Origin of the sequence: Pigmentiphaga aceris (genome assembly GCF_008119665.1) — a bacterium.
Classification (GTDB): domain Bacteria; phylum Pseudomonadota; class Gammaproteobacteria; order Burkholderiales; family Burkholderiaceae_B; genus Pigmentiphaga; species Pigmentiphaga aceris.
Genome location: NZ_CP043046.1, coordinates 4,660,171 through 4,717,841 on the forward strand (window position 1 = coordinate 4,660,171; position 57,671 = coordinate 4,717,841).

Sequence of the window (57,671 nt, forward strand, 5' to 3'; positions counted from 1 at the left end):
GATCCCGCCCCCCAGGCACACATCCCCGTCATACAACACCGCCGACTGCCCAGGCGTCACCGCCCACTGCTTCTCCGGGAACGACAGCGAGAAGCCTTCGCCACCCGCGCTCTGCAGTTCACACGGCGCATCCTTCTGGCGATAACGGGTCTTCGCACCAAAGGTGCCGGCTGCTGGCGGTTCGCCTGCAATCCAGCTGGGCTGGTCAGCCGCCAACGTGGCGCTTTGCAGCCACGGGTGGTCATGGCCTTGCACCACGTACAAGGTGTTCTTGGCCATGTCCTTGCGCGCCACATACCAGGCGTCGGCAGTGCCGTCTTCCTGCTGCCGCCCTTTCACACCACCAATGCCCAGGCCCTTGCGCTGGCCCAAGGTGTAGAACGCCAGGCCCACGTGTTCGCCGACCTTCTTGCCGTCTGGCAGCTTGATCGGGCCGGGTTTGGTCGGCAGGTATTGGTTCAGGAAGTCACGGAACGGCCGCTCACCGATGAAGCAGATGCCGGTCGAATCTTTCTTGGCCGCGTTCGGCAGGCCGATCTCGTGCGCAATGCGACGGACTTCGGTCTTTTCGATTTCGCCCAGCGGAAACAACGTGCGTGACAACTGCGCCTGATTCAGACGATGCAGGAAGTAGCTCTGGTCCTTGCTGGCGTCCACCGCCTTCAGCAATTCGAAGCGGCCGTCAGCCGCTTCGCGTACCCGGGCGTAATGACCGGTGGCGATGCGCTCTGCGCCCATGCGCATGGCATGGTCCAAGAAAGCCTTGAACTTGATCTCGGCATTGCACAGCACGTCGGGGTTGGGCGTGCGGCCGGCAGAGTATTCGCGCAGGAATTCCGAGAACACGCGGTCTTTGTATTCGGCTGCGAAGTTGACGGCCTCGATTTCGATGCCGATCAGGTCGGCCACGCTCACTGCATCCAGCAGGTCTTGCCTGGTGGAGCAGTATTCAGAATCATCGTCGTCTTCCCAGTTTTTCATGAACAGGCCAACGACTTCGTAGCCCTGCTGCTTGAGCAACCATGCGGAAACCGACGAGTCGACCCCGCCCGACATGCCGATGACGATGCGACCTTTGCCTGCCATGCTTGAAACCTGATTTGAATCTGGGTGGGAACGGGTGCGGACACCCGGCCTGGGAACCGGCTTACGCCGGTCCGATTGCGTTGGGATGCGTGTACAGCGCATCCAAAGATATCCACGGCCGACCTGCGTTGCGCGCAGCCAGATAGTCATCGACGCATTGCTGCATCAAGGGACTGCGGTGTTCGGCCTGCCTGGCGTGCAGTTCGTCGGCGGAAATCCAGAATGCGCGTCGAATGCCTGTATCCAGCTTGCGCGTGAGGTCAGGATCGCCCACTTCGCCGACGAAGGCAAAGCGCAGATAAGCGCGATCCGGCTCGCCAGAACGCCCGGCGAATCGGGACATATAGATGCCAAGCAAACCCACCGGGCGAAACGCGTGTGCGGTTTCTTCCAGGGTTTCGCGTATGGCGGCGTCAACCAGTGATTCGCCCGGCTCAAGGTGGCCGGCCGGCTGATTCAGACGCACGCCATCGGGCGTGTCTTCTTCGACGATCAAAAAAGCGCCATCGCGTTCGATGACGGTGGCGACCGTGACTGCGGGCTTCCAGCGGATATCCATGCGGCATTTTAGATCAGTTGCCGTCGAACCCGCTTCACAAGCGACCACAACCAACCGGCCGCGCCAATTCTGGAAATCCGCACAACTTTTCTGGCCTGATTCCGAAATCTCGGAATTCTGCGTTTAGCCAGTCGTAAGTTTCAAAGAAAATCCATATAAATCAATAACTTAACCATCAAGGGAAAACCCTATAAACAATTGGCATAGGCATTGCATAAACGGATACAAGTCAAACCCTATCCGGAGGCACGTCAGATGCCCGCACAATCCACCAGTGGCGCTCACCCCACCGCTGAAAGCCCCAAAAAGCGCGGCTGGTTCCCCAGCCTGTACGTCCAGGTCATCATCGCGATTGTGGTCGGCATTTTGCTCGGTCACTTCTACCCCGACGCGGGCGTTGCGATGCAACCCTTCGGCACCGGCTTCATCAAGCTGATCAAGATGATCATCGCCCCAATCATCTTCTGCACGGTGGTGATCGGTATCGCCGGTATGGAAGACATGAAGAAGGTCGGCAAGACCGGCGGCTACGCGCTGCTGTACTTCGAGATCGTCAGCACCATTGCGCTGATCGTCGGCCTGGTCGTGATCAACGTCGTGCAGCCGGGTACCGGTATGCATATTGATCCGGCTACGCTCAATACCAAGGATGTTGCCAACTACATCAAGCCCGGTCAGATGCAGTCGACCACCGAATTCGTGATGAATGTCATCCCGAACACGGTCTTCGATGCCTTCGCCAAGGGTGAGATCCTGCAGGTGCTGTTCTTCGCCGTGCTGTTCGGTTTTGCGCTGCACCGCTTCGGCGGCCGTGGTTCGGTGGTGTTCGAGTTCATCGAGAAAAGCTCGCACGTGCTGTTCGGCATCGTCGGCATCATCATGAAGGTGGCTCCGATCGGTGCCTTCGGTGCCATGGCCTTCACCATTGGCAAGTACGGCGTGGCCTCGCTGACTTCGCTGGCCAGCCTGATGGCAACCTTCTACATCACCTGCGTGCTGTTTGTATTCGTGGTGCTTGGGGCGATTGCGCGGTACCACGGCTTCAGCATCGTGAAGTTCATCAAGTACATCCGTGAAGAACTGCTGATCGTGCTGGGTACCTCGTCGTCGGAATCGGCGCTGCCGCGCATGATCGCCAAGATGGAAAAGCTGGGTGCCAAGAAGTCGACCGTGGGCCTGGTGATTCCGACCGGTTACTCATTCAACCTGGACGGCACTGCGATCTACCTGACCATGGCGGCCGTGTTCATCGCGCAGGCAACCGATACGCACATGACCTGGGGTCAGCAACTGACCTTGCTGGCCGTGCTGCTGCTGACCTCAAAGGGTGCAGCGGGCGTGACCGGCAGCGGTTTCATCGTGCTGGCGGCAACGCTGTCCACCGTGGGTCACGTGCCGGTTGCCGGCATCGCGCTGATCCTGGGCATCGACCGCTTCATGTCGGAAGCCCGTGCATTGACCAACCTGGTCGGCAACGGCGTGGCCACCATCGTGGTCGCCAAGTGGTGCGGTGAGCTGGATACCGACAAGCTTGATCGGGAACTGGCAGCCGGCCCGAACGTGCTGCCTGACGAAGCCATCGTCGATACCCCCGATCGTCCGATCGACACCTCGGCCCCCATCGCCACGGCACGCTGAAGCACTGCGATGTCCACGTCTGATACAGTGGGTCGCCCCGAACGCGGGGCGGCTTTACCCCCCTCAGACGTGGCGCTACTCGCAGACATGCAGCATTCCTCCCCGGCCAAGCGCCGGCAGCGCCTCTTGCGCCTGCTGGCCGCCATCCCCCTGCTGGCCCTTGCGGCCTGGGCCGGTGGCGAATGGACCTGGCGCATCCAGCTTGACCAATTGATCGGTCAACAGGCGCAGGAACTCCGCACGCAATCCATGCGGTTGCACGAAGTCATCGACCGCTACGCCAACGCTGCTGGCGTGGCGGCATTGCACCCTGCCATCCAGGACGTGCTCAAATTCCCCAATGACCCGGTGCGTGTCGATCGCGCCAATCGTTATCTGCAGGAATTCAGCCGACGCCTGGATACCGATGTGGTCTACGTGCTGAACGAAGCGGGTGTCGGCATTGCCGCCAGCAATTGGGACAGCCCCACGACCTTCGTTGGCATCGACCTGTCCTACCGCCCCTACTTCAAGGAAGCCTTGGGACGCGGACATGGGCAGTTCTGGGGAATCGGTACGACCAGCAATCGCCCCGGCTACTTCTTTGCTGAAGCCATGCCCGCCGAATCACCTGCAGGCGTCGTGGTGGTGAAGCTGGAACTGGCGCGTATTTCTGCGCGTTGGCAACCGCCCGCCAATCACACGGTGGCGATTGACGATCTCGGTGTGGTCTTGCTCAGCTCGACCCCCGACTGGCAATACCGACCACTGAAACCCCTGCCCCCCGATGTGCTGGCGCGCTTTCGCAGCACACGCCAATACGAGGGGCAACGCCTGGACCCGATTGGCGTGCAACTGAAACGCCAACTGACGCCAGGTACGTCGCTGGTCACCCTGGGCACCAGAGAGGAATCCAGCCGGGCCGAACCCATGCTGATGAAGCAGGCCCCGGTCGGCCAGTTCGGCTGGCAGGTGGTGAGCTTCACCGACCTGTCGGGGGTGCGTCTGGTGGTGATGTTGGCCCGTGTGCTGAGCGTGCTGGCTACCGCACTGTCCTTGCTGGCCATTCTGTTGATCATCCAGCGACGCCGCGCCCGCAAGCAGGAACGTACTGCGCGTGATGCGCTGCTGCGCGCCAAGCGCGAGCTGGAAGACAAGGTGCGCGAGCGCACCCACGAATTGATGAGCGCCAATGCCAGGCTGCGTGATGAAGTCAGCGAACGCGCACGCACCGCCGATGCCTTGCGCGCCACACAGGACGAGTTGGTGCACGCCGGCAAACTGGCGGTGCTGGGCCAGATGGCGGCCGGCATCACCCATGAATTGAATCAACCGCTGGCGGCCTTGCGTGCGCTGTCGGAAAACACCCAGCTGCTGCTTGAACGCGACATGCGCGACGATGCGCTGGACACGGTGGCACGCATGGCGGGCCTGGTTGAACGCATGGCCGGTATCACAGGCCAGTTGCGCCTGTTTGCACGCAAGGGAACGGTGTCGCTGGAAGCCGCATCGGTCGCTCCCATGCTGGACAGCACCAGCCTGCTGCTCGATGCACGGATTCGCGCCCGTGACATCGTGGTGGTGGAACATGGCGTGTCAGGCGTGGCGATTCTGTGCGATCCCAGTCGTATGGAGCAGGTATTCGTCAATCTGCTGTCGAACGCCATCGACGCATTGGCGGGCGTCGTCGCGCCGCGCATCGATATCGTCGTCACCAGCAACGGCAACCGCGTGCGGATTGCCATCTGCGACAACGGCCCGGGCGTGCCTGACGACATCATGCCGCGCGTTTTCGACCCGTTTGTCACTGCCAAAGTGGCGGGTGCCGGGCTTGGACTGGGCCTGACCATTTCTCAAAAAATCCTGCGCGATATCGGCGGTTCGCTGTACGCGCGCAATCTGCCGGACGGCGGTGCCGAATTCACGGTCGACGTCCCGGCCGCTACGCCACAAACGGAAAGCTTGCATGCATGACGACCTCACCGTATTGCTCGTCGACGACGACGAAGCCGTGCGTTTCGCCTGTGCCCAGGCCCTGCGCCTGCAGGGCTTGAAGGTCGAGCCCCATGACTCGGGCGAGTCGGCGCGTGCACGCTTGCGCGCCGGTTTCCCCGGCATTGTCGTCACCGATGTCCGCATGCCCGGCATGTCTGGCCTGGCCTTGATGGAAGCGGCGCTGGCCATCGACGACAAGTTGCCGGTCATTCTGGTGACCGGTCATGGCGACGTGGCGATGGCCGTGCAAGCCATGCGTGCCGGTGCCTACGACTTCATCGAAAAACCGCTGTCCACCGCCGACCTGCACCGCGCCGTGCTGCGCGCACTGGAAAAACGCGCGCTGACGCTGGAAGTCGACAGCCTGCGCAAGCGTTTCGAGACCGAACGCGATATTTCCAGCCGCCTGATCGGCAGATCACCGCAGATGGAAGCCTTGCGCCAGACCATTATGCACATTGCCGACGCCGCCCCTGACGTGCTGATCATCGGGGAAACCGGTAGCGGCAAGGAAATGGTGGGGCGATGCCTGCATGATTTCTCATCGCGCAACAAAGGTCGTTTTGTACCGGTGAACTGCGGGGCCATCCCGGAGCCGCTGTTTGAAAGCGAGATGTTCGGCCATGAGTCGGGCGCGTTCACCGGGGCCGTGAAACAGCGCATCGGCCGGCTGGAACATGCCGCCGGTGGCACCTTGTTCCTGGACGAAATCGAGTCCATGCCGCTCAACCTTCAGGTGAAATTCCTGCGCGCCTTGCAGGAACGCCAGATCGAGCGTCTGGGTTCCAACGATGTGGTGCCAGTCGAACTGCGGGTGATCGCCACCACCAAGGACGACCTGCTGCTGGCCGCACGCGACCAGAAATTCCGCAGTGACCTGTACTACCGCCTGAGCATCGTGGTGCTGGAAATTCCGCCGCTGCGCGAGCGACGTGAAGACATTGCGCTGCTGTTCGAACACTTCATTCTGCACGCCGCAGAGCAGTACCGCAGGCCAGCGCCACTGGTGCCGGAAGCCTTGATGCGTCGCCTGACCGCCTACGACTGGCCGGGCAATGTCCGGGAACTGCGCAACGTGGCAGATCGCTTTGTGTTGGGCGTGTTGTCGGCCCCGTTCCTTTCTGAAGCCTCTGCCCCGGCCGCCGACACGACTCAATCACTGAGCGACTTGGTCAACGATTTCGAACGCCAGGTGATCGTCGATGCGCTCGCGCGTCATGACCAGAATGTGGCAGCCGCTGGTACCGCATTGGGCCTGCCCCGAAAGACGCTGTACGACAAGATGCGTCGTTATGGGTTGTCGCGCCGCAGCAGCGAGACAGAACTTGGCGGCACAGCAGATTGATGAGATCCCGCGCGAGCGATGGGTGGGTGAAATAAGGCTGATACGGTGCATCCAACCGTATCAGCCCTTTTCTTTTGCGGGTCCGTTTTCAGGCTGTCAAGGTCAGGCAGCTAACAAGGCTGCATCCAGCGCCTCGACCCAATGCCGCACTGGAATGTCAGTGCCGCCTTGCAGATGCACCAGACACCCGATGTTGGATGACAGGATCATCTCCGGCCGCACCTGCGAGATGTGGCCCAGCTTGCGATCACGCAAGGTCTTCGACAGCGTTGGCTGCAAGACTGAATAGGTACCCGCCGACCCGCAACACAGATGCGCCTCGGTGAAGGGCTGCAAGTGGAAACCAAGGTCCCGCAGCAGCTTCTCGGTTACCGGACGCAGCGCCTGCCAGTGCTGCAAGGTGCACGGCGGATGAAACGCGACGCGCTCGGCAGGCAAGGTGCCGATGCGGGCACGCAGTTCCGCCACATGCGGTGCCAGCAGTTCTGCGATGTCACGCACATGGTCCGACACCAGACGTGCGCGTTCAGCGTATTCCGGGTCGGCACGCAGGTGGTGGCCGTACTCACGCACCGTGGCACCACAGCCCGACGCGTTCATCACAATGGCTTCCACCTCGCCACGTTCGATCATCGGTGCCCACGCATCGATATTGGCGCGCATCTGCGCCAAGCCCCCCGCCTGGTCGTCCAAGTGAAACTTGACTGCGCCACAGCAACCCGAGCCACGCGCAACCTGGGTACTCATGCCGACGGCATCAAGCAGGCGGATGGTTGCGGCGTCGATGGCGGGAATCATCGACGGCTGTGTGCAGCCCGCCAGGATCAATATCTGGCGTGGATGCTCGTTGCGCGGCCGCAGGCCGGCTGCACGACGGCGCGGCACCTTGTTTTTCACCGCCTTGGGCAGCAGCGGATGCAGCATCTGACCAGCCCGCATGGCCACGCCGAACAAGGGCGAATTCAGCCCCTTGCCCAGCACATCGCGTTGCAATTGTTGGGCGGGCGGACGCTGCACCTGGGCATCCACTACACGCCGGCCGATATCGACCAGGTGGCCATACTGCACCCCGGACGGACAGGTGGTTTCGCAGTTGCGGCAGGTCAGGCAGCGATCCAGGTGGGTCTGGGTTTCCACCGTGGCAGGCTTGCCTTCCAGCACCTGTTTGATCAGATAGATGCGACCACGCGGGCTGTCGCGCTCATCGCCCAGTATCTGATAGGTGGGACAGGTGGCCAGGCAGAATCCGCAGTGCACACAGCGACGCAGAATGTCCTGCGCCTCCAGGCCGTCGGCAGTGTCTTTGAACTCGTCGGCAAGATGGGTTTGCATGGTCGCTCAAAGGTAGGAATACATGCGGCCGGGGTTGAAAATCCCCTGCGGATCGAACTCGCTTTTCAGACGGCGATGAATGCCTTCCACCACCGGATCAAGCGGGTGGAATACCCCCACGCGACGTGCTTCGTCGATCGATTCGGGCCGGAACAAGGTGGCGTGGCCGCCCAATGCAGCGGCAGCGCTGCGCACTGCCTCGGCAGGTTGCGTGGTCGATACCCAGCGCTGCCCGCCGTTCCATTCGATGACGGTATCGCCCAATGCCAGCGGCGGCGTGACAGGCGGCACCGACACGCGCCACAGGGGGCGAGCGGCAAAGAACGGCAGGGTCTGTTCACGCAGGGATTGCCACCATGCGTCGGCTTCAGCAGCAGGCACCACGTCACCGCCCAGGCGCGCGCGCCCGGAATCCACCGCGCTGGGTGAGCCAGACAGACGAATGCGCAGCTCACCGCCGCCGTCTGCCGCCACCCAGGAACTGGCCGTGATCGGCAGCGGTTGCGCGCCCCATGCGGCCAGACGTTCGATGGCGGCGGCTTCGAGCATGGCGTAACGCAAGGTCAATTCGCGTTCGGGCCGGGGCAAGACCTTTACCGATACTTCGAGCATCACGCCCAGCATGCCCAAGGACCCCGTCAATATCCGCGACACGTCATACCCCGCCACGTTCTTCATGACCTCGCCGCCGAAGGTCAGCATCCGACCGTGTGCATCCAGCAGCTTCACGCCCAATACGAAGTCTCGCGCTGACCCTGCTGCTGCCCGCCTGGGACCGGACAAGCCAGTGGCAATACAGCCGCCCAGCGTCGCACCAGGGCCGAAGTGCGGAGGTTCGAACGCCAGCATCTGGCCGTTTTCAGCCAGCAGTGACTCCAGTTCGACCAGCGTGGTGCCAGCGCGAGCTGTCACCACCAATTCGGTTGGTTCGTAACTCACGATGCCCGCGTACTGACTCATGTCCAGCGCGGTGCCAGTGCCTTTCATGCCCAGAAAGTCTTTGGTGCCGCCACCGTGAATGGACACAGGTTTGCCGCTTGCCTGCGCAAGAATCACCCGCGCGCGAAGGTCGGACAGCAAGGAATCCATGAGTACAGGGTCTTCTTGTAGGGAGGGGTCGGATGGCGGATTGGGGAAAGATGGTGAGATCAAAATCGGGGCAACTCAGGAAAGCGCAGTTCACCGGCATGCACATGCATGCGTCCATATTCCGCGCAACGCGCCAGCGTCGGAATCACCTTGTTCGGATTCAACAGACCACCCGGATCAAAGGCATGCTTGACGGCATGGAAGGCATCCAGCTCTTCGCGCGTGAATTGCACGCACATCTGGTTGATCTTCTCGATGCCGACGCCGTGTTCACCGGTAACCGTGCCGCCAACCTGCACACATAGCTCCAGAATCTCCGCGCCGAAGTCTTCGGCCCGACGCACTGAATCCGGGTCGTTGGCATCGAACAGAATCAGCGGGTGCAGATTGCCGTCACCGGCATGGAAAACGTTGGCGCAACGCATGTCGTAGCGCACTTCCATTTCCTGGATCGCCAGCAACACACGGCCTACCTGCCGGCGGGGAATGGTGCCATCCATACAGTAATAATCAGGCGATGCGCGCCCGGCCGCGGGAAATGCGTTCTTGCGCCCAGCCCAGAAGCGCAGCCGTTCAGCTTCGGATGCCGACACTTGAATACGTGTGGCACCACTGCGCTCGAACACATCGGTCATGCGGGCAATTTCAGCAGCAACCGTCTCGGGGGTGCCATCGGATTCGCACAACAAAATGGCGGCGGCGTCCAGGTCATAGCCCGCCTGCACAAAGGGTTCGACGATGGCCGTGGCGCGCTTGTCCATCATCTCCAACCCTGCCGGGATGATGCCGGCAGCAATGATGCCGGCAACCGCATCGGCGGCCGTCTCGACATGATCAAAGCTGGCCATGATGACCTGCGCCAGCGCAGGTTTGGGCACCAGCTTCACGGTCACTTCCGTCACCACGCCCAGCATGCCTTCCGACCCGATGAAGACCGCCAGCAGGTCCAGACCGGGTGCATCCAATGCCTCGCTGCCCAGCTCTGCGATGTCGCCATCCATGGTGACCATGCGAACCCGCAACACGTTGTGCACCGTCAGCCCGTACTTCAGGCAATGCACGCCGCCAGAATTTTCAGCCACATTGCCGCCAATGCTGCACGCGATCTGGCTGGATGGGTCTGGCGCGTAATACAGGTTGTAGGGCGCGGCGGCTTCAGAGATCGCAAGATTGCGCACCCCGGGCTGCACCACGGCCGTACAGGTACGGGCGTCGAGCCTGCGAATCTGATTGAACTTGGCCATGCCCAGCAACACACCACCGGCATGCGGCATGGCACCCCCCGACAGACCCGTACCCGCGCCCCGCGCCACCACGGGCACCTGCAAACGCTTGCACAGCCGAAGAATTTCCTGCACCTGGCTCTCGGTCTCCGGCAGCACCACCACCATAGGCAGTTCCCGGAACAGCGACAGGCCATCGCATTCGTAAGGCCGAACTTCTTCTTCGCGATACATCACGCAGTGCTCGGGAACCACATGGCGCAGCGCCGCCACGACCTCGGCCTGTCGGCGCGCAATCGTCAACGCATCCTGAGCAGCATCGAGGGGGGCGTTCATTGGTGACTCTCCATTGATCCAAAAGCGTAACGGCCTCGTAAGAGATGGACCAGCGGAGGAAACCCGCAAAGTCACACCCTCGCAAACGCTGAAAGATGACAAGCAGGGTGTTACAGAATCAAAGTTGTTGTTTGTGCGAAGCGTCTGGGTTTTCCCTTGCAACTGACCCTCTTTCGCTTACCATTTGTTTTGGTTTTGATACTAAGGCCTCGTCTCCACCCGTGAATTCGCATTCCACCGCATCCGATCCGCCGCGTGTACGCCTTTTCGATCTTGATCTGGTCGCTGTCGACTTTGCTCAAGCAGTGACATTGCTGGTCACAGAAGCGACACATTCCGGCAATGGTGCCAAGGTTGTCGCCACGCCCAATGTGGACCATCTGGTGCGACTCGATGGCATGCCGGCATTTCGTGCCCGGTATGCCCATGCGGATTATCTGTTTGCAGATGGCATGCCCTTGGTATGGGCCAGCCGCATGTTGGGCCGCCCGTTGCCGGAACGCGTGACCGGATCGGATCTGACCGTTGCGCTGTGCAAGGAAGCTGCGCGTCATGGTTGGCGAATTGCGATGCTGGGCGGCATGCCTGGCCAGGAAGCCACGCTGAAAGCCCTGTTTGCAAAGACCTATCCGGGTTTGCAGGTTGAAATTCGTTGCCCGTCCATGCAGTTCGACCCGGTCGGCGCTGAGGGCAACGCGGCAGCACAGTGGATTCGTGAGTACGCCCCGCAATTGATATTCGTGTGCCTTGGCATGCCGAAACAGGAAACCTGGGCCTTGCATCACGCGCCCGCGCTGCGTGGCGGTGTGGTGCTGTGTGTGGGCGCGGCAATGGACTTCGCGCTTGGTCTGCAGCGGCGTGCGCCGCTGGCAGTGCAGAAATCCGGCTTCGAGTGGCTGTGGCGGCTCGGCAGCAACCCCCGTCGTCTATGGCGTCGTTATCTGGTCGATGACCGGAAGTTCCTGAGCCTGCTTTGGCGGGAATGGCGTCGCAGCCGCGACGCCAGCAACTGAAGGCGAACGCAATGTCGGAACGCCTGACGCGACATGACCGTCTTTTCTTTGTACTGGCTGGTGCGGGCAGCGCCGTGCTGGCCGTTGCCCTGTTCCTGGGCCTTCAATGGCGCTGGGAAGTAGAAATGAACGACAAAAGCCTGCTACTGGTGATTGCCGTCAGCACTTTCACGATCTTCTATCGCTTCCCGCTGCTGCTCAGCGCGCGCCGCACCTTGTACATGGCCAGGCGCGCCATCGGCCGCTGGATCAACCTGATGGTGATCGTGCTGATGGCCTACTTCCTGGTGCCCAGCATGAACGCGTCCGTGCCCAGGGAAATGATGGAGCTATGGGCGCTGCTGACCTTGCCGGTGCTGTTGCTGGCGTTGATCGTCATGCGCAAATCGGCGTTGGGGCTTTATGCCAGCGCAAGCGAGGTGCGCAAGGCCATCTTCCTGCTGCCCGGAGACGAAGCAAATCTGCTGGGCATGCGCCTGCGCCGTTCGCCCGTGCTGGGTATTGAGGTGGCTGGCTATTACGGTGAACCGCCAAGTGCCAACCCCGATCGGATCGTCACCGCCATCGACATTCCGCCTCCCTTGCCCAGACTGGGTGACCTGAACGACGCCTTGAAGGCTATATCCACCAACACCTACCACGTGGTGTTTGTTGGCATGCGTGTGCTGCAACAGGAAAAAGAACGGGAAGTTGCGCAGGCCCTGGGAAATTCGACCGCCTCGATCTACCTGGTGCCCGAAGCACGCCTGTTCGGCTATTTCACGATGGCCAGTACCGATATCGCGGGTGTGCCGCTGCTGGCGCTGCACGAGAACCACATCCTGGGTCTGTCGCGTCTGCTGAAACGCACGGTGGATCTGGTGTTGAGCGCAATTGCCCTGACCATGCTGGCACCGATCATGTTGATGATTGCGCTGGGCATCCGCTTCACGTCCCCCGGCCCGGTGTTCTTCCGGCAAGCCCGATATGGCTTGAACGGCGAAGCGATTCAGATCTTCAAATTCCGCAGCATGCACACCAAGCAGACGGTGGAAGAAAGCACGATGGTCAAGCAAGCGGTGATGGGCGACCCGCGCGTGACCAAATTGGGCCGATTCCTGCGAAAGTCGTCGCTGGACGAATTGCCTCAGCTCTTCAATGTGCTGATGGGCGACATGAGCCTGGTCGGCCCACGACCGCACGCCGCCGCACACAACGAGATGTACCGCAGCCTGATCACCGGATACATGCTGCGGCACACCGTCAAACCGGGCATCACTGGCTGGGCCCAGGTCAATGGCCTGCGCGGTGAAACCGAGACACTCGACAAGATGCGACGTCGCATCGAATACGATCATCACTACATCCAGAACTGGTCACTCAATCTGGATATTCGAATCATGTTCATGACTTTGCGCACCCTCTTCTGGGACAAGGCGGCGTACTGAGTCTTCACCGCGTCGCCCGGGCGACGCGCCGCCTTTCTTTCCTTACGCTTACATGTCTACTGAAACCCTTCCCGAGAACACACTGCTGTCGATCAAACAGATCACGGCAATGCTGTTTGCACGGCGCTGGCTGATGGTCGCCATCACGGCGACCGTGCTGGCGCTTACCGTGGTGGCGGTGATGCTTACGCCCAAGGCCTGGACGGCGTCCACCGAACTGTATGTGGACTACAAGGAAAACGACCCCATCGGCGGACGGGCTTTCTCGGCCATGCTGGACGAGAGCTACATGCAGACCCAGATCGCCATGTTGCGCAGCCGGATTGTGGCGGAACGGGTGGTCGAACAGCTGGGCCTGGATCGTTCGGCTGAATTCCAGCAAGCCATACAGGTCGTCGGCAGGACACGCGCGTTCGACGCGATGATCAAGTCGATCACCGACAAGACCGAAACCAGCAGCTCGCGCGGCAGCCGTGTGGTGATGATCTCGCACACCAACAAAAGCCCCGAAGCCGCGCGCGACATTGCCAATGCCATCATCGAAGCCTACGTGGCCTTGACCCAGCAGATTGCGACCAGCTCGGCACGTTCGCGCAGCGAGCAGTACCGCCTGCAATTGGAACAGCTGCGCGGTGAAGCCGAAGCCTTGCAGGCCAAGATCAGCACCTACCAGCGCGAAACCGGCATCGTCGACCAACAAGACACCACCGACGTGGCACAGCGCCAGTTCAACGAAATGTCTGCCGCAGCCACGCAGTTGCAAGCACGCCAGCAGGCAGCCCAGGCCAAGAACCGGATTACCGAACAGATGCTGCAAAGTGGCATCCGCCCCGATGAACTGCCGGAAATTGCCGGACTGCTGCCGGTGGCAGACCTGAAGTCGCGGCTGAATACGGTGTCTGAGCGCATCGAAAACGTCAGCAACGTGCTGGGCGCGAACCACCCGACGCTGCGCAGCCTGGTCGATGAGCGTGCCCAGATTCAGGCGCGCCTGAAGCGTGCTGCCCAGTCGGCGCTGGATGCCCAGCGCAACGAACTGTCGGCCATTCGCATGGAAAGCACCACCCTGCAACAGAACATCGACACCCAGCGCGGCAAGCTGCTGGAAAACCTGCAGCACCGCGACCAACTGAGCGCCTACCGCCGACAGCTGGCCAGCGCCGAACAGGTCTACAACGCTGCGCTGCAAAAATATGACGGCCTGCTGATGGCCAGCAACATCACCCAGCCCAGCATTACCGCGCTGCGCCAGGCGGAACTGCCCAGCAATCCGTCGCATCCGGTGCTGCGTCGCAGCCTGGTGCTTGGCTTGTTCGCGGGCATATTCGTCAGCCTGTGCATGTCCTTGTTGCTGGAACTGCGTCAACGCCGCATTCGCTGCGATGACGACGTGATTCGCGGCATTTCGCTTCCCCTGCTTGGCCGTGTCGGCAAGCCTGATCTGGAGGTGGGCGCATGAGCTCGTCACCGATCAAGATCGAAGCCGGCGCACCACCTATGCGCCTGGGCGACCGCTTTGTGCAGGCCGGTCTGCTTACGCCAAAGCAGGTCGAAGAAACCATTGCCCTGCAGAACGCGGAACAGCTGCGTTTTGGCGAAGCCGCGATTCGCCTGGGTTTCCTGACCGATACGCAGTTGCGCAGCGTATTGGCCGAACAGTTCAATTACGCCACAGCCAACGCCACCTTCCCCAATCTGTCGCCCTCGCTGCGCATTGCTCATGCGCCCTTTGGACGTGAGGCCGAAGCCATCCGGCAAATTCGCGGCGAGCTGTCGATACGGATGACGGGCCGCCAGCGAATCGTGCTGGCCGTGGTTAGCCCAGGGCGGGGCGAAGGCAAAAGCTATATCGCCACCAGTCTGGCGATTGCATTTTCGCAGGCGGGCCAACGGACCTTGTTGGTCAATGCCAATCTGCGGGCGTCGGGCCAGCAAGACATGCTGGGCGTGGGCCACAGCACCGCCAGCGGTCTGTCTTCGATTCTGGCGCGCCATGCTGCACCGCACTCCGGCCAACGCGTACCAGGATTCCCGCTGTTGCATGCGCTTGGTCCGGGTCCGCAGCCGCCGAATCCGATCGAAATTCTGCGCGAGCCCGCGCTGAAGGTGTTGATCGAAGGCTGGTCGGAAGACTTCGACGTGATCATCTTCGATACGCCTGCGTCCACCACCTCGTCGGATGCGCAGGCGATTGCGCGTCAGGCCGGTGCCTGCCTGATGGTTGCTCGCCAGGATGTCACCCGTGTCGCAAGGCTGCGGGTCGCGCAGGAACTGATGCGCACTTCGGGGGCCGAGGCCTTGGGCCTGGTCTACAACGAATTCGACCCGCGCAGCATGCGCAGAGGCCTGCGCAACCGTATTGGCCGCGTGCTTCGCAAGCTGTTGCCGAGTTCCGATGACTGAACGCACGGCCGCCAACGGCCTGCGCCCGGATGTGCCCACCGGCGGCCAGCCGCGCGCTGCGCCCGGCATCTGGGGTGTGTCCTGGGAACACCTGGCAACCGGGGCGCTGGTGGTATTCAGCATCGTGTTTTCGCTGGTACCCACCTCGTTCAATATGACCGAGATCGGCCCCGAAGCCACCCACGAAATTTCGGGCGGCTCGTCGATCCGGCAGATTCAGTTCGGTGCGCTGTTCCTGCTTGCCGCTTTCCTGTGCTGGCGTCATGCCAGCACCAGCGTGCGCTTGCTGACGCGTGGCCTGAATCCGTTCATGCCGCTCACCTTGCTGTATTGCGGCGCATCCACCCTGTGGTCAGCCTACCCGACGATCAGCATCAAACGCACCATTCTGTTTATCGGACTGCTGCTGATCGGCGCAGCCATCTCGCCGCCCATCGGTTCCCCACGCCAGTTCACCCGCGCCACACTGGTTGCCCTGACGGCGCTGTGCGGCGCATCTGCCGTGGTGGCGATTGCCTTGCCGCATATTGGCGTGGACACCATGCTGGGCGGCGCTTGGCGCGGCATTCTGTGGCAGAAGAACATGCTTGGCTCGATTGCAGGCATCGGCGTCATGCTGTGGCTGCGTGAATGGCTGGCGCGCACCGTCCCAGGCCCCATCTGCATTGGCGGTTTCTTGTTATGCCTGCTGGTGCTGGTGATGGCCAAGAGCGCTACATCCATCCTGGTTACCACCATGGGCATCGCCATCTACCTGGCCTGCCGCCGCACCTGGCTGGCGGGCAACAGCCCCGGGCTGCGCATTGCGCTGGGTGGCGCGGTGGTGTTGGTGCTGACGGTTCACCTTTGGTATACCGCCGTGGGTGAAATGCCCGACTGGCAGGACATCGCCGGCCCGATTGCAGGCCTGTTCAACAAAAGCACCGACCTGACCGGACGCGCCGACATCTGGCGACTGACCTTGTACGCGGCCATGCAACACCCTGTCTGGGGAATCGGCTACGGCGCGTTCTGGACCGGCGAAGACGGCCCGGCGCAATTCATTGCCGATGCGCTTGCCTGGATGCCCGCCCACGCGCACAACGGCTACATCGACATCTTCAACGAGCTGGGCGCGGTGGGGTCCAGCCTGGTGGCGGGCTTGTTGCTGTGGCACGCGTACCAATTGGCGCGGCTGTTCTGGATCGATCGCGAAGATGCGGCGATTCACACCGCACTGTTCGCGCTGATCATCGTCAGTAATTTCTCGGAAAGCCAATTGCTGGCCGAGGTGTCGTTCCAGAACCTGATGTTCATCTATTCCTCGGTCACCATGTCTGCCACCTTGTGGATGGCAAAACGCGCGCGTATCGAACAGGCGCTGGCCGCACTGGGCAGGCAACGCGAATGATCCGGCGATCTGTGACCCAAGGGTGGCTATCGGCCGGCTGGCTGCAGGCGCTGTTGGCAGGAAGCCTGATCAGCGGCGCTGCATGCGCGGCAGCCCCCGCCAACTTCAGCACCACCGCCGACGGCACGGCCTTCTATCCGTTTGCCATCGACGAAGATGCACTGACGGGCGCACCTGACATGTCGCGCCTGAATCAGCCGCTGACCCCTGCGGCCAAGATCACCGCGCGCGACGGGCATTTCTGGTCTGTCGGGGCCGATGGCAAACCGGGAACGGCCGACGATGCGCGGGTGCGCCTGTTCGGTGCCAGCCTGAGCTTCTCGGCCAATTTCCCCACTGCGGCGGACGCGCCACGCTTGGCCAGTCGCTTGCGCAAGCTGGGCTTCAATGCAGTGCGTCTGCACCACCTGGACTCGCTTCCCGGCACCGCCACCGCACCACCCAATAGCATTCTGACGCCCGGCCCCTACCCAAGCTTCAACCCGGAAGCGGTGAACCGGCTGAAGAACCTGATCGGTGCGCTGTCTGCTCAGGGTATCTACGTCAATCTGAACCTGCGGGTGGGATATCGGTTCCGCCCTGACGTCGATCAGGTGCCCGCACTGCCTGCCGATGCGCCCACCGGTGCGTCGGCGCACAGTTATTGGCCGCGCATGATTGAGCTGCAGGAACGCTATGCGCGCGAGCTGATCCGTGCGCTGGGTCTGCGCGGCAATCCTGCCTTGGCAATGGTCGAAATCAGCAACGAGTCTTCGCTGGTGTGGGCGTGGCAGCAGCGCAAATGGGCGGCGATGGTGCCTCCCGCCTATTCGGACGAATTGCTTGCGCGCTGGCAGACGTGGCTGGTGCAGCGTTACGGGTCGATAGGTCAGGCGTGCACCGCCTGGGATACGTGCCCGGCCAGCCAGACCAGCGTGCCGCTGCTGTCGCCAGACGATGCCGTCGGCGGCGACCGGATGATCGATGGCGTGCAGCGCCGGGTCGGCCGCATGGCTGATCGCCTGTTCGGCAACGACAAGAGCAAGCCCACCGGCGCGGCCTTGCGCACGCAGGACTTCCTGAGTTTCCTGGCCGACACCGACCGCGTCTATTTCGACCGTTTGCGCCGTGTGGTGCACGAAGAAACCGATACGCAGGTGCCTGTCACCGGTACCCAGATGGCGTTCGGGGGCGTGTCCAATTTCGACGCCAATGCCGGCATGGACTACATCGACGAACACTTCTACGTCGATCACCCGGAATCCGGTCCGGACTGGCAGCGCGACTGGTACATCCGCAATCTTGCCGCCACGGGTGACGCCATGCAGCGCATTCAGGCGATCTCATTCCGGCGAGACAGCCGCAAGCCCTTCGTGGTCAGCGAGTTCAACCAGCCTTATCCGAACCGCCACGGCGCAGAGATTTTGCCGGTGATGGCCATTGTGGCGTCCATGCAGGATTGGGACGGTCTGTTCTTCTTCGACTACGCCCAGGAAGCCGACTGGCCAAAAGCGCCCACCAGTTTCTCGCTGACGGGCAACTGGGGCCAATTGGCCCTGGCCGGGCAAAGCGCAGCAGTGTTCCGCGAGGCGCAGGCAACGCCTTTGAGCACCCGTCTGGACATTCCGCTGGGGCCGGACGCACGCCGTGCCATCGCCGCCGACCCAAGCTACGGCGCGCTGGAAGCCTATCTGGCCAACAAACAAGACATCACATCGGCCCGTGGGTGGCGCGAGTCGATGGCGATCAAGCTTGATCCGTCTGCCAGTGCGGCGACGAACGTCGTGGCCAAACCCGTCGCCCCCTATTCCAGCCCGGATGAGCAGGTGCGCTTTGATCCGCAGCGCCAGGTACTGGAATTCCGTGGCAAACAAAGCTGGGGCGTCTTTGGCACCCCGGGCGATGCGCGGGTTGGTGACGATGCCCTGGGCGCTCGCGTTGCTGCGTCCCCCACGCAATACGCCACCTTGCTGGTCACCGCTCTGGACGCCCAGCCGCTGCCGGACTCTCGCCGCCTGCTGGTGACGGTTGGCGGTGCCACCACCGGCACCCAACCTGGCTCGCAGCCGCTGCGGCCCAAGGGGCTGGTGCGCCACCGGGCAGCACGCGACACCTGGGCCATCGAACCCGACCCGGCTGTCACCCCCTCCCCCAGCGGCCCACGCGCCAGTCAGGCACCTGCATGGGTCTCGCGCACCGAGACCACGCTGGACTGGCGCACGCCAGCACGCAGCCTGACCGTCTATCCGCTCAATGGCGCAGGCAAGCGCCAGGCACCCATGGCCGGCAATCTGGCCAGCATCGACAACGGCCGCGCCACGATCCGTCTGCATACCAGCGCCGCGCTGGCCAGCCCCTGGTATGAAGTCGTGCTGGAGGGCAACCGATGAACGCCGATATCAGCGTCTGCATCGCCACCTATAAACGCCTGGACCGGCTGGACGCCTTGCTGGGCGATCTGCTTGCACAGCACTGCCTGCCACGAGAAATCGTGGTGGTGGACAACGACGCACAAGGCAGCGCGCGCGCGGTGCTGGCACGCCATCAGAGCGCTCAATCGGCATGCCCGCTGATCTATGACATTCAGCCCGAGAAGAACATCTCGCTGACACGCAATCGCACGGTGGCGCTTGCCAGCGGCACGTGGCTGGCCTTCATCGACGATGACGAACGCGCGCCGCCAGACTGGTTGGCAAGCTTGCTGGCGTCCGCCCAGGCACATCATGCAGACGGTGTTTTGGGACCCGTGCTGCCCGTGCTGCCAGACGACGCGCCCGCCTGGATTCGTCGTGGCAGCTTTTACGACTGGGCCCGCATGCATACGGGCACCCCCGTTCCGGCCAATCAACTGCGCTTCGGCAATCTGATGTTGAAGGCCGACTTGCTGGGCCGCATCGACCCGGTGTTCGATCCACGTCTGGGGCTCACGGGTGGAGAAGACGGTGACCTGCTGATGCGCCTGGTGAAAGACGGTGCACGCATGGTGTGGAACGACGAAGCGACCGTCACCGAACCTGTGGAAGCCAGTCGCCTGCAACTGCGCTGGATACTGCGGCGCGCGCTGCGCGGCGGGCAAGATTTTGCCCGCCACTTCCTGGCTGGCCGCCTGCAGCCGCCCAGCCTGCGCAACCGTGCCGTGTTCTTTGCGCGGGCGCTGCTGCAACTGCTGGCAGCCGGCCTGCTGAGTCTGCTTACGCTACCCGCAGGCCGCCACCACAGCGCATACTGGCTGGGCCGCGCCTGCGCCAACTTCGGCAAACTGTCCGTCCTCTGGGGATGGCACTACACGGAATACGCATGATGTCGACCTGGATCAATCTGCTGCTCCTGCTGATCGCCATTCCGCCAGCCGTCGTCTGTCTTTACCTGGGTTTGCTGACCTTGTTGTCGGCACGCCTGCCGCGCCCGCAGCCCGCCCATCGCCGCTTGCGCTTCGACATTCTGGTGCCTGCTCACAACGAAGCCGCAGTCATCAAACGCACGATTGCCAGCCTGCGCAAGATCGACTGGCCCAGCGACGGTTTTCGTATTCTGGTGATTGCCGACAACTGCACCGACAACACCGCCGACCTCGCGCGCGACGCAGGTGCAACGGTGATCGAACGCCATGATGCCGTTCGACGCGGCAAAGGTTATGCGGTTGAAGCCGGCATTGCACACAGCGCTCGCGGCGGACGTGCCGACGCGATGGTGTTCATCGACGCCGATACGGTCGTCACGCCCAACCTGCTTTCTGCCTGCGCCGCCCGCATCGAGGCCGGTGCCGAGGCCATGCAGGTGCACTACGGCGTCTTGAACCCGAACGATTCCTGGCGCACCCGCCTGGTGACCATGGCCTACGGCGCGTCGCACGCAGTACGCTCACGCGCCCGCGAACGCATGGGGGCATCGTGCGGGTTACGCGGCAATGGCATGTGTCTGACACATGCACTGCTCAAGCGCCATCCGTTCCAGGTGTATTCGATGACCGAAGACCTGGAATACGGCATTCAGCTTGGGCTGAACGGTGTGCGTGTGCATTACATCGACGAAGCCAGCGCCGATGCCGAACTGGTGTCCTCAGGCAGTGCATCGGCCTCGCAGCGCCAGCGCTGGGAAGGTGGGCGGCTGATGGTCGCCCGCGCCTACACCGGCCGCTTGCTGAAAGCTGCGTGGCAGAAACGCAGTGGCGTGTGTCTGGAATTGGCGATGGACCTGATCACGCTGCCGCTGGGTTATCTCGCGCTGCAGATCGGCGTGCTGCTGGTTGCCTGCCTGGCGGTGGCCGTCTTCTGGCCAGTGGGCCTGCTGTGGCTGGCGCTGCCCGTGCTGATGCTGCTGATCATCATGATCCACGTATTCCGTGGCTGGCAGTTGTCACCGCTTGGCCCGCAAGCGTTGCTGGATCTCTTCCGAGTTCCCTTCTTCATTGCGTGGAAGCTGTTCGTGATGCTGCGCCACCGGGGCAACAAGGCATGGGTCAAAACCAAGCGGAACGCCCCGTGAATACCGCGTCGCGTTCTTCCGCCTATGCGCCCTTGATGCGCATCTTCGGCAGCTCGGTGGCTGACCAGGCCATGCTGTCCGGCGCGAATCTGCTGATCGGGCTGATCCTGATCCGCTATGCCAGCGAAACGCAGTACGGCTATTACGTGCTGGCCTTCAACGCCATGATGCTGGCCACCACCTTGCAAGGCACGTTCATCAACACACCGCTGGTCGCCATGCTGCCGACCATGAGCGACAGCACGCGCAGCCAATGGCTGGGTAGCCTGTTGCACGACCAGCGTCGCTGGGCAGCAGGTGCCGCGCTGGTGTCGATGGTGGTCACGGGCATTGCACTGGTGACAGGCGCACTGCCTACTGAGGCCGGGCCGATCTGCGCCGCCGCCATCGTGCTGATCCTGGCCGCGCTGTACCGCGAGTATTACCGGGGCATTCTGATCATGCTCAGGCGTCCACACCCGGTGCTGGCCGCCGATGCCGTCTATGTGGTGGGCCTGATCGCAGGCGGTTTGCTGGCCACCCAATCCCCATGGGCGGCCACCGTTGCCTTGCTGTCAGCGGCCGTATCTGCCGTGGTCGGCGGCACCTTGCTGCGCCGGGTGTTGGGCGATGCCGTCGATCACCGCGCCGCCCCCGGCCGCCTGCGCGACATTGCGCGCACCGGCATCTGGGCGGCGGCCGGTGGCGTGATCTATTGGCTGTTCAACCAGGGCTACAGCTTCCTGACGGTGATGACGCTGGATGTCACCGCAGTGGCCGCCGTGGCCGCCGCGCGCCTGCTGCTGATGCCAGTCAACTTGCTGGTGACCGGTGTGCAAAAACAGTTGATGCCAATGGCTGCCGGCTGGCTGCATGAACATGGTGCCCGCAAAACACTGCAACGCCTGAGCATCTTCTCGCTTGCCCTGGGCCTGGGCGCGGCGGTCTACGTCGCCATTGCCTGGTTGCTGCGCGACTGGATCTTCATCGACCTGATGCACAAAGACTTCGCGCAGCGTGACACCTTGCTGGCATTGTGGTCGTGCATCTTCCTGATCATGGCCCTGCGTGAACCAGCCATGCTGGTCAGTGTGATGCGTCAGCGTTTTCGCATTCTTGCTGCCACAGCGGGCGTGTGTTCCGTCTTTGCGCTCGCGGTCAGCTACTTCTGCATGCAAGCCTACGGTGCGCCCGGCGCACCGCTTGGCATTCTGGCCGGCGAGATCGCCTACTTCATTGTTGCCATCGTGCTGGCCTTGGTCGAGGTTCGCCGCGACGCCCGACATGATGCCTCGCAGTCCCCACCCTCCGCCGCGCCCCGCTCGGCATCCTTGTCCGGAAACGACTCCCCGTGACCCTGCTGTCCGTTCAATATCTGCGTGCCGTTGCCGCCATGATGGTGGTGGTGTTCCACCTCGTCCCCCAATTGCGCCGCATGGGCTACGACGGATACTGGCCAGACTGGCTCGCGGGCGGTGTGGATATCTTTTTCATCATCAGCGGCTTCATCATGTGGGTGACCACGGTTGATCGTCCGATGACACCGTGGACCTTCTTCCAGCGCCGCCTGGTGCGCATTGCGCCGCTGTACTGGCTGCTGACCACCGTCGTGGTGATCGTGATGCTGGTGGCTCCCAAACTATTGCAGACCACCAGCTTCGGCCTGACCCACGTATTGGCGTCCTACGCGTTCCTGCCTGCCATCAGCCCCGCCACCGGCTGGGTCAATCCGGTGGTCAATCCGGGCTGGACACTGAACTACGAGATGTTCTTCTACCTGGTGTTCGGGCTGGGCTTGCTGCTGCAACCGAGTGCGCGCTTCATTACCGTAAGCCTGGTATTGGGTGGTCTGGTCAGCCTGCAACTGCTGCCCCTGCCCGAGCACTTCGTGGTCGATTTCTATACGTCTGGCCTGTTGCTTGAATTCATCTTCGGCATGGCCTTGGCCCGCTTGTATCTGGCCGGACGCCTGCTACCCACGCGCAGCGCCGCGTGGATCAGCATGGGGGTAGGAGCAATCGCTTTCGGCACCATGCTGGCGGTGGTGCCCGAATGGCCGCGCGTCATCATCTTCGGCATGCCCGCGCTGGCCATCGTGACCGGGGCACTGTCGCTGGAACTGCACGGCGGGGTGCGCCACCATGCATTCACTCACTTGCTGGGCGACGCGTCGTACTCGATCTACCTGACCCATTTCATGACCCTGTCCGCCTTCGGTCAGGCATGGCGCAGGCTGGGGCTGGGCGAGATGACGGGCGGCTTCTGGCTGTTCTGCATTGTGGCGACCGTGGTGTCCACCGTGATCGGCCTGCTGGCCTATCGCTGGGTCGAGCAACCCCTGGTGCGGTACTTCAACCGACGCCGCAAGCCAGCAGCGCCGGTGTCTGTGCCTTCCACGGCACGCTGACCTGTCTTAGCGCGCCAGCCCCAAGCGATCGCGCAACAACCGCAGGTAACGATGATGACGACGATTGGCGGCGCGTTGCGCCGACCAGTCGATCATGCTGTCGTTCATGTCGTAGTCCCCGCGTTGCGCGTCCGGAATCTGGCCACGTTCCACTGAGTCGATCAAGGACGGCAACTGCTCGTAGAACGCAGCATTGCGGTAAGGCGGATGCAGCGACCACAGCCCGCCCTCGCTGCCCAGGAAATCCAGCCGCGACATGCCGTTTGCCTGCAAGGTCTCACCCATGATGACTTCGGCCTCGCGTGCACGCGGCGGATTGCCCAGCAACACGGCTTTCATGCGGCTTGGCAGCGCAGGGGCAAGTAGCGGCAAGTGGCCGATCGATTCATGCATGCGCTGCATGTCGAACATGAAAATACGGGTGCTGACATGCCTGAACCGGTAGCCATGCACGCCTTCGATCTCGACCTGCTTGGGCACGTCACTGCCATGACCCAGCAGCACGCCATCGGCACGCGGCGGACCGGGCAAGGGGCTGGTGAACAGCAATGAAGGATCGGCGTCCATCACACCAATGGCTTCTTCTACCCAACGGGTACTGCCACCGCCAAACAGCATGTCGCTGTCGAAGTGCACGATGTAGCGGGAACGGGCGTGATACATGCCATAGAAATAGGCATAGAACGGGCCGCCGTCCCAGGCCTTGACGGGGATGTCATCTTCGCCGAAGAACGCCTGCGCCACCTCGCGTCTGGCCTTGTTGCTGTAATCGACCTCGTGCATGTCCAGCGTCGGACAGTGCGTGGCGATGTCAGCCACCAGTTCGCGCAGGCGGTTCAGGTAATCATCGAAATGCGTGCCGCGATAACGCCCCGCTTTGCTGCGATGCGTATCCACCGTGACCACGATGCGATCGACCATCGGCCCCCAGACACGAATCTGGTGCGCGAGCAGGTGTTCGACATGCCGGAAATCCATCGGATACATGCTGATCTGCGCCGCCACCCGATGGGGGTACTTCGGCGGGCCGTTGCGTGCATTGCGAATGGCGGCCAGGACGGCTTCACTCATACGGCTTCACTCATGCTGCTTTCCTGAAACAGAGGCACCGTGCCACGGGGCGTTCATCGCGGTGACGTACGCCAGGCGTCGGCGGTGCGGCCGATGCCGGTTTCCAAGGGCGTCCAGTCAAGGCCCAGACGCTGCTGCGCCTGGATCGATGACAGGCGAATATCCTGCCCCCACAGACGCAGCAAGGACGGCGGAATCGGCGGTGGCAAGCGGCGGGTATCGAAGCGCAGACGGCCTGCGCCAATTTCCATGATCTTCAAGGCCGGTCCAAGCATCTTGGTTTCGATCTTCAGACGACGCCCGCCAATCCGTGCCACCGGTACCTTGCCAAGCCGCCGTGCGAATGCAATGAAGTAATCGTTCCAGGACGGTGCCTGCGCCATCGCCAGGTTGAATACACCGCCCGCGACATCCGCGCGCTGCACAGCTTGCAACACGGCTTCCACCACATCGTCGATGTAGACCAGGTTGCTGCAACCGTCGCCTGCCGCCCCCAGATCGCCAATGCGGCGATCAGCCAGCAGCAGCGCAATACGCTCGCTCCATTGCGGGCTGCCAGGGCCGTAGATACAACCCGGGCGCAGCATCACCACATTGGGCAAGCCGGCAAGAATGGTTTCGGTCTGCGCCTTGGCACCTGCATAACCTGCCAGGCCTGTAGCAGCCGGCGTGCTTTCTTCGATCACACCGATTGCGCCGCCGTACACCGCCATCGAGCTGAAGTGCACCAGACGCGGGGCAGACGCGCCCAGGGGTGCCAAGGCCTTCTTCAGCGCCTCGGCACCGGCCACCATCACGGCGGGCGAGCCCGCCACGCAATTGACGACCGCGCCGACGTCGGCCAAGGCAGTGCGCAATGCCGACGCATCGGTGGCATCGAGTTTCACTGATGCAACATCGCCCAGGCGCAACGTGCCTCGCACGCCTGCAACCGGCTCGGCCCAGGTCGAGGCTTTCAGCGCGCGGATGACCGCCTGGCCGACATAACCGTTGGCACCCAGCACCAACACCTTGGTCTTCATGAAAACCTCTTCAAATGGTCGCCCAGCCGCAACGCCATCGCCACGATGGTCAAGGTCGGATTGGCCTGGCTGGACGTCGGGAAAGCGGCAGCGCCGCTGACATACAGATTATCAAGCTCATGCAGCCGGCAGTTGGCGTCGACCACACTATTTGCGGGGTCGGTGCCCATGCGGGCGGTGCCGATGTGGTGTCCGCCATACGCGCCGTAACGCGTCATCTCGTGTTCGACCTCGGCAGGCTCGTAATCGAAGCTGCCGACGCCGGATTTTTTCAGGGCCTGCGCCAGCGCGGCCAACGAGGCCTGAACTGTGTGCACATCGCGCGGGGTGTAACGCCAGTCCACGTGCAGTTGGCGCATGCCCAATTCATCGCGGGTATCGGACAGGCTGACCCGGCTGTCTGGATTAGGCTCTTGTTCTGCATGGAAATCCAGGCTGTAACGCGGTCGCCGGGGATACACGATCACCGACGGAAACTTGCGCGCGGCCAGTGTTCGATAACGCAGCCAGTGTGTCAGGAAAACCGCCGTGGCCGGGGCGTCGATCAGCACGTTGCGCAGGTGGGCCAGCCACTGACCGCCACCCAGCTTTTCTTCGCCGTGTAGCCGCTTGCCGTATTCATACGGGATCACCGCTTTCGCCAAATACAGCAAAGACAGAATGCCGGTGTGATGCGCTGGGTCAGTGATACGCGGATGGTGCAGGCGCGCCACGAAATTGCCGATGCCCAGACGATCCTGGGCCTGCGGTCGCAAGGCCAGACGACGACGGCAATAAATGCCCTCGTCCGATACTTCGTAGCCGTGATAGACGCCTTGGCGATCCGCAAACGACAAGGTGCCGATGGTGCCTGCCAAGTGGCACATGTAATAGCGGCCCACCACGTCATGTGCGTTGCCCACGCCCGCGCCAGATGCGCCCGGGCTGGCCAGCAGCAGACGCGCCGTTTCCAGCCCGCCAGCGGCCAGCACGAATCGGCGCGCGCGCACCGTGAATGCCGTGCCGCCCAAGGTACGGACTTGAACATGATCGACCTGACGCTTGGATGCATCCAGCTCGATTGCACCCGCGTTGGCCTGCTGCACCACGCGACACGAACCGTTGATCAGCCGCTGGCGATAACGCGCACCGAAGTCGGTCGGGCAGCTGAAACGTTCCAGCGTATTGGTGGAAAAGTCCTGGTCGTCGAAACCTGCGATCAGCGGTCGGCGCGGTGTAGAAAACGCCTCTTCGGCGGTGTAGGCAAAGTCACCGGCTTCGCACAGTTTGTTGGCTGCTTCGTAATACGGCTGCAGCGCATCCAGACCGATTGGCCAGCCGCTGTGCGCGATCTGCGCACGAGGTTCGAAATCCAGCGCATCAAAGGGCATGCAGCGGCCACCCCAGATGGTGGTTGACCCACCAAACCGGCGCTCGCGATATTTGTCCAAGGGGCTGTGCATGCGCGCGTCAGCCACGCTGCCGGCATACAAGGCCTGGTTGCGCGCATCGGCCTGGTCGCCACCGCTTTCCAGCAACAGCACGTCGATACCCGCTTCCTGCAAGACCAGGGCAAGCGAAATACCGGCAGCGCCTGCGCCCACGATGCACACATCGGCTTGCAGCGTGGAACCTGTCGGGACGGTGTTGGCGTCAAGGATCATGGCGTAAGGTGTGAGGAGAAGATCACGCGCAGATACGCGCTGAATGGGTGGATGCCAGCAAGTGCATTGCTACAGACTGAAGCCCGACACACCACTCATTGTGTCTGGCAACTCGAGGTCTGAATAGAACGTGGAGCCAGGCATTCCGGATGCCACAACAGACGCTGCGGACGCCCCAGGCCGTTATCGGTCGTCAGCAACAGATTGAGTCGCACCACGTTGTTCGAAAAACTGTCCAGCGCTGCCGGTGCGATGGTGCGATCACGCCAGGCATCCAAGGCCAATACCGCACCCCGTGTCAGCTCCCATTCCACCCGAACGCCTGCCCGATACACTTGGCTATCCTCTTCCGATGTAGACCCGGTGAAACGGGTGTTGCCGACACGTTCAGCAGCCAGCGTGGCCGAGGCCCACAGCTTTTCGCTGGCCTTCCAGGCGGCAGACACCTGGCCGCCCGTTGATGTGGTGTACAGAATCGTGGGGTCTTCGCTGTTCGGATAAGGTAGGCGCCAGACGATCGCATCGAACCGGGTCTTGGCCGAGTATTCCCATCCCATACGCACAAAAGCCGTGGGCAGATTCGAATCGCGTCCAACCAGGCCCGGATATCGGCGCTGCAAGTAGCTCACGCGACCGGCCAGCGTGGTGCGCATGCTGTAGTCCCAGGTCCAATCCAGGAAGGCTTCGGTATCGCGATAACGCCGTCCCACCAAGGCGGCCAGTTCGTCAGTGCGATCCAGGAAATTTCCGTCTGCCTTGGACAAGCCCGCACTGATCGCTGACTGCCGCCATCCCGTGTACCGCCCCGCCACCTGCACGCGGTCCAGGTCTTGATTGAAACGCATGCGGTTCAAACCAAAATCGTGGCGCGTGGTTTCGTTCGATACTCGCAAAATCGGAAGCGTCAGATCATCGGTAATGCGCAGTCCGACGTCTGCGCTTTGCGTGTCTGTGTGCACCATGTCGCGCGAGGGCGCCGTGCGATTCAAATAGCGGTACAGGCTGTCGTCACTGGTGGTCGCCACCGAGCCAACGAACAAGTCACCAGCCTGCCAGCGCAGGGCTGCTTCCAAGTGGTTGGCGGCATTGTCCAGCTGCTTGAAGGTGCTGTAACGCGACTCTGTCCGCACGCCCGACAATTCAAGGCGGGTACGGTCCGATCCCAGCGGCACGACCACCCCGGCCCGCAAGCTCAACTGACGGATGATGTCGGACTCGCGTTGCGCAGCTTCGGCATCAGAGAAACGGAATGGATTGCTTTGCCACTGCACGCCGGGCTCGACTTCCAGCACGTACTGGATGGCAGTCGGCACGTAGTCCATCAACTGCGGTGACAGCGTGTCGTAAATGCTCACGGCTTGCGGCGCGGCAGGAACCGGATCGCTCTGCGGTGGCGTGCTTACTTCAACTTCCCGCAGCGTGACCGGTGGCGCATCGATAACAAGCGGCTCGGTGTAAACCTGACTGCCGACATCTGCTTGCGCAGGCGAACGTGCCCCATCTCTCGCAGACGGCACCGCGCCAGTGTCCACAGCACGAAACGAATCGGCGCGCGGCGGCGCAGTAACCCGAACAGGAAGGTCGTCCTCGGGCGGATCGCCCAGCAGACGCGGTGACAACACGCCCTGCGCGCTGGCCACCTGGCATGACATGCCCAGGCACACCGCCACCACCCCGCTGGAGATCAGCGTGCGTGCTGCGCGGTTCACGGGTAAAGACACGGAAACGGCGAACTCAGAACAGACGTTCGTCGACGTAGATCACGTCGCCCGCCTGAATCTGGTCAGTTGCCTGCGCGCGTGACTTGTGAACTTCGCCCGTCTTCGGATCGGTGCGACGCAACTCAATGCGCCGCTCGGACCCGCGGGCAGTCACACCACCCGCCACCGACAAGGCACGCATCACGTTCAGCTCGGTGTTCAGCGGATAAGCGCCCGCGCGATTGACCTCGCCATACACGTAGAAGCGAGGTACCTGCACCAAGTACACCACGTCGCCAGGCTGCAAAACGATGTCTTCGATCTCGCGGCCGGGCGATTGGCGGTTGGCCACGCGCACTTCAATACGCGTCGATGGCTTGTCGCCCACGCCCCGACGCATGACGACGGCGGTATCGGCGGCATCGACCTTCGGGCCACCCGCCATGGCCAGCAATTCCAGCAGGCTGATCTGGCCTTCAAGTGGATAACGACCCGGCCGCTCGACTTCGCCCAGCACCGACGCAATGCGGCTGCGCACCTTCACGACCTCGATCGAGACCTGAGGATTGCGCAGATAACCTTTTTGCTCCAGACCTTCGGCGATGCGACGGCCAACCGCTGCGGGCGACTGCCCGCTGGCATTGATCGGCCCAAGGAAGGGCACGGTGATGTCGCCTTCCGCACCGACGGTGACCTGCGCCGCCAGTTCGGGTTGGCCGAACACCGTCATGTACAAGGTGTCGCCAGGACCCACGACGCTGATCGCGCCGCCTTCGACCAGCGAAGGCACCACAGATGCCGGGGCCAGACGCCCGGGGTGCGGAGACCACTCGGACTGCGCCTGCACCGCTGCAGACCACAGCGCAACCGCCCCAAACACCACTTTCCAGAACCTGCTTCGCACGCCCGTTTCCTTCTGAAATTGATCAGTCAGCGCGGCGCACAATCCAGGATTCCGACCATGCCTGCTACATCTCGATACCAGTGAATACTAACCTGTCACCGTGACGCAAGCGCGACAAACTGCCCTGTCAGTCGCGTACAGACATCACCGGGTTGTCCACAGCAACGTCTGCATGCGAGGGTTCATCGCGACCATCGGGTCGCGCCTGAATCATGCCCAGCTGAAGATTTTGCCCGGGTTCATGATGTTGTTGGGGTCGAGTGTGTGTTTCAGCTGACGCATCAGGCCCAGACCGTCTTCGCCGTGCTCGTCCAGCATGAACTGCATCTTGTGCAGACCCACGCCGTGTTCACCGGTGCAGGTGCCATCCATGGCCAAGGCACGCGTCACCAGCTTGCGGTTGATGCTTTCGGCCAGATCCCATTCCGCCGGATCATCAGGGTTGATCAGCATCTGCACGTGGAAGTTGCCATCGCCCACGTGACCGATGATCGACGAAATGAAGCCTGCGGTGGCAAGATCGGCACCGGTTTCACGGATGCATTCAGCCAGACGCGAGATCGGCACGCACACATCGGTGGTGCAGGAACGTGCGCCCGGACGCAGTTGCAGCGTGGCGAAATAGGTGTTGTGACGCGCAGTCCACAGGCGGTTGCGGTCTTCAGCCTGCGAGGCCCACTCGAAGTCCATGCCACCGTTTTCTTTGGTGATTTCCTGAACCGTCGCGGCTTGCTCGGCCACGCTGGCGGGCGAACCGTGGAACTCAAACAGCAAAATGGGCGTTTCGCGCAAGCTGATCTTGCTGTAGGCGTTGACCGCCTTCACGCCCATGGCGTCCAGCAATTCCACGCGCGCCAGCGGCACACCCATCTGAATCGCTTCGATCACCGACTTCACCGCGTCGTCCACGGTGTTGAAGTTGCAGACGGCGGCCGACACGGCTTCGGGCTGCGGATACAGGCGCACGGTGACTTCGGTGATGATGCCCAGCGTACCTTCGCTGCCCACGAACAGGCGCGTCAGGTCGTAGCCGGCAGAGGACTTGCGCGCACGACGCGTGGTGCGGATCACGCGGCCGTCCGCAGTGACCACGGTCAGGGCAACCACGTTTTCACGCATGGTGCCGTAACGCACGGCATTGGTGCCGGATGCGCGCGTGGCGGCCATGCCACCCAGGCTGGCATCGGCCCCCGGATCGATCGGGAAGAACAGGCCGGTGTCGCGGATTTCGCTGTTCAGCTGCTTGCGGGTCACGCCGGCCTGCACCGTGGCGGTCAGGTCTTCGGGATGGATCGCCACAATCGCGTTCATGCGCGACACGTCAAGCGACACACCGCCTTCAATGGCCAGGAAGTTGCCTTCGAGCGAAGAACCGGCGCCGAACGGGATCAAAGGCACGTGGTGCTCGTTACAGAGCTTGGCGACCGCCACCACATCGTCCGTGCTTTCGGCAAACACCACGGCGTCCGGGGCCATGGTGGGGTATGGGGACTCGTCACGACCGTGGTGATCGCGAACAGCCTGAGCCACCGACGCACGATCGCCGAAACGCGCCAGCAGCGCGTCGATAAGCGCTGCGGGAACCTCGCGGCGCAAGGATTCTGGGTGTGCTGGTGCGTTCATCTTCTTCTCCGCTGAAATCTAGCCGGCCATTTTACGCCTCCGCTGCGCGCCCCGCGCGATGCAACAATGGGGAATTGCCCATGTGGGCGCTTTTTGGATTGCATTCGAATGGCCACTCGCCTTTCCCGCATCGTGACCCGTACTGGCGACGATGGCAGCACCGGACTCGGCGACGGCAGTCGCACCCGCAAATACGCGCAGCGCGTCGCTGCCATGGGGGATGTCGATGAACTCAACAGCACCATCGGGCTGCTGCGTACCGAGTCGCTGCCCGCGGAAATCGATCAGGACTTGTCAGTCATCCAGCACGATCTGTTCGACCTGGGCGGTGAACTGAGCATTCCGGGTCATGTGATGGTGCTGCCCACCCACGTGGAACGGCTGGATGCGCGGCTTGCCCACTACAACGCCGACCTGCCCAGGCTGGCTGAATTCATTCTGCCCGGTGGCGTGCGCAGTGCGGCGCTGGCCCATGTGGCACGCACCATCTGCCGACGCGCAGAGCGCCAGGTGGTGGCGCTGGCAGACGAAGAAACCGTCAATGTGGCAGCGCGCCAATATCTCAACCGGCTGTCTGACCTGCTGTTCGTGCTGGCGCGGGTGTTGAACCGAACGCAAGGCGGCGGCGATGTGCTGTGGCAGCGTCGGGACAAGGTGTAACGGTCGACTGAATCAATAAACACAGCTGAAAAAAATGGACGCCTGCGCGTCCATTCAGACTGCTGACAAAGCCTCCCGTAAAACGGAGGCTTTGTTCATAATTGGGTGATGTTAAGAGCACCGATCCCCCACCAGCACGAGCTGGAGATGGTGACGCTGGAGTCGTTGGTTCCGGCCGATCACCTGTTGCGCAAGATCGCGGCAGCGGTCGATTTTGAGTTCATCCGAGAGAAGGTTGCGCACCTGTACAGCATGAACAACGGCCGTCCGGCGCTGGATCCGGTGGTGATGTTCAAGCTGCTGTTCATTGGCTACCTGTTTGGGGTGCGCAGTGAACGGCAGTTGATGCGCGAGGTGCAGGTGAACGTGGCGTATCGGTGGTTCATCGGTTTCCGGCTGACCGACAAGGTGCCCGATGCATCGACGTTCTCGCAGAACCGCAGGCGACGCTATACGGACACCTCGGTGTACCAGGAGATTTTTGACGAGATCGTGCGTCAGGCGATCGGGCGGGGGATGGTGGATGGCCGGGTGCTGTACACGGACAGCACTCACTTGAAGGCCAACGCCAGCAAGAAGAAATTCGACGTGGTGACGGTCGCACAAACACCCTCGGCATACTTGGCTGAGCTGGATGCGGCGGTCGATGCGGATCGGGCGCTACATGGCAAGCGGCCGCTCAAGCGTGACAGCGGCGACGATGATGCGGGCGGCAGCGCTGCCCAGACCAAGGACGTCAAGATCAGTCGTACAGATCCGGACAGCGGGTTCATGGTGCGTGACGACAAGCCGGTGGGGTTCTTCTACCTGGACCATCGCACGGTCGATGCGAAGTTCGCGATCATCACCGACACACACGTGACGTCAGGCTCGGTGCACGACAGCCAACCTTACTTGGCGAGGCTGGATCGGCAGCGCGAGCGCTTCGGCTTCGGTGTGCGCAAGGTAGGCCTGGACGCGGGGTACTACACGCCGATGATCTGCCACGGGCTGCATGCGCGCGATATCCAAGGAGTAATGGGCTACCGCACGCCGAACCACAAGCCTGGGCTGTTCTACAAACGACAGTACACGTTCAACCGCTACCGCAACGAATATGTCTGCCCGGCTGGGCAGCGGCTGCCGTACAGCACCACCAATCGGGCGGGCTACCGCGAATACAAGTCAGACCCGACGCAATGCCAGCAGTGCGAGGTACGCAGCCAGTGCACCAACAGCCAGAGCGCGATCAAGGTGGTCGTGCGCCACGTGTGGGAACGCGACAAGGAACTGGTTGACGCACGCCGCCACACGGACTGGGGTAAGAAGATATACGCCCGTCGCAAGGAAACTGTGGAGCGCAGCTTCGCCGATGCCAAGCAACTGCATGGGCACCGCTACGCGCGCATGCGCGGGCTGCGCAAGGTCGCCGAGCAATGCTTGCTGGCGGCGGCGGCGCAGAACATCAAGAAGATCGCCCTGGTGCTTGCGCGCCTTTTATTGCGCCTGCAGTGGTCGATATCGGCCCCTGTTGCGCCCTGGTGGCGCGCCCTGACCGCCCGTGCCGACGGATGGCTCGATAGCTGGCTGTCTGCACAACCCGCCGCGCTCGCTGCTTGATCCCCAAAAAACAAAACCCCACGTCCGAAAACGGGGGGTTGGTCAGCAGTCTGAATGGACGCCTGCGCGTCCATTTTCATATCCGGCCACAAGCTGCCGCCGGAATTCAACACACCGCCGAATCAGCCCTTCGCGTCTGGCTCAGTCAGCGCCTGGCCCAGATTGCGCAGGAAACCTTCGCACTGCGCCAACTGTTCGAGCGGCACATATTCGTTGGGCCGATGCGCGTTGTTGATGCTGCCGGGGCCACACACGACCGTCGGAATATTCAGCGCCTGGAACAGCCCGGCCTCAGTACCATAAGCCACCTTGCGGATCTGGCGATCTTGCGTCAACGCACGCGCAAGCTGCGTGATGGCAGCTTCTTCCGAGGCATCCAAACCAGGTGCCGCGCCACCGTCAACGATGTCGATGCGGGCATCCGGGTACTCGGCCTGCATGCGCGGCAGCAGGTATTCGGCGACATACCGTTTGACTGTCGCCTGAATCTCCACCGGCTTCATGTCCGGCAGGTTGCGGAACTCATACGAGAACTCGCACAGGTCTGGAATGGTGTTGAGTGCGATGCCGCCCTGAATCAGGTTGGTGGTCATCGTGGTGTACGGCACGTCGTAGAACTTGTCGAACGGGCCGTTGGCCTTGTAGGCGTCGGCCAGGTCGCGAATATGGCAGATCAGGCGCGCTGCATATTCGATGGCGTTGCTGCCCATGGGGGTGAGCGACGAGTGCGCAGCGCGGCCATGCACCTTGCAGTGGAAGACGTTGATGCCCTTGTGGGCCACCACCACCTGCATACTGGTGGGTTCGCCCACCACACAACCGTCAGGTCGAATGCCGCGATCGGCGAATTCAGCCAGCATGGTCGGCGCGCCCATGCAGCCGATTTCCTCGTCGTAGGAAAACGCCAGGTGGATCGGCTTGCGACGGGCTTGTGTCTGGAACTCGGGCACCATGGCCAGCGCAGTGGCAATGAACCCCTTCATGTCGCAAGTACCACGGCCATACAGATTGCCGTCGCGTTCCATCAGCTTGAACGGATCGCTGTCCCAGGTCTGGCCATCGACCGGCACCACGTCAGTGTGACCCGACAGCACGATACCGCCCTGGGTGCTGCCGTCATGCGCGGGCAAGGTGGCAAACAGGTTGGCCTTGGTGCGTTCGGGGTTGTGCGCCAGCCAGGACTCGATGCCGCGTCCTTTGAGCCAGTCACGCACATCTTCGATCAGGTCGAGGTTGGAGTTTCGGCTGGTGGTGTCGAAGGCAACAAGCCTGTCGAGCCACTCACGCGTGGTCGGTGTGCGGGTCACGGCGGAATCCTGGTCAAGCCCATCCGGGCAAAAAACCATTCTATGACAGATGTATCCGTAAAACAGGACCAGGGTGCCACGACCAAGCTATGTATTCGCACCAACAAGACCGAGATATCACGCCATTCGCGCTGTATGAACTTGCAACACCCCGCGTTTGACCCACCCCAATCAGGCGCACAGAATCGGCGTCTTGTCTTCTGTTGATCAGGTCGCTCCTTGTATAACCACGTCCGCACTTCCGCCCTGCTTGCCGCCCTTTGCCTGAGCGCCTACGGCGGCCTCGCCCACGCGGGCTACGACGAAGGGCTTGCCGCGTTTCAGCGCAAGGATTTCCCCGCTGCCCTGAAGGAATTCCGTGCAGGTGCCAACAAGGGCGATGCCAAATCGCAGTACGCCCTGGGCCGGATGTACGGAAATGGCCAAGGTGTTACGAAAGACGATACGCAATCGGCAAACTGGATTCGCAAGGCCGCTGACCAGGGCTACATCGAGGCGGAATACCGCATGGCCCTGGCCTATGTGGAAGGTGCGGGCGTAGCCCGCAACCCGGCTGACGCCTTCGCCTGGTTCCGCCGCGCGGCACAACAAGGTTTTGCCCCGGCACAACATAACCTGGCGTCCATGTACGCCATGGGCGAAGGCACTACCAAGGACCCCGCGCAAGCCGCGCAGTGGTACACCAAGGCGGCTGAACAAGGCATGGTGCAGTCGCAGTTCAACCTGGCGGCAATGTACGCAGAAGGCACCGGCGTGCCCAAGGACGATGCCAAGGCAGTCAGCTGGTTCAGCAAAGCCGCCGAACAAGGCAACGGCCCCGCGCAGTTCAGCCTGGGCATGGCTTACGGTAATGGCATTGGCGTCGCAAAGAACGAAAAACAGGCGTTTGCCTGGTTCACGAAGGCAGCCGAACAGAATATCCCGGGGGCACAGCATCAGCTGGGCAGCCATTACGCACAAGGCGTGGGTGTGGCGCGCAATGACGCCCAGGCCGTGTCCTGGTTCCGCAAGGCCGCAGACCAGGGCTTCCCCGCCGCGCAGTACGATCTGGGCATTGCCTATGCCAAGGGCCTTGGCATCGCCAAGGATGAGGCCCAGGCGGCCCAATGGTTCCGCAAAGCGGCTGACCAGGGCGATGCCGATGCCATCACCAACCTGGGCGTGAACTACGAACGTGGCGCAGGCGTGGCAAAAAGTGAGGCTGCGGCCTATGCGCTGTATGACGTAGCTGCCGCGCGCGGCAATACCGGAGCCGCAGGCAACCTGCAACGCCTGATTCCAGTCATGTCGCCCGGCGACGTGGAAGCAGCCAAGCAGTTGTCACAGCAGATACAGGCCAACGGCCAGGTATCCAAGTCGGTTGACACATTCGTGGCTGGCCGCGCAAATCGGGGCTGATGTCTGGACCGCGATGGGGCTGCGGGCCTGTGGCCCGCGCCACGGCATGCGCATACGCACGCAGCTGCCTACCCATCGGCGTCTGTGTTCAGCGCTGACGCTTGCTATGTGCCTGCTTGCAGGCACGCTTGTCACAGGCACGCCTACCAGTCATGCCGCCGATGATCCACGTGCGTTCATGCACGGCATCGGCACGGCCCGGGCACCCGATGGTGCCCACTATATTTTCTACAGTGCGTCAGGCTTGCCACCACGCGGTGCGGATGCCGACGGCAGTTGGCCACACGACGTGTACGTGTCCACTTGGCAGCCTGCAAGCGGCACGCTGTCAGCACCCCAGACCTTCATTTCCCGCCCCGAGGCACAGGAACCTGTATCGGTTGCCCAGCATGCCAACGGCACCATCATGCTGACGTTCGAAGACGGTTTCGACGCACGCGATGTGCTGACGCAGCGATTCGGTCTGTATGGTCAGCGGCTGGAACCCATCAAAGCCTACCCACAAGACATTCTGAGCGGTGGGCATTCCGGCCACATTGCGGCGGTGGCTGATGGGTTCGTGGTCTTCTACTCCGAAGGCTGGGTGCCGGGTGGCGGTGTGGACAACCTGGGCTCTGGCGACAACGTGCACGCGGCATTCCTGGATACCCGGGGCCGCATCATTCGACACGTCGATGTCGCCAGCGGAAAGCGGGCATGGTGGCCCGTATTGGCAGGTGCCCCTGATCGCGCCTTGCTGGTGTGGCAGCAGTTCGTTCGCGGCCGCACCGACGCCAGTCTGCATGCGGCTTTGATGCAGCCTGCCACCGGCAAACTGGTGCCGCTGGGGCGCTTGCTGGACAAGCTGAATTACTACACCTATCAAGTGGCGTGGATGCCTGCGGTGAATCGCTTTCTGCTGACCGGGACACGGCAGGGCGACCAGGGTTTTGCGCGTCTGATATCCCCGGATGGCAAGATCCTTGCCCAGGCCGACTGCCTGCCCGCCACGGTCCGCGAGGCCGAGATCATGGTGCGGGATCGTCAGGCACTGATTCCCGCCGCGCAAGGTCAGGTCATCAGTGTGGACATCGGTGAGCAGGATGCGCTGCACATCACTACGCTGTCGCTGGATGCCAGGTGGGGCACGACCGGCACGCTTGGGTTGCCGGGGCCGGATCAAGGCGTGACGTGGTTCACCTTGACCGAGGAAGGCATGCGTCACTATTTGCAGAAGGCAGCGCTGTCTGACGAGGCACAGACGGGCAAGGAGCCTGCCCGCCCGCTATCGTGTGCAACCACTGAAGCGGCGGCCTCAGCGCAGTAGTTCAATCAACGCAGGTCAACTGAACCGCTCAATTCGGCAGCGCAATCAAGCAGCCCACCGAAACCCAGCCCACCCAGACCGCTCAATTGAAGCGATACAGATACCCCGCCCGCACCGCAGGCAACCACGTGCGATCGACGATGGGGCTGTCCTGAATACTGGACCCGACCCGATTGGCGCTCAAGTCAAGAAACACCGTTTGTTTGGGCGTCAGTGAATACTGCGCACGCACGCCAAGCTCCGTACTGATTGCCGACTTTCCCGCATAGGCCGCACGGCCGGGGCGCGCTTCAGAACTGCGCACGCCGTAGTAATAGTCCACAAACTTGCTGTCCTGCCAGATGGCACCAATACGCGGCGTCAACAGCCACTGACCCATCGGAAAATCGCGCTCGAGGCCCAGGCCCACTTGCTGACCCTTGCTGCGGCCCGACGCATCACCCAGCCAGGATGCGGTCAGGTCTGCCCAGCCGGCATCCCACTCCACCACCCCACCCAGCCAGATCGATTCCTTGCGATGGCTCATGCCGTTCAGGGCGGGAGCATCGGAACCCTTGTAGCCATCACCAAACCCGTATTCCGCGCGCGCAGAAAACGACAGGCGTTCATCGCCAAGCAAGTGCACATCGGCCGTCTTGCCCTGGATGCTGAACAAGCGGCTTTCGTAGCTGACGACGGGAATCAGGTGGTTTTCATAACCGACGCCGGTATATGGGCTGCGGTCAGTGCTGACACCGACACCCAATCCGAAGAAGGAGTCGCTGGTGGACGCTGGGGGTGCGGTTTGTGCGGTGCTTTGTACGGTACTTTGCGCAAAGGCAGTCGGCAACACGGTGACCATGAGCATGGCGCTCAGGACGGCAGACAGGGAGGCGGTGTTGGGCATGAGCAGTCCGTCGAGTTCGTCAGCCACCTGCTGGGGTGGCAGGGCGAAACCTGCTGCCGACCGCGTTGCGCGCGTCGGCAGCAGATCACCGCTCGAGTTTACTTCCCGCTTGCGCTGACCGTCACGCGGCGTGCTTTCACCGCGCGCGACAGGCGATCCAGCACGCCCAGCGAGGTTTCCCAGTCGATGCAGCCGTCGGTAATGCTCTGGCCGTAGGTCAGGGGCTTGCCTTCGATCTGGTCCTGGCGACCACCCACCAAGTGGCTTTCGACCATCACGCCGACAATGCGGCGGTCGCCCGCTTCCATCTGCGCCGACACATCGTCGATCACGGCAGGCTGGTTCTCGGGCTTCTTGCTGCTGTTGGCATGGCTGGCATCGATCATGATGCGCTGGGCCAAGCCCGACTTGGCGATGTCTTGGCAGGCCGCCGCAATGCTGGCCGCGTCGTAGTTCGGCGTCTTGCCGCCACGCAGGATCACGTGGCAGTCCTCGTTGCCGTGGGTCGACACAATGGCAGCATGACCGCCCTTGGTGACCGACAGGAAGTGGTGCGGCTGCGAGGCGGCTTTGATCGCGTCAACAGCAATCTTGACGTTGCCATCGGTACCGTTCTTGAAGCCTACCGGGCAGGACAGACCCGACGACAGTTCGCGGTGCACCTGGCTTTCCGTCGTGCGTGCACCGATCGCGCCCCAGGAGACCAGGTCGGCGATGAATTGCGGCGTGATCATGTCCAGGTATTCGCAGCCCGCCGGTACGCCCTTGTCATTGATCGTCAGCAAGAGTTCACGCGCGGTGCGCAAACCCTTGTTGATGTTGCAGCTGCCGTCCAGGTCCGGGTCATTGATCAAGCCCTTCCAGCCCACCGTGGTACGGGGCTTCTCGAAATACACCCGCATGACGATTTCGAGTTCACCGGCGTAGCGCGTGCGTTCCGCCTTGAGGCGCTCGGCGTATTCCAGCGCAGCTTTCGGATCGTGGATCGAGCACGGTCCGATCACGACGATGACCCGGTCGTCCATGCCGTGCAGGATGCGGTGCATGGCCTGACGGGCTTCATAGACCGTGTTTGCAATCCCGGTCGTGCAAGGCAGTTCGCTCATCAGCTGCGACGGCGGGGTCAGCTCCTTGATCTCGCGGATACGCAAGTCATCGGTATTGTGCGACACGGTATTTCTCCTGGGCTTTTTCGGTAGTGATGCGGGCGATTAACGAACTGGGAACAGCGAATTTGGTAGCAGATAAAAATGGACAGGCGAAAAAAAAGCCGCCAGTGAAGCTGGCGGCTATTTTTCGGGGGGCTTGTTTGTCACCCCTGTCAGGTGCGACACATCCCTTCCTCCGCCAGCGGCATTGGAATTCCGTAAAAATAAAAATAAAACGGACGGGAGATGAGGACCATGTGCCGATGGTATCAGTGTGCAGCGTGCGTCTGCAAGTCGCAGTCAAAGGAATTTGGCTGACTCGCGATGAAGCGGTCCCACGTCGTGGCACTCGCCAGACACCCGAAAGGCACGTGCGAGCCACTGTTCTACATGCACAATACCCACCCGCCGCCGTCAGACGGTACTTTCCAGCAAGCAAACCATGCGTATCCTTTTTGCCGAAGACAACCGCGACCTGGGCGAGTGGCTAAGCCGCGCGTTGAACGAATTGGGGATTGCTGTCGACTGGATCGACGACGGCCGCCTGATCGAAACCAGCCTGGCGGCGCGCAGCTACGACGCGCTGATTCTGGATCTGGGCCTGCCCGGCATCGACGGCCGCACAGCCTTGCTCAAGCTGCGTGCCGCCGACCAGCGCCTGCCGGTACTGGTGCTGACTGCCCGCGACTCGCTGAATGAGCGGGTGGCCACGCTGCACGAAGGTGCCGACGACTTCCTGGTGAAACCGTTTGCGCTGTCTGAATTGGAAGCCCGCCTGACGGCGCTGATTCGTCGTGCACGCGGCTCGGAGCACCCGCGCCTGGCCTGCGGCCCGCTGGCGCTGGACACGGTCACCCGCCAATTCACGCTGGCCCAGCAGCCGCTGCCTTTGTCCAAGCGCGAACACGCCGTGTTGGCCTCACTGATTACCCGCAGCGGTGAACCGGTGTCCAAGCAAGACATTTTGTCGCGGGCGTTTCAGGATGGCGATGACGTGCAGCCAGAGATCATCGAAGTGATCGTGCACAGGCTGCGCAAGAAACTGGAACACAGTGGCGTGCGCATTCAAACCTTGCGAGGGCTGGGCTATGCACTGGAAGCGGTTTAAGCCGCGCAGCCTGCGCGCCCAGTTGATGGCGCTGCTGATGCCGGCCGTGGTAGTCGTGGCGGGGGTGGAGCTGGCGCTGACTCGCTACGTGGCGCTGGACGCTGCCAACGCTGCCTATGACCGCTCGCTGCTGGGTGCGATGCGCTCGCTGAATGCGAATATCTCCTTTGCGTCGGGCGGCATGTCGATCGAACAGCCCTACACCTTGTTCGAGTTCTTCGAGATGACGGCCAGCGGCCGTGTGTACTTCCGGCTTGCCACGTTCAATGGCCTGGTGGAAATCGGCAGTGCGGGGCTACCACTGCCCACCGGGCCGCTGTATGAAAACAAGCCCAGCTTCTACGACGCCACCTACTTTGGTGAAACGCTGCGCGTAGGCTCGCTGCTGCGCCGCATTGAAGATCCGCGTGCACACAATGTCGGTGAACTGATGATCGTTCAGGTCGCCGAGAACACCGAATCGCGTGAAGCCTTCACCGCCTCGTTCATCCGCCGCGCAGCCGTGCGCGACGCGATCTTGCTGGCGGCAGTGATCCTGGCGCTGGCCTTGATCGCACGGTGGGCCACCGCGCGGGTGTCGCGGCTGTCGAACGAAGTCAAGGCGCGGCGTCCTGCCGATGTTGCGCCCATCGACACCGAAGGACTGCCTACCGAGGTGTCCTTGCTGGTCCAGGCCATCAATACGCAGATGGCCCGCACCCACGATCTGCTGACGCAGCAACGCAGCTTTGTCGACGACGCATCGCACCAGTTGCGCACGCCACTGGCGACCTTGCGCGCCCAGCTTGATTACGCCCTGCTGATCCGCGACCCGGCAAAACTGCAAGACACCTTGCAGGCCCTGGTCAAGCAGGTGGACTACGCCACCCGCAACACCAACCAGTTGCTGGCCCTGGCGCGCAGCGACACGGCGCAATTGCACCCTGCCCCCTTCGACATGGGTGAATTGCTGCGCGACGTTGCCGTCAGCCTGCTGCCGCTGGCGCGCTCGCGTGGCATCGATCTGGGGGTGGACGCCGATACCCCGGTTGCCATGGTGGGCGATGCAGGCTTGCTGCGCGAAGCGCTCAGCAATCTTGCCGACAACGCCATCCGCCATGCGCCGGTCGGCAGCGAAGTCACGCTCAGCGGCGCAAAGCGAGATCACGAATACGCCTTGTGGGTGGTGGACGATGGCCCCGGCTTGCCGCCCGCAGTACTGGCACGCGCAGGTGAACGCTTCGTTCCCGGGCCACAGCAAGGCAGTGTCGGCCTGGGCTTGGCCATCGTGCATGCGATTGCCGAACGCCACCATGGCAAGTTGACGATTGCACAACGCACGCCAACCGGTTTGTGCATGGGCTTGGCCTGGCCCGAGGCACTCGCCACGGATGCGCCCGTACATACCTCCATATAAGCGGGAAAACCCGTGGCCGTTCGCGCCTCCGCAATAACCCTGCTTTGAAAGCAGATCGAAAGCTACGGATCGCTAGTCTTCAGAACCTTTTCGAGACCGTGCGACAAAATCTCCACCGAGAGAGCGCCGGTCACCGTTATTTCTGGAGATCGCATCATGCGCACCTTGATCCGCTATACCGCTGTGGCCGCCACGCTCGCCGCTGTCAGCTTCTCTCCCATCGTCGCCGCCGAACCGAATCGCCCGGAGTGCATTGCACCGGCACAGCCCGGTGGCGGCTTCGACATCACGTGTCGACTGACCCAGGCCGCGCTGCGCGATTCCAAGGCGCTGACCAAGCCCATGCGTATCGTCTACATGCCGGGTGGCGTGGGCGCGGTCGCCTACAACAGCATCATCGGCCAGCGTCCGGCTGATGCTGGTGCCATCGTTGCCTTCTCGGGCGGTTCGCTGCTGAATCTGGCGCAGGGCAAGTTCGGTCGTTATGGCGTGGATGATGTGCGCTGGGTGGCGGCCGTGGGCGCCGACTACGGCGTTGCGGTAGTGCGTGACGACTCGCCCTACAAGGATCTGAAAAGCCTGATGGAAGCCTTCCGCGCTGATCCCAGCAAGATCGTGCTGGGTGCCGGCGGCTCGATCGGCAGCCAGGACTGGATGAAGGCCGCACTGACGGCACGCGCCGCCAACGTCGACTACAAGAAGATGCGTTTCGTTGCCTTTGAAGGCGGCGGCGAAGCGGTAACCGCCCTGCGCGGCGGCCATATCCAGGCCTACATGGGTGATGCAGCCGAAGCCATGACCATGATGGAAGGTGGCGCACCGATCCGCGTGCTGGCCGTCTATCACAAGGAACGTCTGCCGGGCCGCCTGGCCAACGTGCCAACCGCCACCGAGCAAGGCTATCCGATCGAATGGCCGATCATCCGCGGTTTCTATGTCGGTCCCAAGGTGTCGGACGCCGACTACAACTGGTGGAAGGAAGCCTTCGACAAGACGATGGCCACGCCCGAGTTCGCGCAGACCCAACAAAAGCAAGGCCTGTTCCCCTTCAACATTACCGGTGCAGCCCTCGACACCTACGTGCGTGAACAGGTCAAGAGCTACGGTGAGCTGGCCCGTTCGTTCGAGCTGATCAAGTAAGACGGGCGGCAACTCAGATGACGCTCAATAACCGTATTCTCGGCATCGCCGCGCTGGCGCTGGCCTTGTTCCTGTTCGTATTCGGCTATGGCCTGCAAGCGCCGTTCGCCTACGAACCGGTCGGGCCACGGGCCTTCCCGCTGATGCTCTCGGCCATCATCGGCTTGTGTGGACTGCGCCTGGTCTTCAAGGGTGGCGGTGAAGTCGAGCCGAACCAGGCAGGTGCCACGCCGCGCATCATTGCCATGATCGGACTGGTATTCATCTATGCCCTGTCCTTTCAATGGCTGGGTTTCATCATCGCCACCACCATCATCGCCAGCCTGGTGGGCCGCCTCTTCGGCGGTACCTGGCTGAAGGTGGTCGGCGGCTCATTCGGTATGAGCGTCATGCTGTTCTTCCTGTTTGATCGCGGCCTGGACGTGGTGCTTCCCACCGGCTTGCTGGGAGGCCTCCTGTGAATATTCTCGATAATCTGGCGCTGGGGTTTGGCGTCGCCTTCTCACTGACCAATGTGCTGGTGGCCTTGGTCGGCTCGTTCTTCGGCACGATTGTTGGCGTGTTGCCAGGGCTGGGGCCGATCAACGGTGTGGCCATGCTGATTCCCATTGCCTTCGCGATGGGCCTGCCGCCTGACACGGCGCTGATTCTGCTCGCAGCGGTGTACGTGGGTGCCGAATACGGCGGTCGCATCACCTCCATCCTGATCAACGTGCCGGGCGAAGCGGCCGCTGTGATGACGGCCATCGATGGTTACCCCCTGGCACGCCAGGGGTTGGCCAGCGTGGCGCTTTCGCTGTCGGCCTGGTCCTCGTTCTTCGGCTCGCTGGTTGCGATCACCGGCATCGTGGTGTTTGCACCATTCCTGGCACGCTGGGCACTTGCGTTCGGCCCTGCCGAATACTTCGTGCTGATGGTCTTTGCGTTCTGCGCCCTGACCAGCTTGCTGGGCGAACAACCCGTCAAGGGTGTGCTGGCCGCAGCCATCGGACTGGGCATTGCCACGGTTGGCGTCGATGCCAACAGCGGTGTCTATCGCTACACCTTCGACATGCCGCACCTGGCAGATGGTCTGGACTTCGTGGTAGTGGTGATTGGTCTGTTCGCCGTTGCCGAACTGCTGCAAATGCTGGAAAGCAAGCTGTCGGGCAAGGATGTCGAAGTACCGCCCAGCAAGCGCAAACTCTTCAACTTGCAGGAAATGGCTTTCACCTGGTGGGCAACCGTGCGCGGCTCGGTGCTGGGCTTTGTCATCGGCGTGCTGCCCGGCGCAGGAGCCAGCGTGGCGTCGGCGGTGGCCTATGCCAATGAAAAGCGCTATGTCGAACGTCGTCCCAACAACGACTCGAAGTTCGGTCGTGGCGACATGCGTGGCCTGACTGCACCCGAAGCAGCCAACAACAGTGCGGCAACCGGTTCGTTCATTCCCATGCTGACGCTGGGTGTGCCGGGATCGGGTACCACCGCCGTGATGATGGGTGCGCTGACGCTCTACAACATCACCCCTGGCCCGGTGCTGTTCGACCAGCAACCGGCACTGGTGTGGGGCCTGATCGCCTCGATGTTCGTGGCCAACGTGATGCTGTTCATCATGAACGTGCCGATGGTGCGCGTGTTCGCCGCCATGCTGCGCATTCCTGCGTGGCTGCTGGTACCGGGTGTGCTGTCGATCAGCTTCATCGGCGTCTACGCCATCAGTGGCACGACATTCGATCTGGTGGCAGTTGCGATCATCGGCACCATCGGATACATGCTGCGTAAGCTGGACATGCCCATGGCCCCGATGGTGCTGGGCGTGGTGCTGGGCGACATGATGGAGCAAAACCTGCGCCGCGCGCTGTCGATCACCAACGGCGACCTATCGATTCTGTGGGGCAGCGGCGTGACCATCGTGCTGTGGGTGTTGGCACTGACCGTGGTCATCGGCCCGATGGTCGTCAGACGCCTGAGCAAGAACAAGGGAGACGAGACCGCCGCTTGATGGCTTGAACGGATACGGCGACGAGGCCGGGTGATTGAAGAGGGCTTTTGCCGTTTTCAAGCACCCGGCCTCTTTCTTTTCGGGCATCGCCAGAATCGGCCGATGCACCGGAATGCGGCAGCGGGCGCACCGTCACCGTGCCATGCCCCGTTGCAGCGCAGCAAACCAGGGCATGGCCCTTCCCCCAGAGACGTTGATTCATCAGGCTTTCCGGCTCATCCATAAAGTGGCACGACCTTTGCATTAGTCCTGATCGACGAGTCAACGGCGACTCATCACGATTTTGATCCGGGCCTGAATACACAATCAGGCTCGTCACGGACAACGGCGTCCCCTGAAGCGGTTTTCACACTGCCTTCACGGGACGCCTTTTGCTTTTGGGGACAGCCTTCATGAACGGCCAAGCGACACGCATCGCCCTATTCACGCTGCGCACACCGCAGATGCGCGCTTTCCACCTGACATGGATGGCGTTCTTCGTGTGCTTCTTCGCCTGGTTCGCCTGTGCGCCGCTGATGCCGGTGCTGAAAGGCGAATTCAACCTGACACCCGGGCAGATCGCCAATATCAACATCGCCGCGGTATCGGTCACGATCCTGGTGCGTCTGTTGATCGGCCCGCTGTGCGATCGATACGGCCCCCGCGCAACCTACACCGCACTGCTGACGGTCGGTGCCATTCCGGTCATTGGCGTGGCGTTTGCGCAGAGCTACGAAACCTTCCTGTTCTTCCGCCTGTGCATCGGCGCAGTCGGCGCAAGCTTCGTGATCACGCAGTACCACACCTCGGTGATGTTCTCGTCGAACGTGGTCGGCACGGCCAACGCAACCACCGCCGGCTGGGGCAACGCAGGCGGCGGTGCCGCCCAGGCGCTGATGCCGCTGCTGCTGGCTGCCGCGCTGATGCTGGGTGTGGATCAAGCCTTCGGCTGGCGTGTGGCGCTGGTCGTACCCGGCCTGCTGATGCTGGTGATGGCGGTGGTGTACTGGCGCTTCACGCAAGACTGCCCGGCTGGCAACTATTCGGACTTGCGCGCGCAAGGCGTGGCCATTGAAGGCGGCAAGAAAGGCGGCATGGCGAGCTTCCGCGCAGCCTGCGGCAACTACCGTGTGTGGCTGCTGTTCATCACCTATGGCGCGTGCTTCGGAGTGGAAATCTTCATCCACAACATCGCCGCCATCTATTACGTCGATCACTTCGGTTTCTCTTTGAAAGCCGCTGGCCTGGCTGCTGCCAGCTTCGGCCTGCTTGCCCTGTTCGCCCGCGCGCTGGGCGGCTTTCTGTCGGACCGCATGGCCCGTGGCGACAAGCTCAACGCCCGCGCCAAGCTGCTGTTTGTGCTGATGCTGGGCGAGGGCCTGGGCCTGCTGTGGTTTGCGCAGGCCGAAGGTGCAGTCATTGCCGTGATCGCCATGCTGGTGTTCGGTCTGTTCACCCACATGGCCTGCGGTGCGACCTACGCGCTGGTGCCCTTCATCGACCGCAAGGCGCTGGGCGGTGTCGCTGGCATCGTGGGCGCAGGCGGCAATGTCGGTGCCCTGGCCGCTGGCTTCCTGATGAAAGGCGTCGGCGACGTGCAGCAGACGCTCACCCTGCTGGGCGTGCTGGTGGCGGTATCGGCCCTGTGCGCCCTGGCCATTCGCTTCAGCGCCTCGCACGCATCGCAAGACAACAAACCAGACAACCAATCAGACATCGGCCTGGCCGGTCCGACCAGCGTCCACGCCTAAGAGAGAATTTCATGAAACTCATCGTCATCGGCCACGGCATGGTTGGCCACAAGCTGCTCGAATCCCTGGCCGAATCCGGCATGGATCACCTGGACATCACCGTGCTGTGCGAAGAACCGCGCGCGGCCTACGACCGTGTCCATCTGTCGGAATTCTTCGCTGGCAAGACGGCTGAAGACCTGTCCTTGGTTGCGGCCGGTTTCTTCGAGCGCGACAACCTGCTGCTGCGCCTGAACGCACGCGCCACCACGATCGATCGCGTGGCCCGCACCGTAACCGTGTCTACCGGTGAAGTGCTGCCCTACGACAAGCTGGTAATTGCCACCGGCTCCTACCCCTTCGTGCCACCCGTGCCCGGCAAGGATCGCGCCGACTGCTTCGTCTATCGCACCATCGAAGACCTGGAAGCCATGCGCGAATGCGGTGCACGCGGCAAGAGCGGTGTGGTGATCGGTGGCGGCCTGCTGGGTCTGGAATGCGCCAAGGCGCTGGTCGACCTGGGTCTGCAAACTCACGTGGTGGAATTTGCGCCGCGCCTGATGGCAGTGCAGGTGGACGACGGCGGCGGCCGCGTCTTGCGCAGCAAGATCGAAGCCCTGGGCGTCACCGTGCACACCCAGAAAAACACGCTTGAAATCGTCGATGGCGAAGCCGGCACGCACCGCATGAAGTTTGCCGACGGCAGCCATCTGGACACCGACATGATCGTGTTCTCGGCAGGCATTCGCCCGCGCGACGAACTGGCGCGCGAAAGCGGCTTGGCCGTCGGCCCCCGCGGCGGCATTCAGATCGACGACAACTGCCTGACCTCCGATCCCGACATCTACGCGATTGGCGAGTGCGCCTTGTGGGACGGCAAGATCTTCGGCCTGGTGGCCCCGGGCTACGACATGGCGCGCATTGTCGCGGCTGGTTTGCTTGGCCAATCCGGCAGCTTCCAGGGTGCCGACATGAGCACCAAGCTGAAGCTGATGGGCGTGGACGTGGCCAGCCTGGGCGACCCGCATGCAGTCACCCCCGGCAGCCGTTCGTACCAGTTCACCGACGAGCGCAAACAGGTCTACAAAAAGCTGGTGGTGTCGGACTGCGGCAAGTTCCTGCTGGGCGGCGTAATGATCGGCGATGCGTCCGAGTACGGCACGCTGCTGCAGATGATGCTGAACAAGATCGAGCTGCCCGAGTCGCCAGAATTTCTGATCCTGCCGCAGTCCGATGGCAAGGCCAAGCCGGGCCTGGGTGTGGACGCCCTGCCAGAAACTGCGCAGATCTGCTCGTGCAACAACGTCAGCAAGGGCCAGATCGCGCAGGCGGTGTGCGACGGCGCAACCAGCATTGGCGCGGTGAAGACCTGCACCAAGGCAGGCACGGCCTGTGGCGGCTGTGTGTCGCTGGTCACGCAGATCATGAAAGCGGAGATGAAAAAGCAAGGCATGGCGGTGGACAACCACCTGTGCGAGCACTTCCGTTATTCGCGTCAGGAAATCTATCACCTGGTGCGTGTGGGCAATATCCGCAGCTTCGGTGAATTGCTGGAGAAGCACGGCAAGGGCCTGGGCTGCGATGTGTGCAAACCGGTGGCGGCCAACATTCTGGCGTCTTGCTGGAACGACTTCGTGCTGAAGAAAGAGCATGCCAGCCTGCAGGACTCCAACGACTACTTCCTGGGCAACATCCAGAAGGACGGCACTTACTCTGTTGTGCCACGCATGCCGGGCGGTGAAGTCACGCCAGACGGCCTGATCGCGGTCGGCCAGGTCGCCAAGCAATATGGCCTGTACACCAAGATCACCGGGGGTCAGCGTGTGGACTTGTTCGGTGCTCGGGTAGACCAGCTACCCGAAATCTGGAAAGCCCTGATTGCCGCCGGTTTCGAGACTGGCCATGCCTACGGCAAGTCACTGCGCACCGTGAAGTCCTGCGTGGGTTCCACCTGGTGCCGATACGGCGTGGACGACAGCGTGGGCCTGGCCATCGATCTGGAGAACCGCTACAAGGGCCTGCGTTCGCCGCACAAGATCAAGTTCGGCGTGTCGGGCTGCACCCGAGAATGCGCGGAAGCACAGGGCAAGGACATCGGCATCATCGCCACCGAGCGTGGCTGGAATCTGTACGTGTGTGGCAATGGCGGCATGAAGCCGCGCCACGCCGAACTGCTGGCCGTCGACCTGGACCGTGAAACCCTGGTTCGCTACATCGACCGCGTGCTGATGTTCTACGTGCGCACCGCCGACCGCCTGCAACGTACCAGCACCTGGCGCGACAACCTGGAAGGCGGGCTGGACTACCTGAAGCGTGTGGTGATCGACGATTCACTGGGCCTGGCCGCCGAGCTGGAAGCCGAGATGCAGCACGTGGTCGACACCTACGAATGCGAGTGGAAGCTGGCCGTTCAAGACCCGGAAACCCGCAAGCGCTTCCGTCACTTCGTGAACAGCGACCAGACCGACAAGACCGTGATGTTCGAAGAAGTACGCGGCCAGATTCGCCCGGCCACGCCGATTGAACGCGAAGCCCGCACCCAAGGCACGCGCAAGATTTCGATTCCGATTGTTGTCGTCAACGCGGCGTGAGATGCATTCCATGAGCAATCAAACCGCGACCTCTTCCGTCTTCAGCAACTCCGTGAAACAAGGAAACGCCATGTCCATCAATAATGCCTGGTTGGCCGTCTGCGACCTGACCGACATCGTGCCCGACACGGGCGTCTGCGCCTTGATCGATGGGGAACAAGTCGCCATCTTCCATGTGCAGCATGCGCAGGAAAAGGTCTTTGCGATCGGCAACTACGACCCCGCCTCGCAAGCAGCCGTGCTGTCGCGCGGGCTGGTGGGCAGCATCGGTGAACGGGTGGTAGTGGCCTCGCCCATCTACAAACAGCACTTCGATTTGAAGACGGGCGAGTGCGTGGAATCGCCTGAATATTCGGTACGCGCCTATGCGACCCGCATCGAAGGCGGGCGGGTGTGGGTACAGGCCGGCGCGCAGACGCAAGCCTATGACGAGGAAAGCGCAGAAGCCCACCAAGACGTGCACGCAGGAGCGCTCGCATGAAACCCCGTCTGGTCGTCATCGGCAATGGCATGGCCGGCATGCGCACCATCGACGAGCTGCTGGCGCTCGCGCCTGATCTGTACGACATCACCGTGTTCGGTGCCGAACCGCACGGCAACTACAACCGCATTCTGCTGTCACCGGTATTGGCGGGTGAAAAGCAGATTGCCGACATCATGCTGCACCCGCGTGAATGGTACGCAGAGAACGGCATCACGCTGCATGCAGGTGACCCGGTCACGCGCATCGACCGAGTCAAACGCAAGGTGCATTCGCGCGACGGCATCGAGGTGCCCTACGACCGGCTGTTGATTGCCACCGGGTCCAAGCCCTTCATGCTGCCGGTGCCGGGCAACACCTTGCCGGGCGTGATTGCATTCCGCGACATCCAGGATGTCGAAAGCATGATGGTGGCCGCGCGCGATCATCGCCGTGCGGTGGTGATCGGTGGTGGCTTGCTGGGCCTGGAAGCTGCCAATGGTCTGCTGCGCCAAGGCATGGAAGTCACCGTGCTGCACGTGGCCGATGCACTGCTGAATCGGCAACTGGACAAACCGGCCGCGGCGATGCTGAAGCAGGCGCTGGAAAGTCGTGGCCTGCGCTTCCTGCTGGGAGCCAGCACCGCCGCCATTCTTGGCGAAGACCGGGTCACCGGCGTGCAGCTGAGTGACGGTTCCGTGATCAACGCCGACCTGGTCGTGATGACCATCGGCGTTCGCCCGAATGCAGAACTGGCACGTGCCGCCGGCCTGCATTGCGATCAGGCGATTGTGGTCGACGACACCTTGCAGACCTACGACCCGCGCATCTACGCCGTGGGTGAATGTGTGCAGCATCGCCGCGCACTGTTCGGCCTGGTTGCGCCGATCTGGGACCAGGCGCGTGTGTGTGGTGCCCACCTGGCCGGAGCCGGACACCGCCGTTATGTGCAACAGGCCACCGCCACCAAGCTGAAGGTGACGGGCATCGATCTGTACTCGGCGGGGGACATCATCGGTGAAGCCGGCACGGAAGACCTGGTGCTGCGCGACCCGGCACGCGACGTCTACAAACGCCTGGTGTTGAAAGAAGGCCAACTGGTCGGGGCCGTGCTGTACGGCGACGTGCGCGATGGCAACTGGTACTTCGACCTGATCCAGCAACGCGCGAATGTCACGGGCATTCGCGACCGGCTGCTGTTCGGCCAAGCCTTCTGCGAAACAGACGACGACAACGTGAAATCCCCCGCCTTGAATACCGCCGCCAGCGTTCGTGCTGCCGACACCGCGCAAGCTGCCTGACCCTGCTTTTCTGACCACCCTGCCCCAGCACTGGACTCTGCCGTGACCGTCATCGCCATCCACCCTGTCCAGCCCAGTATTCCGCACACCACGCGCACCACCTGTCCTTACTGCGGGGTCGGCTGCGGCGTGCGCGCCACCCCCCACCCCGACGGGCGGGTCGACATCGCTGGCGATGAGTTGCACCCGTCCAACTTTGGCCGTCTGTGCGTCAAAGGATCGGCGCTGGGCGAAACGCTGGACCTCGATGGCCGGCTATTGCAGCCCAAGCGTCGCGACGAAGGCCCGGGCAGCGCGTTGCAGGCAGTCTCCTGGGACGAAGCCCTGACGGCGACTGCCGAGGGCTTTCGTCGCATCATCGACACCCACGGTCCCGACTCGGTGGCCTTGTACGTGTCCGGCCAATTGCTGACCGAGGACTACTACGTCGCCAACAAGCTGATGAAGGGCTACGTCGGCAGCGCCAACATCGACACCAATTCACGGCTCTGCATGTCCTCGGCCGTTGCCGGCCACAAGCGCGCGTTCGGGGAAGATCTGGTACCGGTCGACTACACCGACCTGGAGCAGACCGACCTGATCGTGCTGGTGGGATCGAACACGGCATGGTGCCATCCGATCCTGTTCCAGCGCATGACGGCGGCACGCGAGGCGCGCCCGAACATGAAGCTGGTGGTGATCGACCCGCGCCGCACCGCCACTTGCGAAATGGCCGACATGCATTTGCCGGTCAAGCCGGGCACGGATGTGTGGCTGTTCAATGGCCTGCTGCGTTTCCTGGCACGTGAAGGACTGACCGATGCCAAGTTTGTCGATCAGCACACCCACGGCATGGACGAAACACTGACCGCAGCCGCTGGCGAAGCCGACAGCGTAGATGTTGCGCGCCGTTGCGGCATCGAGCATCAGGCGCTGCTGGACTTCTACCGTCTGTTTGCCAAGACCGAGCGTGTCATCACCGCGTTCTCCATGGGCGTGAACCAGTCCTCGGCGGGCACCGACAAGGTCAACAGCATCATCAATTGCCACTTGCTGACCGGCCGTATCGGTCGTGCCGGCATGGGTCCGTTCTCGATCACCGGCCAGCCCAATGCGATGGGCGGGCGCGAAGTCGGTGGCCTGGCCAACATGCTGGCATCCCACATGGACCTGGACAAACCCGCGCACCGTGAATTGGTGCAGGGCTTCTGGCAGTCACCGTCAATTGCAGACAAGCCGGGCTTGAAAGCAGTAGATCTGTTTGAGGCAATCGAAGCCGGGCGGGTCAAGGCCGTGTGGATCATGGCCACCAATCCGGTGATCAGCATGCCCGATGCCGACCAGGTCAAGCGTGCGCTGTCGAAATGTGAACTGGTCGTGTGCTCGGACATCGTTGAAAACACCGACACCAGCGCCTTTGCGCACATCTTGCTGCCCGCACTGGGCTGGGGCGAGAAGGACGGCACGGTGACCAATTCGGAACGCCGCATTTCCCGTCAACGCGCGTTCCTGCCGGCCCCGGGTGAGGCGCGTGCCGACTGGCGCATCATCAGTGATGTGGCCAAGCGCATGGGCTATGACGGTTTCGACTTCACAGGCCCGGCAGACATCTTCGATGAACATGCGCGACTGAGCGCGCATGCGAACAGCGCGTTTGTTGCTGACGATGCAAACCCGTCCAAGGGTATTGCCCGGCGCTTTGACATCGGTGCGCTGACAGGCATGTCGCCTGCAAGCTTCGATGCAATGAAACCCGTGCAGTGGCCCTTGCCGGCCGATGCAAGTCATACCCCGATCCGCCTGTTCTCGGATGGCCGCTTCTCGCATCCAGACGGTCGTGCGCGTTTCGTGCCGACCCACCCGCGTGCACCGGTCAACAGTGCCGACGAAGATTTCCCGCTGCTGCTGAACAGCGGCCGAGTGCGCGACCAATGGCACACCATGACCCGCACCGGCAAGACGGCGCGGCTGTCGGAACACATTGCCGAGTCTTTTGTGGACATGCACCCGCAAGACGCGCTGATGCACGGCGTGCGTGAAGGGGGTTTGGCGCGGATATCGACCAAGTGGGGCGCGATGGTGGCGCGCGTACGCCACGGCGGGGGCATTGCCCGAGGACAACTATTCGTCCCGATCCACTGGACAGCACAATTCGCATCCGACGCCCGTGTGGGTGCCTTGGTGAACCCGGTGGTCGATCCGGTTTCTGGCGAGCCGGAATTCAAACACACGCCCGCCCGGGTGGATGAATTCCGCGCCGACTGGTACGGATTTGTGCTGAGCCGCGAGCATATCGATGCTGACAAACTTGCCCACTGGACACGCGTGCCCGGACGCCAATTCACACGCGTGGAATTCGCTGGTCGCGGTGTGGTGGAAGATCGCAGCGCGTGGGCACGCGAACTGTTGGGCGTGGATGCTGCCCACCTGGATTGGCTGGATTACGAAGACAACACCGCTGGCGTGTATCGTGCCGCGCACGTGGTCGATGGCAAGGTGATTGCCTGTGTGTTCGTGTCGCCCCGGCCCGACCTGCCCTCGCGCAGCTGGCTTGCCAGCCTGTTCGACAAGACGGAACTGGAGGAAACGGACCGGATCGGCATTCTGGTGGGCCAACCGATGCGCAAGGGGGCCGACACCGGACCGACTGTGTGCTCCTGCTTTGGGGTTGGTCGCAACACGATTTGCGACGCCATCCGCCAGCGCAATTTGACGACGCCATCGGCAGTCACGGCTTGCGTGAAGGCGGGCGGCAATTGCGGGTCGTGCATCCCGGAGATCAAGCGGCTGATTGCCGAGACGGTGGTGGAACAGGCGGCTTGAGGGAAGCACGCCTGTGTCAGGGATTTGATTTGTAGTCCTGAACCCAGGCGCGGGCCTCAGATATGAAGCTCAGGCATCGGGATCAATTTCGACGCCCGGCCACCTTATTCAAACCGCCGCAGCCACCTCACGCCGCAACACGCGGCCCGGGCGGTTACCGCTGGTCTTGCCGTCCTGCCAGACCACCACGCCATTGACCAACACGGTCTCGATGCCAATCGACGGCACCATCGGCCGTGCGAAGCTTGCACCTTCGTCCACCGTCTCGGCGTTGAACACGGTCAGGTCAGCAAACGCACCCTCGCGGATTACCCCCCGGTCGGCCAAGCCAAAATTCTTCGCGGTCAGCCCCGTCATTTTGTAGACCGCCGTTTCCAGCGGGAACAGCCCCAGCGCACGTCCGTAGTGACCCAACACGCGTGGGAAACTGCCCCACAGGCGGGGATGTGGTTTTTCGTCATGCGGCAGGCCATCGGACCCGATCATGGTTTCATCGAACTTCAGAATGCGCTGCACGTCGGCATCATCGATGCGGTGATAAATGGCACCGGCCGGCAGCAGTTTGGCCACGGCTTCTTCCTGGCTGACGCCCAGCTCGGCGGCCACATCCACCAGGTCACGGCCCGCGTACTGCGGCAGCGTGGTCGACCAGGTGACGGTAATGCGTGCGGAACTGGCGATCAGGTCGGCCGTGAGCACGGTGGACGACGCGTTGTACGGGTAGCAGTCCAGGCAGATCGGCTGGGTCTTCATGTGACGTTCGATCAGCGCCAGGGTCTCGACCGAGCGTCCGTAGTTGGGCGTGCCCGTGACTTTGTGATGCGAAATCACTACTGGCACCCCCACTTCGCGGCCAATGCGGAACGCCTCGTCCAGCGCCTCGACCACGTGGTTGCTTTCGTCGCGCATGTGGGTGCAGTACAGGGCACCACGCGCCGTCAGCGGTGCGCAGATTTCGATGATCTCTTCGGTCGTGGACGCGCGCGCGGGCGCGTAGGACAGCCCGGTCGACACGCCGATGGCACCGGCGTCCAGGGCTTCGGTCACCAGGGCCTGCATTGCGCCGATCTCGGCAGGCGTGGCCGGGCGGTTCAGATCGCTCATGGTGGCGACGCGCAAGGTGGCGTGGCCCACCAGCATGGCGCAATTGGTGGCTGCCGGTTGCTGCTCGAGCGCCGCAATGTAGTCGGCAAAACGCGGGAAGCGGAACCAGCCGCCTTGGTTGTCGAGCAAGCTCAGCGGCGGCGTGACCGGATCGGGAATCGGACGCGGCATGGGGGCCAACGAGATTCCGCAGTTGCCGCCAACGATGGTCGTGATGCCCTGACTGACCTTTGGTGTCATGTCACCATCAGACAGCATCAATCGGTCGTCATGGGTATGCGCGTCGATGAACCCGGGCGCCACCACCAGGCCGGTGGCGTCGATGATCAGATCGGCCGTTGCATCGCCCAGGTCGCCCACGCGAGCAATGCGGTCTTTGAGAATCGCAATGTCGCCTTCAAAACGTGGGGCACGGGTGCCATCGACAATCGAGGCATGGCGGATCAGCACATCGTAATGAGAGGTCATCATTCGCTTCTAGACGGATTGGACGGAAACCGGCGACACCGGCCGGAAGTTCTGGAAGTCCCAGTCCCGGCCGGGGGCGGCCGCGATCAGGGCTCGGGTGTAATCACGTTGCGGCGTGGTCAGCACCTGGTGCGACGGCCCGGCTTCAACGATACGCCCCTGCTGCATCACCACGATGGTGTCGCAGACCTGCGCAGCCACCCGCAGGTCGTGCGTGATGAACAAGACCGCAATGCCGGTGCGTTCGCGGATGTCGTCCAGCAGCCTGAGCACCTGTGCCTGCACCGACACATCCAGCGCAGACACCGCCTCGTCAGCCACCAGAATGTCTGGCCGCAACGCCAGTGCGCGGGCGATGCAGATGCGTTGCCGCTGGCCACCCGAGAACTGGTGGGGATAACGGCGCATGGCACTGGCATCCAATCCCACGACTTCCATCAGTTCATGCGCACGGGCCTCGGCCTCGTGTCTGGGCACACCGAAGTTCATTGGTCCTTCGACCAGTGAATCGACAATGTTCAGGCGCGGGTTCAACGAGCGGTACGGGTCCTGGAACACGATCTGGAAACGCTGGCGCAGCGGGTGCAGGCGCGGGCCCGACAGCGTGGCGATGTCCTGATCCTGAATGCGTATGGCCCCGCCACTGGGCGTAAGCAAACGCACCACGCAGCGCGCCACGGTCGACTTGCCCGACCCCGACTCACCGACGATACCGAGTATTTCGCCGCGCCGCAGACTGAAGTTCACGTCTTGCGCGGCGCGAACCACATCAACGGCCTTGAACAGGCGGCGGGTGGAATAGGTTTTTTCCAGCCCGGTGACGTTCAGCACGACCTCGCTTTGAATATCACGAGCGGGCCGGGGAATCAGGCTGGGCACGGACGACACCAGCATGCGGGTGTACGGCATGTTTGGCGTCGCCAGAATCTCGTCCCGGGTGCCGACCTCGATCACCTTGCCCTGGTTCATCACCACGATGCGATCGGCAATATCGGACACCACGCCGAAGTCGTGCGTGATGAACAGCACCGCCGTGCCGTACTTTTCCTGCAGCTCACGGATCAGCAGCAGAATCTGTTTCTGTGTGGTCACGTCAAGCGCGGTCGTCGGTTCATCGGCGATCAGCAGCCTGGGTTCGAGAATCAGCGCCATCGAAATCACCACCCGCTGCCGCTGCCCGCCAGACAACTGATACGGGTAGGAATCGTAGACACGGCGCACCTCGGCGATGTGCACCGAGGCCAGCATGTCCATCACCCGTTCGCGGCGCGCACGTTTACCCAGCGAACTGTGGATGCGCAGCACCTCGTCGATCTGTTCGCCGATGGTCTCGACCGGATTGAGCGCGGTCATCGGCTCCTGGAAAATCATGGCCATGCGGGTGGCGCGCAACGCACGCAGGCGCTTCTCGCTGGCCCTCAGCACGTCTTCGCCATCGAGCAAAATGCGGCCACTGCTTGCTTGCAGGCCCTTGGGCAGCAGGCCCATCGAGGCCAGTGAGGTCACCGACTTGCCCGACCCGGACTCCCCCACCACACACAGGGTTTCGCCCGGCGCGATTTGCAGGTTCACGTTCTGGATCAGTTCGCGTCCGCCCGGGCTGCCAGGGCTACCAGCACTGCCGGTACGAACCGACAGCCCCTCGATTTCAAGCACCCATTTTCCGGTTGACGCCTGCC

The 57,671-nt window shown here is 62.4% G+C and carries 43 protein-coding genes (2 of these 43 only partly in view); 27 read left to right on the top strand and 16 right to left on the bottom strand.

What is annotated here, in order from left to right; genetic code table 11:
* Together mnmA and FXN63_RS20235 are read right to left on the bottom strand one after the other, a co-directional pair.
* Positions 1-1,086: the 5' portion of a tRNA 2-thiouridine(34) synthase MnmA gene (gene mnmA, locus FXN63_RS20230; protein WP_148816954.1), read on the bottom strand. Its footprint begins 12 nt before the window's first position; 1,086 of the gene's 1,098 nt are visible here — the first part of the coding sequence; it begins with the start codon at positions 1,084-1,086; its stop codon lies off the left edge, out of view.
* 61 nt (positions 1,087-1,147) lie between these two features.
* Positions 1,148-1,645 (bottom strand): NUDIX hydrolase, encoded by a 498-nt coding sequence (locus tag FXN63_RS20235; RefSeq protein WP_148816955.1) that lies wholly within the window; start codon positions 1,643-1,645, stop codon positions 1,148-1,150.
* Between the two features lie 255 nt (positions 1,646-1,900).
* On the opposite strand from FXN63_RS20235, the gene FXN63_RS20240 reads away from it, so the two are divergent.
* The 3 genes from FXN63_RS20240 to FXN63_RS20250 all read left to right on the top strand — a co-directional run bounded on the left by FXN63_RS20240 (position 1,901) and on the right by FXN63_RS20250 (position 6,602).
* A complete protein-coding gene (locus tag FXN63_RS20240) occupies positions 1,901-3,283 on the top strand; it encodes a dicarboxylate/amino acid:cation symporter (protein ID WP_148816956.1) in 1,383 nt (460 codons plus the stop codon).
* Positions 3,284-3,370: 87 nt separating this feature from the next.
* Positions 3,371-5,236 carry a sensor histidine kinase gene (locus FXN63_RS20245; RefSeq protein ID WP_187394960.1) on the top strand — a complete coding sequence of 622 codons (1,866 nt, stop codon included), beginning with the start codon at positions 3,371-3,373 and terminating at the stop codon, positions 5,234-5,236.
* On the top strand, positions 5,229-6,602 hold the full coding sequence (locus FXN63_RS20250; RefSeq protein WP_148816958.1) for a sigma-54-dependent transcriptional regulator: 1,374 nt from the start codon (positions 5,229-5,231) through the stop codon (positions 6,600-6,602). The genes FXN63_RS20245 and FXN63_RS20250 overlap by 8 nt, the downstream gene beginning before the upstream one ends.
* A gap of 102 nt (positions 6,603-6,704) precedes the next feature.
* Here FXN63_RS20250 and glcF read toward each other — a convergent pair whose 3' ends face one another.
* Genes glcF through FXN63_RS20265 form a run of 3 tightly spaced genes read right to left on the bottom strand, consistent with a single transcriptional unit; the run spans position 6,705 to position 10,582 of the window.
* Positions 6,705-7,934 (bottom strand): glycolate oxidase subunit GlcF, encoded by a 1,230-nt coding sequence (glcF, locus tag FXN63_RS20255; RefSeq protein WP_148816959.1) that lies wholly within the window; start codon positions 7,932-7,934, stop codon positions 6,705-6,707.
* Positions 7,935-7,940: 6 nt separating this feature from the next.
* Positions 7,941-9,023 (bottom strand): glycolate oxidase subunit GlcE, encoded by a 1,083-nt coding sequence (gene glcE / locus FXN63_RS20260; protein ID WP_148816960.1) that lies wholly within the window; start codon positions 9,021-9,023, stop codon positions 7,941-7,943.
* Between the two features lie 59 nt (positions 9,024-9,082).
* Positions 9,083-10,582, bottom strand: coding sequence for an FAD-linked oxidase C-terminal domain-containing protein (locus tag FXN63_RS20265; RefSeq protein ID WP_148816961.1), 1,500 nt, complete (start codon positions 10,580-10,582; stop codon positions 9,083-9,085).
* A gap of 221 nt (positions 10,583-10,803) precedes the next feature.
* Here FXN63_RS20265 and FXN63_RS20270 point away from each other — a divergent pair, with 221 nt between their 5' ends.
* The 10 genes from FXN63_RS20270 to FXN63_RS20315 are packed head-to-tail and all read left to right on the top strand — an operon-like array spanning position 10,804 to position 23,665.
* Positions 10,804-11,595 (top strand): WecB/TagA/CpsF family glycosyltransferase, encoded by a 792-nt coding sequence (locus tag FXN63_RS20270; RefSeq protein WP_246164910.1) that lies wholly within the window; start codon positions 10,804-10,806, stop codon positions 11,593-11,595.
* A gap of 11 nt (positions 11,596-11,606) precedes the next feature.
* Positions 11,607-13,022 carry an undecaprenyl-phosphate glucose phosphotransferase gene (locus FXN63_RS20275; RefSeq protein ID WP_187394961.1) on the top strand — a complete coding sequence of 472 codons (1,416 nt, stop codon included), beginning with the start codon at positions 11,607-11,609 and terminating at the stop codon, positions 13,020-13,022.
* Between the two features lie 52 nt (positions 13,023-13,074).
* Positions 13,075-14,481 (top strand): GumC family protein, encoded by a 1,407-nt coding sequence (locus FXN63_RS20280; RefSeq protein WP_148816964.1) that lies wholly within the window; start codon positions 13,075-13,077, stop codon positions 14,479-14,481.
* Positions 14,478-15,425, top strand: coding sequence for a cyclic di-GMP-binding domain-containing protein, MshE-related (locus FXN63_RS20285; RefSeq protein ID WP_148816965.1), 948 nt, complete (start codon positions 14,478-14,480; stop codon positions 15,423-15,425). The genes FXN63_RS20280 and FXN63_RS20285 overlap by 4 nt, the downstream gene beginning before the upstream one ends.
* On the top strand, positions 15,418-16,815 hold the full coding sequence (locus FXN63_RS20290; RefSeq protein WP_148816966.1) for an O-antigen ligase family protein: 1,398 nt from the start codon (positions 15,418-15,420) through the stop codon (positions 16,813-16,815). The genes FXN63_RS20285 and FXN63_RS20290 overlap by 8 nt, the downstream gene beginning before the upstream one ends.
* Positions 16,812-19,184 (top strand): capsular biosynthesis protein, encoded by a 2,373-nt coding sequence (locus FXN63_RS20295; protein ID WP_148816967.1) that lies wholly within the window; start codon positions 16,812-16,814, stop codon positions 19,182-19,184. The genes FXN63_RS20290 and FXN63_RS20295 overlap by 4 nt, the downstream gene beginning before the upstream one ends.
* Positions 19,181-20,095 (top strand): glycosyltransferase family 2 protein, encoded by a 915-nt coding sequence (locus FXN63_RS20300; RefSeq protein ID WP_148816968.1) that lies wholly within the window; start codon positions 19,181-19,183, stop codon positions 20,093-20,095. Before FXN63_RS20295 ends, FXN63_RS20300 begins: the two co-directional genes overlap by 4 nt.
* Entirely contained in the window at positions 20,092-21,279 is a 1,188-nt protein-coding gene (locus FXN63_RS20305; protein ID WP_246164911.1) for a glycosyltransferase family 2 protein, read from the top strand. The genes FXN63_RS20300 and FXN63_RS20305 overlap by 4 nt, the downstream gene beginning before the upstream one ends.
* Positions 21,276-22,613, top strand: a complete 1,338-nt coding sequence (locus FXN63_RS20310) for a lipopolysaccharide biosynthesis protein (protein ID WP_187394962.1) — start codon at positions 21,276-21,278, stop codon at positions 22,611-22,613. Before FXN63_RS20305 ends, FXN63_RS20310 begins: the two co-directional genes overlap by 4 nt.
* Complete coding sequence (locus tag FXN63_RS20315) at positions 22,610-23,665, top strand: acyltransferase family protein (protein WP_148816969.1); 1,056 nt, start codon at positions 22,610-22,612, stop codon at positions 23,663-23,665. Before FXN63_RS20310 ends, FXN63_RS20315 begins: the two co-directional genes overlap by 4 nt.
* Positions 23,666-23,671: 6 nt before the next feature.
* On the opposite strand, the gene FXN63_RS20320 is transcribed toward FXN63_RS20315, so the two are convergent.
* From FXN63_RS20320 to FXN63_RS20345, 6 genes are all read right to left on the bottom strand, one after another.
* A complete protein-coding gene (locus FXN63_RS20320) occupies positions 23,672-24,736 on the bottom strand; it encodes a capsular biosynthesis protein (RefSeq protein WP_148816970.1) in 1,065 nt (354 codons plus the stop codon).
* Positions 24,737-24,789: 53 nt separating this feature from the next.
* A complete protein-coding gene (locus FXN63_RS20325; RefSeq protein WP_148816971.1) occupies positions 24,790-25,758 on the bottom strand; it encodes an NAD-dependent epimerase/dehydratase family protein in 969 nt (322 codons plus the stop codon).
* A complete protein-coding gene (locus FXN63_RS20330) occupies positions 25,755-27,401 on the bottom strand; it encodes an FAD-dependent oxidoreductase (protein ID WP_148816972.1) in 1,647 nt (548 codons plus the stop codon). Before FXN63_RS20330 ends, FXN63_RS20325 begins: the two co-directional genes overlap by 4 nt.
* A gap of 95 nt (positions 27,402-27,496) precedes the next feature.
* A complete protein-coding gene (locus FXN63_RS20335; protein ID WP_148816973.1) occupies positions 27,497-29,122 on the bottom strand; it encodes a hypothetical protein in 1,626 nt (541 codons plus the stop codon).
* 13 nt (positions 29,123-29,135) lie between these two features.
* Entirely contained in the window at positions 29,136-30,005 is an 870-nt protein-coding gene (locus FXN63_RS20340) for an SLBB domain-containing protein (RefSeq protein WP_148816974.1), read from the bottom strand.
* Positions 30,006-30,215: 210 nt separating this feature from the next.
* Complete coding sequence (locus tag FXN63_RS20345) at positions 30,216-31,628, bottom strand: FAD-binding oxidoreductase (RefSeq protein ID WP_148816975.1); 1,413 nt, start codon at positions 31,626-31,628, stop codon at positions 30,216-30,218.
* 108 nt (positions 31,629-31,736) lie between these two features.
* On the opposite strand from FXN63_RS20345, the gene FXN63_RS20350 reads away from it, so the two are divergent.
* Positions 31,737-32,288, top strand: coding sequence for a cob(I)yrinic acid a,c-diamide adenosyltransferase (locus FXN63_RS20350; protein ID WP_148816976.1), 552 nt, complete (start codon positions 31,737-31,739; stop codon positions 32,286-32,288).
* Positions 32,289-32,396: 108 nt separating this feature from the next.
* Entirely contained in the window at positions 32,397-33,887 is a 1,491-nt protein-coding gene (locus FXN63_RS20355; protein WP_246164912.1) for an IS1182 family transposase, read from the top strand.
* Positions 33,888-34,009: 122 nt separating this feature from the next.
* Here the strand turns inward: FXN63_RS20355 and argE are convergent, their stop codons facing one another.
* On the bottom strand, positions 34,010-35,194 hold the full coding sequence (gene argE / locus FXN63_RS20360; protein ID WP_246164913.1) for an acetylornithine deacetylase: 1,185 nt from the start codon (positions 35,192-35,194) through the stop codon (positions 34,010-34,012).
* Between the two features lie 219 nt (positions 35,195-35,413).
* Here argE and FXN63_RS20365 point away from each other — a divergent pair, with 219 nt between their 5' ends.
* Both FXN63_RS20365 and FXN63_RS20370 read left to right on the top strand, forming a co-directional pair.
* A complete protein-coding gene (locus FXN63_RS20365; protein ID WP_148816978.1) occupies positions 35,414-36,592 on the top strand; it encodes a tetratricopeptide repeat protein in 1,179 nt (392 codons plus the stop codon).
* Between the two features lie 46 nt (positions 36,593-36,638).
* Positions 36,639-37,898 (top strand): hypothetical protein, encoded by a 1,260-nt coding sequence (locus FXN63_RS20370; RefSeq protein WP_148816979.1) that lies wholly within the window; start codon positions 36,639-36,641, stop codon positions 37,896-37,898.
* An 82-nt stretch (positions 37,899-37,980) separates the two neighbouring features.
* Here FXN63_RS20370 and FXN63_RS20375 read toward each other — a convergent pair whose 3' ends face one another.
* Both FXN63_RS20375 and aroG read right to left on the bottom strand, forming a co-directional pair.
* Positions 37,981-38,784, bottom strand: coding sequence for a MipA/OmpV family protein (locus FXN63_RS20375; RefSeq protein WP_148816980.1), 804 nt, complete (start codon positions 38,782-38,784; stop codon positions 37,981-37,983).
* A 98-nt stretch (positions 38,785-38,882) separates the two neighbouring features.
* Positions 38,883-39,956 carry a 3-deoxy-7-phosphoheptulonate synthase AroG gene (gene aroG, locus FXN63_RS20380; protein ID WP_148816981.1) on the bottom strand — a complete coding sequence of 358 codons (1,074 nt, stop codon included), beginning with the start codon at positions 39,954-39,956 and terminating at the stop codon, positions 38,883-38,885.
* A 418-nt stretch (positions 39,957-40,374) separates the two neighbouring features.
* On the opposite strand from aroG, the gene FXN63_RS20385 reads away from it, so the two are divergent.
* From FXN63_RS20385 to FXN63_RS20430, 10 genes are all read left to right on the top strand, one after another.
* Positions 40,375-41,040: a response regulator gene (locus FXN63_RS20385; RefSeq protein WP_148816982.1), complete on the top strand. Its 666-nt coding sequence runs from the start codon at positions 40,375-40,377 to the stop codon at positions 41,038-41,040.
* Positions 41,021-42,436, top strand: coding sequence for a sensor histidine kinase (locus FXN63_RS20390; protein ID WP_148816983.1), 1,416 nt, complete (start codon positions 41,021-41,023; stop codon positions 42,434-42,436). The genes FXN63_RS20385 and FXN63_RS20390 overlap by 20 nt, the downstream gene beginning before the upstream one ends.
* Positions 42,437-42,592: 156 nt before the next feature.
* On the top strand, positions 42,593-43,576 hold the full coding sequence (locus tag FXN63_RS20395) for a Bug family tripartite tricarboxylate transporter substrate binding protein (RefSeq protein ID WP_148816984.1): 984 nt from the start codon (positions 42,593-42,595) through the stop codon (positions 43,574-43,576).
* A 17-nt stretch (positions 43,577-43,593) separates the two neighbouring features.
* Positions 43,594-44,037 (top strand): tripartite tricarboxylate transporter TctB family protein, encoded by a 444-nt coding sequence (locus FXN63_RS20400; protein WP_148816985.1) that lies wholly within the window; start codon positions 43,594-43,596, stop codon positions 44,035-44,037.
* Positions 44,034-45,557 carry a tripartite tricarboxylate transporter permease gene (locus tag FXN63_RS20405; RefSeq protein ID WP_148816986.1) on the top strand — a complete coding sequence of 508 codons (1,524 nt, stop codon included), beginning with the start codon at positions 44,034-44,036 and terminating at the stop codon, positions 45,555-45,557. The genes FXN63_RS20400 and FXN63_RS20405 overlap by 4 nt, the downstream gene beginning before the upstream one ends.
* Positions 45,558-45,949: 392 nt before the next feature.
* Complete coding sequence (locus tag FXN63_RS20410) at positions 45,950-47,287, top strand: MFS transporter (RefSeq protein WP_148816987.1); 1,338 nt, start codon at positions 45,950-45,952, stop codon at positions 47,285-47,287.
* A gap of 11 nt (positions 47,288-47,298) precedes the next feature.
* Entirely contained in the window at positions 47,299-49,857 is a 2,559-nt protein-coding gene (gene nirB / locus FXN63_RS20415) for a nitrite reductase large subunit NirB (protein WP_148816988.1), read from the top strand.
* A 70-nt stretch (positions 49,858-49,927) separates the two neighbouring features.
* Positions 49,928-50,338 (top strand): nitrite reductase small subunit NirD, encoded by a 411-nt coding sequence (nirD, locus tag FXN63_RS20420; protein WP_148816989.1) that lies wholly within the window; start codon positions 49,928-49,930, stop codon positions 50,336-50,338.
* Complete coding sequence (locus FXN63_RS20425) at positions 50,335-51,618, top strand: NAD(P)/FAD-dependent oxidoreductase (RefSeq protein WP_148816990.1); 1,284 nt, start codon at positions 50,335-50,337, stop codon at positions 51,616-51,618. The genes nirD and FXN63_RS20425 overlap by 4 nt, the downstream gene beginning before the upstream one ends.
* 42 nt (positions 51,619-51,660) lie before the next feature.
* Complete coding sequence (locus FXN63_RS20430) at positions 51,661-54,420, top strand: nitrate reductase (RefSeq protein ID WP_148816991.1); 2,760 nt, start codon at positions 51,661-51,663, stop codon at positions 54,418-54,420.
* Positions 54,421-54,528: 108 nt separating this feature from the next.
* On the opposite strand, the gene FXN63_RS20435 is transcribed toward FXN63_RS20430, so the two are convergent.
* Together FXN63_RS20435 and FXN63_RS20440 are read right to left on the bottom strand one after the other, a co-directional pair.
* Positions 54,529-55,992: an N-acyl-D-amino-acid deacylase family protein gene (locus FXN63_RS20435; protein ID WP_148819621.1), complete on the bottom strand. Its 1,464-nt coding sequence runs from the start codon at positions 55,990-55,992 to the stop codon at positions 54,529-54,531.
* Positions 55,993-56,001: 9 nt separating this feature from the next.
* On the bottom strand, positions 56,002-57,671 hold the 3' portion of the coding sequence (locus FXN63_RS20440; protein WP_246164914.1) for an ABC transporter ATP-binding protein. The gene runs 40 nt beyond the window's last position; only the last 1,670 of its 1,710 coding nucleotides appear in the window; the start codon falls outside the window, past its right edge; its stop codon occupies positions 56,002-56,004.

Bases quoted from the DNA above. Each gene is read 5' to 3' on its own strand.
- FXN63_RS20320 (WP_148816970.1), bottom strand. From the start codon at position 24,736: ATGAGTGAAGCCGTCCTGGCCGCCATTCGCAATGCACGCAACGGCCCG.
- FXN63_RS20275 (WP_187394961.1), top strand. From the start codon at position 11,607: ATGTCGGAACGCCTGACGCGACATGACCGTCTTTTCTTTGTACTGGCT.
- FXN63_RS20390 (WP_148816983.1), top strand. From the start codon at position 41,021: ATGCACTGGAAGCGGTTTAAGCCGCGCAGCCTGCGCGCCCAGTTGATG.
- FXN63_RS20370 (WP_148816979.1), top strand. From the start codon at position 36,639: ATGCGCATACGCACGCAGCTGCCTACCCATCGGCGTCTGTGTTCAGCG.
- FXN63_RS20235 (WP_148816955.1), bottom strand. From the start codon at position 1,645: ATGGATATCCGCTGGAAGCCCGCAGTCACGGTCGCCACCGTCATCGAA.
- FXN63_RS20250 (WP_148816958.1), top strand. From the start codon at position 5,229: ATGCATGACGACCTCACCGTATTGCTCGTCGACGACGACGAAGCCGTG.
- FXN63_RS20290 (WP_148816966.1), top strand. From the start codon at position 15,418: ATGACTGAACGCACGGCCGCCAACGGCCTGCGCCCGGATGTGCCCACC.
- FXN63_RS20410 (WP_148816987.1), top strand. From the start codon at position 45,950: ATGAACGGCCAAGCGACACGCATCGCCCTATTCACGCTGCGCACACCG.
- glcE (WP_148816960.1), bottom strand. From the start codon at position 9,023: ATGGATTCCTTGCTGTCCGACCTTCGCGCGCGGGTGATTCTTGCGCAG.
- FXN63_RS20300 (WP_148816968.1), top strand. From the start codon at position 19,181: ATGAACGCCGATATCAGCGTCTGCATCGCCACCTATAAACGCCTGGAC.
- FXN63_RS20285 (WP_148816965.1), top strand. From the start codon at position 14,478: ATGAGCTCGTCACCGATCAAGATCGAAGCCGGCGCACCACCTATGCGC.
- FXN63_RS20245 (WP_187394960.1), top strand. From the start codon at position 3,371: ATGCAGCATTCCTCCCCGGCCAAGCGCCGGCAGCGCCTCTTGCGCCTG.
- FXN63_RS20295 (WP_148816967.1), top strand. From the start codon at position 16,812: ATGATCCGGCGATCTGTGACCCAAGGGTGGCTATCGGCCGGCTGGCTG.
- FXN63_RS20395 (WP_148816984.1), top strand. From the start codon at position 42,593: ATGCGCACCTTGATCCGCTATACCGCTGTGGCCGCCACGCTCGCCGCT.
- FXN63_RS20355 (WP_246164912.1), top strand. From the start codon at position 32,397: ATGTTAAGAGCACCGATCCCCCACCAGCACGAGCTGGAGATGGTGACG.
- FXN63_RS20325 (WP_148816971.1), bottom strand. From the start codon at position 25,758: ATGAAGACCAAGGTGTTGGTGCTGGGTGCCAACGGTTATGTCGGCCAG.
- FXN63_RS20425 (WP_148816990.1), top strand. From the start codon at position 50,335: ATGAAACCCCGTCTGGTCGTCATCGGCAATGGCATGGCCGGCATGCGC.
- FXN63_RS20305 (WP_246164911.1), top strand. From the start codon at position 20,092: ATGATGTCGACCTGGATCAATCTGCTGCTCCTGCTGATCGCCATTCCG.
- FXN63_RS20350 (WP_148816976.1), top strand. From the start codon at position 31,737: ATGGCCACTCGCCTTTCCCGCATCGTGACCCGTACTGGCGACGATGGC.
- FXN63_RS20280 (WP_148816964.1), top strand. From the start codon at position 13,075: ATGTCTACTGAAACCCTTCCCGAGAACACACTGCTGTCGATCAAACAG.
- nirD (WP_148816989.1), top strand. From the start codon at position 49,928: ATGTCCATCAATAATGCCTGGTTGGCCGTCTGCGACCTGACCGACATC.
- FXN63_RS20330 (WP_148816972.1), bottom strand. From the start codon at position 27,401: ATGATCCTTGACGCCAACACCGTCCCGACAGGTTCCACGCTGCAAGCC.
- FXN63_RS20435 (WP_148819621.1), bottom strand. From the start codon at position 55,992: ATGACCTCTCATTACGATGTGCTGATCCGCCATGCCTCGATTGTCGAT.
- FXN63_RS20265 (WP_148816961.1), bottom strand. From the start codon at position 10,582: ATGAACGCCCCCCTCGATGCTGCTCAGGATGCGTTGACGATTGCGCGC.
- nirB (WP_148816988.1), top strand. From the start codon at position 47,299: ATGAAACTCATCGTCATCGGCCACGGCATGGTTGGCCACAAGCTGCTC.
- FXN63_RS20240 (WP_148816956.1), top strand. From the start codon at position 1,901: ATGCCCGCACAATCCACCAGTGGCGCTCACCCCACCGCTGAAAGCCCC.
- FXN63_RS20400 (WP_148816985.1), top strand. From the start codon at position 43,594: ATGACGCTCAATAACCGTATTCTCGGCATCGCCGCGCTGGCGCTGGCC.
- FXN63_RS20375 (WP_148816980.1), bottom strand. From the start codon at position 38,784: ATGCCCAACACCGCCTCCCTGTCTGCCGTCCTGAGCGCCATGCTCATG.
- FXN63_RS20345 (WP_148816975.1), bottom strand. From the start codon at position 31,628: ATGAACGCACCAGCACACCCAGAATCCTTGCGCCGCGAGGTTCCCGCA.
- glcF (WP_148816959.1), bottom strand. From the start codon at position 7,934: ATGCAAACCCATCTTGCCGACGAGTTCAAAGACACTGCCGACGGCCTG.
- FXN63_RS20385 (WP_148816982.1), top strand. From the start codon at position 40,375: ATGCGTATCCTTTTTGCCGAAGACAACCGCGACCTGGGCGAGTGGCTA.